Origin of the sequence: Cognatiyoonia sp. IB215182 (assembly GCF_033963905.1) — a bacterium.
Classification (GTDB): Bacteria; Pseudomonadota; Alphaproteobacteria; order Rhodobacterales; family Rhodobacteraceae; genus Yoonia.
Genome location: NZ_JAXBMB010000019.1, coordinates 1 through 57,671 on the forward strand (window position 1 = coordinate 1; position 57,671 = coordinate 57,671).

The 57,671-nt window shown below is 55.4% G+C and carries 53 protein-coding genes (1 of these 53 running past the window's edge); 7 read left to right on the top strand and 46 right to left on the bottom strand.

What is annotated here, in order from left to right:
• The first annotated feature begins 50 nt into the window (after positions 1 to 50).
• Positions 51 to 269 carry a hypothetical protein gene (locus tag SLH47_RS23625; protein ID WP_413785673.1) on the top strand — a complete coding sequence of 73 codons (219 nt, stop codon included), beginning with the start codon at positions 51 to 53 and terminating at the stop codon, positions 267 to 269.
• A gap of 367 nt (positions 270 to 636) precedes the next feature.
• On the opposite strand, the gene SLH47_RS23630 is transcribed toward SLH47_RS23625, so the two are convergent.
• The 7 genes from SLH47_RS23630 to SLH47_RS23655 form a co-directional block, all read right to left on the bottom strand.
• Positions 637 to 1,065: a hypothetical protein gene (locus tag SLH47_RS23630; protein WP_320243254.1), complete on the bottom strand. Its 429-nt coding sequence runs from the start codon at positions 1,063 to 1,065 to the stop codon at positions 637 to 639.
• Positions 1,056 to 1,178 (bottom strand): transposase domain-containing protein, encoded by a 123-nt coding sequence (locus SLH47_RS26435; protein ID WP_413785671.1) that lies wholly within the window; start codon positions 1,176 to 1,178, stop codon positions 1,056 to 1,058. Before SLH47_RS26435 ends, SLH47_RS23630 begins: the two co-directional genes overlap by 10 nt.
• Positions 1,179 to 1,216: 38 nt before the next feature.
• Positions 1,217 to 4,432 carry an autotransporter outer membrane beta-barrel domain-containing protein gene (locus SLH47_RS23635; protein ID WP_320243256.1) on the bottom strand — a complete coding sequence of 1,072 codons (3,216 nt, stop codon included), beginning with the start codon at positions 4,430 to 4,432 and terminating at the stop codon, positions 1,217 to 1,219.
• 85 nt (positions 4,433 to 4,517) lie between these two features.
• On the bottom strand, positions 4,518 to 4,886 hold the full coding sequence (locus SLH47_RS23640) for a hypothetical protein (protein WP_320243257.1): 369 nt from the start codon (positions 4,884 to 4,886) through the stop codon (positions 4,518 to 4,520).
• 128 nt (positions 4,887 to 5,014) lie between these two features.
• Positions 5,015 to 5,401, bottom strand: coding sequence for a thermonuclease family protein (locus tag SLH47_RS23645; RefSeq protein ID WP_320243259.1), 387 nt, complete (start codon positions 5,399 to 5,401; stop codon positions 5,015 to 5,017).
• 117 nt (positions 5,402 to 5,518) lie between these two features.
• On the bottom strand, positions 5,519 to 5,962 hold the full coding sequence (locus tag SLH47_RS23650) for a hypothetical protein (RefSeq protein WP_320243261.1): 444 nt from the start codon (positions 5,960 to 5,962) through the stop codon (positions 5,519 to 5,521).
• Positions 5,963 to 6,035: 73 nt separating this feature from the next.
• The gene (locus tag SLH47_RS23655) at positions 6,036 to 6,248 is read right to left on the bottom strand and encodes a hypothetical protein (protein WP_320243263.1); all 213 of its coding nucleotides are present in this window, start codon (positions 6,246 to 6,248) and stop codon (positions 6,036 to 6,038) included.
• A gap of 821 nt (positions 6,249 to 7,069) precedes the next feature.
• Between SLH47_RS23655 and mutL the strand changes: the two genes are divergently transcribed.
• Positions 7,070 to 8,950 carry a DNA mismatch repair endonuclease MutL gene (mutL, locus tag SLH47_RS23660; protein ID WP_320243265.1) on the top strand — a complete coding sequence of 627 codons (1,881 nt, stop codon included), beginning with the start codon at positions 7,070 to 7,072 and terminating at the stop codon, positions 8,948 to 8,950.
• 425 nt (positions 8,951 to 9,375) lie between these two features.
• Here mutL and SLH47_RS23665 read toward each other — a convergent pair whose 3' ends face one another.
• From SLH47_RS23665 to SLH47_RS23750, 18 genes are all read right to left on the bottom strand, one after another.
• Positions 9,376 to 11,841: a type IV secretory system conjugative DNA transfer family protein gene (locus SLH47_RS23665; RefSeq protein WP_320243267.1), complete on the bottom strand. Its 2,466-nt coding sequence runs from the start codon at positions 11,839 to 11,841 to the stop codon at positions 9,376 to 9,378.
• Positions 11,831 to 12,319, bottom strand: coding sequence for a hypothetical protein (locus tag SLH47_RS23670; RefSeq protein WP_320243268.1), 489 nt, complete (start codon positions 12,317 to 12,319; stop codon positions 11,831 to 11,833). The genes SLH47_RS23665 and SLH47_RS23670 overlap by 11 nt, the downstream gene beginning before the upstream one ends.
• Entirely contained in the window at positions 12,316 to 13,536 is a 1,221-nt protein-coding gene (locus SLH47_RS23675) for a DUF1173 family protein (protein ID WP_320243270.1), read from the bottom strand. The genes SLH47_RS23670 and SLH47_RS23675 overlap by 4 nt, the downstream gene beginning before the upstream one ends.
• Before the next feature lies 1 nt (position 13,537).
• Positions 13,538 to 13,936, bottom strand: a complete 399-nt coding sequence (locus tag SLH47_RS23680; RefSeq protein ID WP_320243272.1) for a hypothetical protein — start codon at positions 13,934 to 13,936, stop codon at positions 13,538 to 13,540.
• Positions 13,933 to 15,087 carry a hypothetical protein gene (locus tag SLH47_RS23685; protein WP_320243274.1) on the bottom strand — a complete coding sequence of 385 codons (1,155 nt, stop codon included), beginning with the start codon at positions 15,085 to 15,087 and terminating at the stop codon, positions 13,933 to 13,935. The genes SLH47_RS23680 and SLH47_RS23685 overlap by 4 nt, the downstream gene beginning before the upstream one ends.
• 9 nt (positions 15,088 to 15,096) lie before the next feature.
• Positions 15,097 to 15,741 (bottom strand): hypothetical protein, encoded by a 645-nt coding sequence (locus tag SLH47_RS23690; RefSeq protein ID WP_320243276.1) that lies wholly within the window; start codon positions 15,739 to 15,741, stop codon positions 15,097 to 15,099.
• Between the two features lie 59 nt (positions 15,742 to 15,800).
• Positions 15,801 to 17,126 (bottom strand): hypothetical protein, encoded by a 1,326-nt coding sequence (locus SLH47_RS23695; RefSeq protein WP_320243278.1) that lies wholly within the window; start codon positions 17,124 to 17,126, stop codon positions 15,801 to 15,803.
• A gap of 38 nt (positions 17,127 to 17,164) precedes the next feature.
• On the bottom strand, positions 17,165 to 18,985 hold the full coding sequence (locus tag SLH47_RS23700) for a TrbI/VirB10 family protein (RefSeq protein ID WP_320243280.1): 1,821 nt from the start codon (positions 18,983 to 18,985) through the stop codon (positions 17,165 to 17,167).
• Entirely contained in the window at positions 18,985 to 19,713 is a 729-nt protein-coding gene (locus SLH47_RS23705; protein WP_320243282.1) for a type IV secretion system protein, read from the bottom strand. The genes SLH47_RS23700 and SLH47_RS23705 overlap by 1 nt, the downstream gene beginning before the upstream one ends.
• The gene (locus SLH47_RS23710; protein ID WP_320243284.1) at positions 19,713 to 20,333 is read right to left on the bottom strand and encodes a type IV secretion system protein; all 621 of its coding nucleotides are present in this window, start codon (positions 20,331 to 20,333) and stop codon (positions 19,713 to 19,715) included. The genes SLH47_RS23705 and SLH47_RS23710 overlap by 1 nt, the downstream gene beginning before the upstream one ends.
• Before the next feature lie 41 nt (positions 20,334 to 20,374).
• Entirely contained in the window at positions 20,375 to 21,562 is a 1,188-nt protein-coding gene (locus SLH47_RS23715) for a type IV secretion system protein (protein ID WP_320243285.1), read from the bottom strand.
• A 20-nt stretch (positions 21,563 to 21,582) separates the two neighbouring features.
• On the bottom strand, positions 21,583 to 22,404 hold the full coding sequence (locus tag SLH47_RS23720) for a hypothetical protein (protein WP_320243287.1): 822 nt from the start codon (positions 22,402 to 22,404) through the stop codon (positions 21,583 to 21,585).
• Positions 22,405 to 22,413: 9 nt separating this feature from the next.
• Positions 22,414 to 23,205 (bottom strand): hypothetical protein, encoded by a 792-nt coding sequence (locus tag SLH47_RS23725; RefSeq protein WP_320243289.1) that lies wholly within the window; start codon positions 23,203 to 23,205, stop codon positions 22,414 to 22,416.
• Positions 23,202 to 24,530, bottom strand: a complete 1,329-nt coding sequence (locus SLH47_RS23730; protein ID WP_320243291.1) for a hypothetical protein — start codon at positions 24,528 to 24,530, stop codon at positions 23,202 to 23,204. The genes SLH47_RS23725 and SLH47_RS23730 overlap by 4 nt, the downstream gene beginning before the upstream one ends.
• A 231-nt stretch (positions 24,531 to 24,761) precedes the next feature.
• Positions 24,762 to 25,883, bottom strand: a complete 1,122-nt coding sequence (locus SLH47_RS23735; protein ID WP_320243293.1) for a TrbG/VirB9 family P-type conjugative transfer protein — start codon at positions 25,881 to 25,883, stop codon at positions 24,762 to 24,764.
• 31 nt (positions 25,884 to 25,914) lie between these two features.
• The gene (locus SLH47_RS23740) at positions 25,915 to 26,292 is read right to left on the bottom strand and encodes a TrbC/VirB2 family protein (RefSeq protein ID WP_320243296.1); all 378 of its coding nucleotides are present in this window, start codon (positions 26,290 to 26,292) and stop codon (positions 25,915 to 25,917) included.
• Positions 26,289 to 26,879 carry an ATPase, T2SS/T4P/T4SS family gene (locus SLH47_RS23745; RefSeq protein ID WP_320243298.1) on the bottom strand — a complete coding sequence of 197 codons (591 nt, stop codon included), beginning with the start codon at positions 26,877 to 26,879 and terminating at the stop codon, positions 26,289 to 26,291. The genes SLH47_RS23740 and SLH47_RS23745 overlap by 4 nt, the downstream gene beginning before the upstream one ends.
• Positions 26,876 to 27,736, bottom strand: a complete 861-nt coding sequence (locus SLH47_RS23750; protein ID WP_320243299.1) for an ATPase, T2SS/T4P/T4SS family — start codon at positions 27,734 to 27,736, stop codon at positions 26,876 to 26,878. Before SLH47_RS23750 ends, SLH47_RS23745 begins: the two co-directional genes overlap by 4 nt.
• Before the next feature lie 111 nt (positions 27,737 to 27,847).
• On the opposite strand from SLH47_RS23750, the gene SLH47_RS23755 reads away from it, so the two are divergent.
• Positions 27,848 to 28,195, top strand: coding sequence for a VirB3 family type IV secretion system protein (locus SLH47_RS23755; RefSeq protein WP_320243301.1), 348 nt, complete (start codon positions 27,848 to 27,850; stop codon positions 28,193 to 28,195).
• A gap of 1 nt (position 28,196) precedes the next feature.
• Here SLH47_RS23755 and SLH47_RS23760 read toward each other — a convergent pair whose 3' ends face one another.
• From SLH47_RS23760 to SLH47_RS23845, 19 genes are all read right to left on the bottom strand, one after another.
• On the bottom strand, positions 28,197 to 28,595 hold the full coding sequence (locus SLH47_RS23760; protein ID WP_320243303.1) for a hypothetical protein: 399 nt from the start codon (positions 28,593 to 28,595) through the stop codon (positions 28,197 to 28,199).
• A 3-nt stretch (positions 28,596 to 28,598) separates the two neighbouring features.
• The gene (locus tag SLH47_RS23765; protein WP_320243305.1) at positions 28,599 to 29,081 is read right to left on the bottom strand and encodes a hypothetical protein; all 483 of its coding nucleotides are present in this window, start codon (positions 29,079 to 29,081) and stop codon (positions 28,599 to 28,601) included.
• The gene (locus SLH47_RS23770) at positions 29,081 to 29,521 is read right to left on the bottom strand and encodes a hypothetical protein (RefSeq protein ID WP_320243306.1); all 441 of its coding nucleotides are present in this window, start codon (positions 29,519 to 29,521) and stop codon (positions 29,081 to 29,083) included. Before SLH47_RS23770 ends, SLH47_RS23765 begins: the two co-directional genes overlap by 1 nt.
• Positions 29,522 to 29,541: 20 nt before the next feature.
• On the bottom strand, positions 29,542 to 29,847 hold the full coding sequence (locus tag SLH47_RS23775; RefSeq protein WP_320243308.1) for a hypothetical protein: 306 nt from the start codon (positions 29,845 to 29,847) through the stop codon (positions 29,542 to 29,544).
• Positions 29,841 to 30,935 carry a hypothetical protein gene (locus SLH47_RS23780; protein ID WP_320243309.1) on the bottom strand — a complete coding sequence of 365 codons (1,095 nt, stop codon included), beginning with the start codon at positions 30,933 to 30,935 and terminating at the stop codon, positions 29,841 to 29,843. The genes SLH47_RS23775 and SLH47_RS23780 overlap by 7 nt, the downstream gene beginning before the upstream one ends.
• Positions 30,929 to 32,134 (bottom strand): hypothetical protein, encoded by a 1,206-nt coding sequence (locus SLH47_RS23785; RefSeq protein WP_320243311.1) that lies wholly within the window; start codon positions 32,132 to 32,134, stop codon positions 30,929 to 30,931. Before SLH47_RS23785 ends, SLH47_RS23780 begins: the two co-directional genes overlap by 7 nt.
• A gap of 56 nt (positions 32,135 to 32,190) precedes the next feature.
• Positions 32,191 to 32,766 (bottom strand): hypothetical protein, encoded by a 576-nt coding sequence (locus SLH47_RS23790; protein ID WP_320243313.1) that lies wholly within the window; start codon positions 32,764 to 32,766, stop codon positions 32,191 to 32,193.
• Positions 32,767 to 32,817: 51 nt separating this feature from the next.
• The gene (locus SLH47_RS23795; protein WP_320243314.1) at positions 32,818 to 33,864 is read right to left on the bottom strand and encodes a type II secretion system F family protein; all 1,047 of its coding nucleotides are present in this window, start codon (positions 33,862 to 33,864) and stop codon (positions 32,818 to 32,820) included.
• 73 nt (positions 33,865 to 33,937) lie between these two features.
• A complete protein-coding gene (locus tag SLH47_RS23800; protein ID WP_320243316.1) occupies positions 33,938 to 35,590 on the bottom strand; it encodes an ATPase, T2SS/T4P/T4SS family in 1,653 nt (550 codons plus the stop codon).
• A 5-nt stretch (positions 35,591 to 35,595) separates the two neighbouring features.
• A complete protein-coding gene (locus tag SLH47_RS23805) occupies positions 35,596 to 36,555 on the bottom strand; it encodes a hypothetical protein (protein WP_320243318.1) in 960 nt (319 codons plus the stop codon).
• On the bottom strand, positions 36,552 to 37,136 hold the full coding sequence (locus SLH47_RS23810) for a hypothetical protein (RefSeq protein WP_320243320.1): 585 nt from the start codon (positions 37,134 to 37,136) through the stop codon (positions 36,552 to 36,554). The genes SLH47_RS23805 and SLH47_RS23810 overlap by 4 nt, the downstream gene beginning before the upstream one ends.
• The gene (locus SLH47_RS23815; protein WP_320243322.1) at positions 37,133 to 37,855 is read right to left on the bottom strand and encodes a hypothetical protein; all 723 of its coding nucleotides are present in this window, start codon (positions 37,853 to 37,855) and stop codon (positions 37,133 to 37,135) included. The genes SLH47_RS23810 and SLH47_RS23815 overlap by 4 nt, the downstream gene beginning before the upstream one ends.
• Positions 37,855 to 39,957, bottom strand: a complete 2,103-nt coding sequence (locus SLH47_RS23820; protein WP_320243324.1) for a hypothetical protein — start codon at positions 39,955 to 39,957, stop codon at positions 37,855 to 37,857. The genes SLH47_RS23815 and SLH47_RS23820 overlap by 1 nt, the downstream gene beginning before the upstream one ends.
• A 4-nt stretch (positions 39,958 to 39,961) precedes the next feature.
• Positions 39,962 to 41,260: a hypothetical protein gene (locus tag SLH47_RS23825; protein ID WP_320243325.1), complete on the bottom strand. Its 1,299-nt coding sequence runs from the start codon at positions 41,258 to 41,260 to the stop codon at positions 39,962 to 39,964.
• Entirely contained in the window at positions 41,260 to 42,720 is a 1,461-nt protein-coding gene (locus SLH47_RS23830) for a secretion protein (RefSeq protein WP_320243327.1), read from the bottom strand. Before SLH47_RS23830 ends, SLH47_RS23825 begins: the two co-directional genes overlap by 1 nt.
• Complete coding sequence (locus tag SLH47_RS23835) at positions 42,720 to 43,406, bottom strand: TcpQ domain-containing protein (RefSeq protein ID WP_320243328.1); 687 nt, start codon at positions 43,404 to 43,406, stop codon at positions 42,720 to 42,722. The genes SLH47_RS23830 and SLH47_RS23835 overlap by 1 nt, the downstream gene beginning before the upstream one ends.
• A 325-nt stretch (positions 43,407 to 43,731) precedes the next feature.
• Positions 43,732 to 43,914 carry a helix-turn-helix domain-containing protein gene (locus SLH47_RS26440; protein ID WP_413785672.1) on the bottom strand — a complete coding sequence of 61 codons (183 nt, stop codon included), beginning with the start codon at positions 43,912 to 43,914 and terminating at the stop codon, positions 43,732 to 43,734.
• Positions 43,896 to 44,216, bottom strand: a complete 321-nt coding sequence (locus SLH47_RS23840) for a helix-turn-helix transcriptional regulator (protein ID WP_320243330.1) — start codon at positions 44,214 to 44,216, stop codon at positions 43,896 to 43,898. The genes SLH47_RS26440 and SLH47_RS23840 overlap by 19 nt, the downstream gene beginning before the upstream one ends.
• Before the next feature lie 537 nt (positions 44,217 to 44,753).
• Positions 44,754 to 45,212, bottom strand: coding sequence for a DUF2267 domain-containing protein (locus tag SLH47_RS23845; protein ID WP_320243331.1), 459 nt, complete (start codon positions 45,210 to 45,212; stop codon positions 44,754 to 44,756).
• 550 nt (positions 45,213 to 45,762) lie between these two features.
• On the opposite strand from SLH47_RS23845, the gene SLH47_RS23850 reads away from it, so the two are divergent.
• The 3 genes from SLH47_RS23850 to SLH47_RS23860 all read left to right on the top strand — a co-directional run bounded on the left by SLH47_RS23850 (position 45,763) and on the right by SLH47_RS23860 (position 50,271).
• Entirely contained in the window at positions 45,763 to 46,509 is a 747-nt protein-coding gene (locus SLH47_RS23850; protein ID WP_320243333.1) for an ankyrin repeat domain-containing protein, read from the top strand.
• A 48-nt stretch (positions 46,510 to 46,557) separates the two neighbouring features.
• Entirely contained in the window at positions 46,558 to 47,301 is a 744-nt protein-coding gene (locus tag SLH47_RS23855) for a hypothetical protein (protein ID WP_320243335.1), read from the top strand.
• 444 nt (positions 47,302 to 47,745) lie between these two features.
• A complete protein-coding gene (locus tag SLH47_RS23860) occupies positions 47,746 to 50,271 on the top strand; it encodes a S8 family peptidase (protein ID WP_320243337.1) in 2,526 nt (841 codons plus the stop codon).
• Between the two features lie 229 nt (positions 50,272 to 50,500).
• Here the strand turns inward: SLH47_RS23860 and SLH47_RS23865 are convergent, their stop codons facing one another.
• Positions 50,501 to 50,899, bottom strand: coding sequence for a hypothetical protein (locus SLH47_RS23865; RefSeq protein ID WP_320243339.1), 399 nt, complete (start codon positions 50,897 to 50,899; stop codon positions 50,501 to 50,503).
• Between the two features lie 963 nt (positions 50,900 to 51,862).
• Here SLH47_RS23865 and SLH47_RS23870 point away from each other — a divergent pair.
• Entirely contained in the window at positions 51,863 to 57,352 is a 5,490-nt protein-coding gene (locus tag SLH47_RS23870) for a tandem-95 repeat protein (RefSeq protein WP_320243341.1), read from the top strand.
• A gap of 229 nt (positions 57,353 to 57,581) precedes the next feature.
• Here SLH47_RS23870 and SLH47_RS23875 read toward each other — a convergent pair whose 3' ends face one another.
• Positions 57,582 to 57,671: the final stretch of a transposase gene (locus SLH47_RS23875; RefSeq protein ID WP_320243343.1), read on the bottom strand. 216 nt of this gene lie beyond the right edge of the window; only the last 90 of its 306 coding nucleotides appear in the window; the start codon falls outside the window, past its right edge; the stop codon is at positions 57,582 to 57,584.

Below are 57,671 nucleotides of genomic sequence, written 5' to 3' on the forward strand. Positions count from 1 at the left end.
GGCAGGCTCCTGAAGGACACGCCATCGCGATGGACTGGTGCGAAGGCTTCATGGAGGCGGTGAAGCTTGATGTCGCGACCTGGGATACCTTTGGACAGTCTGCAATAGGTGCGAAGCTGATGATGCCGATCCTGGTTCATATGTTTGATAACGACGGCAACTCAATGTTCGAGATTGCGGAGGAGAATATTGATCAGACCCTAAAAGTCGCTGCAGAGGCTGTTCTCCAGGTCGTGCCATTGATCTACCGGGAGATGCGACAAAGATAGCGACCCAATCGATCCGCGATCTCTGATACCGATATTTTGGCTTCAAGCCACTTTGCAAGCTTGCGTTGTTCGCCCCGCTTCAGGTGACAGTAGTGGCTTCCCGTTCTTCATACTCCATACAACTCTCTGTTTTAGTACAGAATTTGCAATTCGTATGGCGGATGGGCATTTGCAGATCGTGGCGCGGGGCACGCCGCAAAACGATTTTGGGATTTCAATCTAGCGCTGTCGTGCGGCTCTGTCGCGTAGGGAGCAAGTCGCCAGGCGATCACTTACGCGCAGCTGCCCACGCAGCGTAGCAGGCAATGCTCAAGCCCAAAAAGCCGGGTTCAATGGACGGAAGGAGATTAGCAGTATCTTGCCCGGGTCAGTCGTGACTTTTCAGCCGACGTAGTGAGCTGCGGCAAGTGGTCGTCAAGATGATGGCGCTTATGGCGATCAAAGTGGTGGTCGTTAGTATGGGTGCAGTGATGCAGCCCTCTGAGTTGGCGGAATTCGTGACGTCATCGGCTTCAATCCAGGTGCTTATGTTCAGGACCATGATTGCAAACAGCAGTGTTACTGTGATGGAGGCGATCCAGGTTTTTCTGAGTAAAACAGCCGCAACGGTTAACACCAAAACGATCAGGCCCAAAGGCTCAATGAAGAACAAGGTCAGGTCTTCAAATTGGTTGATCGGGCCATCAGCTGGGTTCCAGCCTGGCCGAACTTTGTCACAAACTTCAGCCGCAGCCGGTGTGGACGCGATCACTCCACCCGCAGTCGCCCAACTGCGCTTGAGTAACTCTAGTTCCAAGGGAACAACTCCTGCACTTTCGTGATCTTGTAACCGGGGATGCGGGCGATGGTGTCGGCGAGCCAGGTTTGCGGGTCTACCTTGCGATGAACCAATTTGCGGCAACGTCTCATTCTGGCCTGCGCCGGCAGTCACATACAGTGCTGTTTCTCTAGAACACCACTTTCAGCCCTGCATTTGCGCTGAGGGCACTGGTGTCGCCCGCATTGCTGAGCCCGGTGGCATAGGCAACGTCGCCGAAGAGATCCACACGCTCGGTCAGGACATAGCTACCGCCAAGTCCGGCCCCAAGCGTCCAGGGCTCACGCTCCGTCGTCAGCGACGTGCCCGCCACCTCCACCTCACTGCCCGCACCAAACTCATGGTACAGGTTCACAATGCCATAGAGGCCACTCTCCCCACGCTCCTGCGCCGCGACCTCAAGCCCAAGCCGCAGCTGCTGGCTGGTCGCATCGCTCAGCGCGACCGCCTCCTGGTGCGCCTCACTCGTGAAGTCACTGAACGTCACTGACGACAGGCTCAGCTGGGATTGCGGCGTCACCGTCAGCCGCGTGCCCAGATCAAGCTGCTGTCCCGCCTCCAGCGACAGCGCATAGCCCGTCCCGCTGTTGCCCTCGGTCAGGGTCCCAAGCCTGTCCGAGGTCAGATCGCTGGTGTAGGAGGTCAGCGTCACCTGCCCGTCAACATAGAACCGGCGCGCATCATACCACGTGGCGGCCAGCCCAAGGCCCAGGCCACTGGTCTCGATCGACCCGTCCCCCAGGTCAGAGCTGACATCCGTACTGCCCGTCCCGTAGGAGAACATCAGCCCGCCCACAAGAAGCCCCGCATCACTGCTGTTCAGGGTCAGATCCGCCCCGATCTCCATCTCCCACAGACTGCTCTCAAGTGCCGCCCCTGTGGTGCTGTGCTCTTCCGACGTGGTCAGCTGCTCTGTCCCCATCCGGATCCACAGCGGCGTGCCGGTATCCTGATCAGCCGCATCAGCCCCTGCGCCGCCCCAGGCCAGGCTCCGGAAGTCCTGCGCACTGCCCCGTGCGTCCAGCCCAGAGGGCGCATTAAACGCCAGCAGCGACGCACCATAGCTGTCATAGAGCGGCGCGGACGGTTGATAGGTGACTTCACCGCGCTTCGACCGCGCGTTCAATCCCCAACCACCGCCCGTCTCAACCAGCCTGTAGAGATAGGCGCCCGAGATAACAGTACGCTCCTCTTCCGGGGTGACATAGTTGCCCATCAGGGTGAAGGTTGCGTCATCGGACGCTCCGCCAACTGTGACCAGGTTAAGCTCAAGCGGGGCGTCCGTAGGAGCAATGCTATCCAGGCCAGCAATCAACAGCATCGTCTCGCCCGACGCGTCGCCGGTGATCTCAAGCCTGTCGGTGTTCACACCATCGTCGTCCATACGCGCATCCAAGGCAAAGACACTCGATCCCGATCCGGTGTAGTTGCCCTCAATGGTGATCACATCCCCCGCAGTCCGGTCCTGCACGCTCAAGGTACCACTATTGGTCACATCACCGACGATGGTCACGGCGCTGCCAGACGCGTTGGCCACTTTGCCTGCAATGGACGTCCCCGTGGGGGTGCCCCCGCCAGACATGCTGAATACAGATCCTGCCTCTATCGAGAGATCCATATCCAGCCTGGAACCCTTATCCAGGCTCAACTTCGTCCCATCCTTCAGTGTAAGATGCTCCCAGTCGCTGACGTTCTCCATTGAGGTCATCGTTCGCCCACTTAAAATCAGCTGATCATTGTCACCTGCACCACCGTCCAGGATATAGGACCCATCATACTCAGTGGCGGCCGATATGGTGACTGTATCGTTGCCCGCGCCGGCATAGATATCCCCGGTGAAACGGCCGCTCGTCAGGGTCAGGATATCATCCCCTACCCCAAGACGCACAGCGCCGGTAACTGTGCCTGCCGACATGATCTCCGTACCACCATCCCCGTCCTGTATCGCAATACGAGAGTCCCCTGCCGTCACGGTAGCGCCGCTGGCAATATCAATCATCCCTCCAGCGCTGGAGATCGTGCGGATCGCAGCGCCATTGTCAGCGCCACCTGTCAAGCGACCGACTACGTCCACGTCAAAGCCTGTTGCACCCTCAGCGCGGATCCCGTCTGCATTCATTCCGGAAGCCGTGACCACGGCGTTCTCACCCAGGTCAACAACAGCCGGCCCGCCTTCCGATACTGCGTTAAGCCCGTGTGCGTCTGCTCCTTGGGTGGTGACCGAGCCGCCTATCATTGTGAGGCGCTCCCAGTTGATGACGTTCTCCATTGAGGTCATGGTTTGACCATGCAAGGTCAGGTGATCATCGCCACCCTCGCCGCCGTCCAGGGTATAGGAAAAGTCATAGGTGGCTGTGGAAGAAATCGTGAGACTATCGTCCCCCGCCCCAAGACGCACATCACCGGTCAGTTCCCCTGCCGAAGTGACGACCGCATCCCCATCCCCGTCCTGTATTGCAAGACCAGACATCCCGGCGTTCACCTCGGCACCGCTGTCGATATCAATCGTCCCGCCAGGGCTGGACGTCGTTCGTATCGCGGCGCCGTTGATAGCTCCTTTAGTGGATGTCGCTTCCCTGAACGCTCCGCCACTCACAACTCCCGCCACGTCGATGTCAAACCCGCTTGCACCCTGAACGTGAATGCCGTCTGCACCGGCTCCGGAAGCCGTGACAGTGGCGCTCACGCCCAGGTCGACAACAGCCTGACCGCCCAACGATATCGCCGAAATTCCAACAGCATCTTCGCCACTCGTGGTGACCGTGCCGCCCACCATTTGCGCCCTTGCCTCACCAGCGCCAGAATTCCCCACCACAAGCCCATCGGCAAGGTCACCCGTTGTATTGACTGCCCCGTCAGTCATATGCACGGTCGCCGCGGCTGTACCCGACCCATTGGTGAAGAACGAAACAACTCCAAATCCACCTATGCCAGTCGTGGTGACCGCGCCGCCCTCTATTTGTACAGAGATTTCACCTTCACCCGTCCCACTCCCAGACACACTCACCCCTTTGCCACTCACCTCGATGCTAGGGCCGTCGGCTGGAGGTACCGGAAGTATCAGAGTGAGCCCGTCAGAAAAGGCATAGTTGATGCCATCAGTGTAGTTGGGGTAGCTGGAATCGCTAGCGCCACATGTGACGGTGTCTTGGCCAGCCCTATCCGTCCCACACTCATTGTCCGCATGCGCCGCGCCGCCGGTGAACAGAACCGCAGCCGTCGCCGCAACCAAGCACCCTGGCGCAAGGCTCGCCACCTGCCCCTTGAACTTGGTCAGACGACCGCCCCGAATAAAAACATTGAGCGGACGAACGACTGGCTGGATGTCCAAGGGTTCGTTTTTCATCCTGAAACTCTCCTGTGTGGTGTATTGCGAACGTGTTTGAACGGGGTCGGAAAGGCACCGCCCCGCCCCTTAGGCGGTCACTGGGTTAGCGGAAATGCGGGTTTAACAATGGCGTCTGCCGCAGGCTTTGTTTGAGCCTCAGCCAGAGGTGAACCACCGTCGGCGATCGGCAGAGCGCTGTTTCGGCACAGTCCATCCTGATCGTGGAAAAGTGCGAGGGGGTCACATCAGACCCCAAACTGCTAACAGCCACAGCGCGTGTCAGGCCATCCAATCCAGAAACCGTGATCAGACCGTAAGGATGATGTAGCCGGTGGGTGCTGCTGTCTGCGCCGACGCGCAGCATGAACCGGTGATATGACAGGCCGAACCGACCTGTTAGCAACAGGCTAGATTTATTGCGGATACTGACGGTTTTCAGCCAAACACACGCAGGCCATTCGATGTGCACCATACTGAACAATAGAACCAGCTTGCAGCCTTAAGGAAATTCCAAAATCCTATGCTTGGATAGGCACCAGCTATGACTGGATGTGCACCGACAATCGTGTGACAGAGTTTTCTATATCCGGCTTGCGCAACTTAGCAGTATCTTGCCCGTGTCAGTCGTGACTTCGCGGCTGGCGTTTCGAGATGCGCATAGCGGCCACCAGAATACCTGGCGCAGTCGAGCGCGTAGCCAGCTGCAATAACTGCCGCGCCAATGTCCTCACCTTCAGCATAGCAAACTCCAACCCAGCGATCATGGGTGCGCTCCCCGCTAAAATCACAGGTCACCTGCTTTCCCCTGAGAAAAGTCACCATCCATCGGCGAGACTCCTGCCCGGCACGCGTTCCAAGTTCCGGTGCATCAACGCCATTCAGTCGTACCGGCGTCCCTCTCACAACGATTGTGTCAGCGTCTCGAACGTGGACTTCGGCCATTGCTTTGATCGGCAACCACAAAGCTCCGAGAAGCACACCTGCCATTAAGACGTGGGTAATTGATCTGCACCTTTGTTGAAATCATGATCAGTTATTAAATCTGTGCTACCCGAACAAGTCCTAGTGCTCGGCATCATATTGTTCCGCCCAAAGTCGGTCTTGTTATAGCTGCGCTTCATGGCGGTCTTGCCGTTTCTGATAAATCGTCATGATGTCGTAGGTGGAAAGGCCATATTTCTCAGCAAGTGCTGGTACGCTATCGGGGTTGGCACGTATTGCCTTCCAGACGCGGTCGACCTCGGTCGCTTTGATCTCATAAGCTCGAGTGAGGCTGATATCCAGCGTCTCGGCAATCTGACGATAGGATTCGCCATTAACGTGGCGCCGGAGCAGTTCGCGCCTGATCTTGGCTCTTTCGTCGAGGTACTGCCGATGTCGTTTTTTCTTGGCCAAGCCAGCCTCCAACAACGTTGTGTTTGCCAACAAAAACGTGTTGAGCGATTTAAAGTCGAGGCCGTGCCTGAACATAACTGTGACAATGTCGGCGACAATTATCTCAGCCTCGGCCGTTCGATGGCGAGTTTTATTGGAAGCTTGTTTATGCATTTTGTGCCTTGCTGACGGTGCCGAAATGCGATTCACACGGTGAATGGCGTCGAGAGTTAATGGAAGTAGCGGCTCATCGCTCTTGTTTTCTGGCCTTCTGAGCACGGTACTCTCGTTCCATTCTTTCGCCTTCAGCCTTCATATCTTCAGCGTCTGCGAAACCATACGCCTGTGCCCAAAGATCCGCCCATTCTTGCGCCAACATCTCAGACTCTTCCGGTGAAAGTGGTTCGATATCTAAGTCACCGCAGCTCAAATCGCTTGTCCCTGCCACTCTGTTAATCATGGGTCTTATCAATGAATATGACTGCGGCTTGGGTCCGCTCTAAAACGGCACCGATAAACCTGCAGCCTTCGCTCCAGCTCTGTAGCCTTCGTTCTTTGCTTCATGATCATGTAGAGCCAGAACGCTTGCTGTTTTGCCGTGACTGGGTCTTTCGTGATCAACTCTGCTACAGAGCTCTTGAGCCAATTGGGGGCATGCTTTGATACGAGCACTCTTCCCACGGATGGCACTTCAAAAGGGCCCAGCACTGTTAACAGCCTTTCTCTACACAGGCGCGTCGTGACTCCGCTGAACGCTGCACTGTGGCTGACGCCACCACCGAAAGGCTTGGTGCGACGTCCGCCACCTGACCCTTGAACCTGGTCAAACGATCACCCCGAACTAAAACGTCGAACAGAAGAACGGCTGGCTGGGTGCCCAAGGGTTCATTTGTCATTCTGGAATACTCCTGTAGGGGCCAAAGTTGAAACAGGGGGAAATTGCAGCCGCCAATACTCATTTCCAACGAGCGCGCTTGTCCAAACCAACAGCAGATCACATCAGAAAACCCCCAGACTCTCCCTCTTGTGGGGATAAGGGAACGCCTGGGGGCAGGCTTGGTCTATAAAACAATTACAGCAGGGTTGGTGCCCGAAATAAAATACAGATAAGCAATGCTTCGATAGGGTAATCCTATTCATCTGCGCGCCGTAAGAGGTTGAATGCCGGACGGGGCAGAATCCTGGTGAGGTAATTGTCAAAGTTCCCTCTTTGTTCTACTATGACTCATCGCGTTCCATTTCCGGGACATCATGATTTGTAGACTTACGGGAACCTTTGAGATGCTCGATGAAAATGCAGGATCCAGAGTTGCGCCGCGTATCCGCCAACTCGACGATGCAGCAATAAACCGCATTGCTGCTGGCGAAGTTGTCGAACGACCAGCATCGGCTGTGAAGGAACTGGTCGAGAACGCGATTGATGCGATGGCAACCCGGATTACGATCGATATCGCTGACGGCGGCAAAACACTGATCCGTGTTACGGACGATGGGTATGGCATTCCGGCCGAGGATTTGCCACTGGCCCTGTCTCGTCATGCGACGTCCAAGCTGGACGGGTCCGACTTACTCAACATTCATACCTTTGGGTTTCGTGGTGAGGCTTTGCCGGCTCTTGGAGCTGTGGGGCGACTGACAATCACAACTCGTGTGGCTGATGAAGAGGCGGCTTCGATCCATGTTTCTGGTGGAGATATGGAAGCTGTGAAACCCGCAGCCCTACACACCGGTACTGTTGTGGAACTCTGTGACCTGTTCTTTGCAACACCGGCCCGCTTGAAGTTCATGCGCACTGATCGCGCAGAAGCACAAGCGATTTCAGATGTTGTTAAGCGGCTTTCCATGGCCGAGCCCTCAGTCACGTTTGTCTTACGAGACGTATCTGGTGGAGGTGAAGGACGTGTTGTCTTCCGGGCGGATCGTGAGAGCGGTGATTTGTTTGATGCATTGCACGCAAGGCTCGCAAAGGTCTTAGGCCATGACTTTGCGGACAACGCATTGCGGATTGATGCGACTCGGGATGGGCTTCGGCTTTACGGATATGCGGCCCTCCCAACCTATTCGCGGGGCGCTGCGGTGTCGCAATTCCTTTACGTCAACGGCCGTCCAGTACGTGACAAGTTGCTCGTCGGGGCGCTTCGGGGCGCCTACTCCGATTTTCTCAGTCGCGACCGCCACCCTGCTGCGGTGCTGTTCATAGATTGCGAACCCACCCTGGTGGATGTCAATGTCCATCCTGCGAAATCTGAGGTCCGGTTCCGCGACCCAGGTGTAGCCCGTGGGTTAATCGTCTCGGCTTTGAAGCATGCTTTGGCCGATGCAGGGCATAGGGCCTCGACGACTGTTTCTGAGGCAACACTGGGTGCAATGAGACCGGAGTCAATAAAGCCCGGCCCAACCCGAGTCTATCAAATGGATCGGCCATCAAATGCGGCGCGGAGTACGGCATATCAAGCTCAGACTCCTGCGTTTGACGAGCTTGCCAATGATCTGAGCGGCAACACTCCGGAGCTCAGTGTTCCAGAAGGTTCTTCCTCATCTGAGCCAGCACCTATCCAGGAACCCGACATGCCTGCAGAAAGCCTTCCGCTTGGTGCAGCCCGCGGACAGGTGCATGAAAACTACATCATCGCGCAAACATCTGACGGTATAGTGATCGTAGACCAACATGCAGCACATGAAAGACTGGTCTACGAGAAACTGAAACACCAGATGGCGAAAGACGGCATCGCTGCCCAAGCACTTCTGATTCCGGAAATAGTGGAGCTTCCGGAGGAAGATTGCTCGCGGCTGATGGAAGTGGCCGAGGAACTCAGTGGTATGGGATTGACCATCGAACCATTTGGGGGAAATGCCATTGCTGTGCGAGAGACACCCGCTATTCTGGGTGAAGTCGATGCACAGTCCTTGCTTCTCGACGTTTTGGACGAACTCTCAGATCAGGGCGAAAGCCAAATCGTAAAAGCGAAAATCGACGCCATCCTCAGCCGTGTTGCTTGTCACGGATCTATTCGATCAGGACGTTGGATGCGCGCAGAAGAAATGAACGCATTGCTCCGTGAAATGGAGGCAACACCGCATTCCGGTCAGTGCAACCATGGACGACCAACCTATGTGGAATTGAAGCTCGCCGATATTGAAAGGCTCTTCGGACGCACTTGACGACCGCAACAGGTTCAATGCCTGTTCGGCTTCCATGGGCGCTCTTGTAGGATGTCGACAGTGCCCGCGTCAGACAAGCATGAGCATTTTCGATTTTCCCGACATGACGAGATTACGTCATTACGTTGCTCGTGGTTTTGGCAATGACCCCAAGCGCTTCACGAACACGACGTCTGGGCTGTACATAGCATAAGATCGCATAACGCGCTCCACAGCAGCGTGTTCTGCGTGGACGGCGCTGATATGTGTTATCCTGGTGCCATGGATACTGATGGTGATTTCAAATCTGTCCGGCCTTTGAAGCGGTTTTGCTTTTGAGACGCCCATCGCGTTGCCTAGTCATACTTTATGTTGGTCAGGGCTGCCTGCCTTGGCGGCTTTGCGTCTGTGGCAAGCCCAAACGTCGAGCAATATAGACGTCACCATTATCGATCTATCCCTCGGATCTTCTTCAGCATCTCAGAGCGTGTGAAGTACATCGCCTTGCTCGCCATGATTGGCTTGGAGTCCCGAGTCAAAATAATCGCGCCGTGGCGTGGAATTTCAGAGATTTGCCGCGCCGAAAGTAAGGGCATTTCTCTCAATTGTTCGCTGCGGGTGGTTCCCGATTGAACCCTCATGATGCTATCTGTAGTCGAGCTTTTTGAGTGACTAAGCGTTTCGACAACTTCGGTACTGGTACCGAGCATTCCGGAAAGGTCTTCTGCTCGGGTTTTCGACTGAACCCAGCCCAGGACTTTCGCTTCCGTTCCATTCATCCAAGCTTCCGCGCCCTCCCTTTCCCAAACGCCCTCTACCTCGCCCCAGGTTTGGTAGATCATCATGAGATGCAGGCCGTATCCTCGGCCTTCGTCTCGAATGAGAGGAAGAATGTCTAGTTTCCCGAGGCTTTTTGCCTCGTCGATAATGATCAGACGCCGCGCCAAAGGTTTCTCAGGTGTGACACCTATTTGGGCTCCAATGAGAATGCTGCCAAGTAAGAGACGGATCAACGGTTCAAACGTCTTAAGCGTCAATGTCGATACGTTGACGAAAATGTCCGTTTTTGGGTCGAGAGCGATATTTGATTTATTGGATCCCTCAGGGCTGCTGACATATGCCGCCGTGTCCGGGTACTCCGCAAAGTTAAGCTTATTGGTAATCGGTCGAATGAAGCTGTCAAAGCCACGCTCATCGATTGCCTTGGCTCGTTCGAGGGCATTGACGACAAACGGAACATCCGCGTGAAGTGCCGCCACATCGGCAGCACGTTCCAGGACCTCTTCCATATCGCCAGATAGGAACTTCAAGATATCCGCCGGAATGCATTGGCTCTTGGATTTCATGAAGTGGTAGAGAAGGGGTGTCAGTAGGTCGACGCTTCTCTCCCGGAAATACTCGTGTTCTGCCGACGCGGACCTGGGGACAAGTAAGTCCGCGATTGTTCTATAAGTCGACAGTTCATTTCCAATGAGTGGTTCCAACATCCGAAAAGGGTCCAAGCCATCATCGCTTCCAATCTTGATCGGATTGAAGCCCATTGCACGGCGTGCAGCTTTCGTGAGTTCGTATATCTCCCCCTTGGGATCCACCACTATAACGGGGCCATTATACGTCAGGACATTCGGAATCACGATCCCGCTGCTCTTGTAGCCACCTGTCTCGGACACGACGAGTACGTGCCCATTACCTGCTGCGGGGTCTATCGTCAGCAAATCACCTTTGCCCTGCCTACCCCATGTTGATGGTTCCTTATGCTTAAAATTGGGTGTTTCCTTGATTGGATCGGTCAATTCTCCAAGAACGATCCCGCCGGGTACAGACATGTTGCGCCGGATAGTGCTGCGGTCTTCCCAGGTAGCATTATGCAGGCCCTTAACGGCGCGCGACTTTTTCTTGTTCCCTAAGCGGTCGTGACCATCTCGGAGCCACTCATATGTTACCCGGACGCCGCAACAGCTTACGAAGAACGTCAGCGCAGCCATAATCAAAACCAAACTGGATCCTGAATCGATTTGCAAACGTTGGGGAGCGTTAAGCACGCCACGAAACGACAGCGCAATTTCACTGACTTGCCAATAACTTCCGTATAATACGGCGAGGCTGCTAAACAATATCACAGGGCCACACGCGTGGAAGCGCCGATAATGCACTCTGAAGACAATCCAAAGTAAAGCGGGTGCACTCCACCAGGCAGCCATCGTGGCGAGTTGTTTGATAACAACCGTGGCCTCACCAGTCACAGCAATGTGTGAGCGCCATACCGCTATGTGGTATGGGGTGTTTGACAAGAAAACTGCAATGAATGGCAAGGCACTAAGGAGCCAAAATAGGAAAACCTGGATGCCACGGCGCTGGCTTTGGCTTATGTTTTTATCAAACCACAGCGAGGTTGTTTTAACCGGTTTCCAACGATCCAGACCAGTAGCTCGTAGGGCAGATCCAACCAGAGTGTCATGGTCACCTGATATGGATTGCGCCTGCGCAAATAAAGCCATGCACAATCGTATCCCGAGCGCACCGAGCAGGAACCACCCCGCGTACCAGGCCATGATCTTCAGCATGACGGGCGAGATTTGGAAGCCGTTTGCAAAGGTGAGCGATGCTTTCAATTGCAATAGCAACGGACCTGTCAAAGTGGATGTTGAGTAGAAAAAGAAGAAAGCAATACCCACAAATATCGGCCCAAACAGACTGGGTCTGATGGACCGCATGGTGACGCTACCTGTGATGGTTGCGATGAGAAGGGCCAACAAGAGTTGCCAGTTATAGACAACAAAATCATGGAACTGGATGTTACGCGCCAACATGTCTTCCATGCGTGCGCGCCCGACAAAATGGACCTGCACGATGGCTGTCAGAATGCATGCAAACCCAAACACAAAAGCTGTGAAGAAATTTTCACGTGTCATGGGGTGGCTCCCTGTCAGCATCATTCGTTTCGGAATCGCCGTTCCCGTCTAACCAATCCGCCATGATCTCTTTGTTGCGGGCCGCGACGTTGGCGTCCTTGTGCTGGGACAGAAACTTCTCAAGTTCACCTGCAACCCACTCAAACTCTTCTGGCCGGTGGTTGATCTGCGCTATCAAAAAAGAACCCAGGAGAATCTTGCGCTGTGCGTCAAGGCGACGGGCGGCATCGCGCATTCGGGAATTGAGCTTTGTCATGCGGTCCTCGAGCTTTCTCAGTTGAGAATGTTTCGGTGTCATGGTGGCAAGGGTCTGCTTGAACATCTCGTCGATGTCCGCTGTCTTGATCGCCTGGCTAAAATAGCCGGCGCGTTTGGCGACGGCGATCAGACGCGCTTCTTCACGGGTGCGGACGCGTTTGATCTCCTCCTCAAGTTCGTTCGGCGACATTGACGCCACCGTGGGTTTGTTATTGTTCATGCAGGTGTTCCCCCAACATGCCGCGATCCTGGCGCTGCGATCGTTGGCATGACCACCTCATTTCCCCAAATCCAATGCGGGTAGTCTTCCTCCTGCAGAGCGGTCTGGATGTCGCGGATCGTTTCAACTGATGCGCCAGGTGGCGTCACAAACATCGCAATGGGGTTCTCGGTGTCGCTGAGCAGAACAGATGCAATGGTCGCGTCAGGCGGCAGGTTAAACCTCTGTTGCTTGATAAAGCGACGCTTCTGGCTGACCAGTGTTTCCAGAAGCTTGGCTTCCTTTACATGTTCGAAGGGCAGGAACTCGCGGGTCACAAGTATCATGCCGATAGTCTGTAAGGCTGGATATCCGGCCTTCGTCATTGTGAACGTGGCAATCGCAATCGGCATCGCGCCATCGACTATGCTTGCCAGGATCAATTGCTCTTCAAATACCCGGTTGAATCGCTTTGTCAGGTCAGCATCCGCAAAAAAACTACAATCGGGGATATGCTTGAATGTGAATTTTGAGCCGTAAATGGAAGGTTGATGAGATTTGTACTCGGCAATGAGAATGCCGACAGAGGTGCCACCTGGACTCATGCGCGCGATCTGATCGAACTTGCGGGTACGTTCCTCGGTCAGTTGCGCGGCACGGGGTACGCTAAAAGGTTCAGGAATATAGACGACATCACCAAGGCTCAAACCCTTGGCGATTTTGCTGTCCATCCCCCGGCGCAGAGCAGAACACACGACACCCCACCACCTTTTGCCCTCCATCGCAGGAACCCATTTCACCAGATCGGCCTCATGCCACAGATAATGCAGCAAAGCTGTCAGGCTCATTTTCTTGGGGTTGCTGATGGCTTCGGTTGCAGTTGCCCCCGACGCGGAAGGTGGTGCCGCCTGGTTGCGTCGTTTGGTGAGGGGAAAGCCCAGCTTGAGAAGTGTGGTCCCCTCATCGGCGGATTCAACAATGGCAGTCCCGTTGAGTTCGGACAGGCCCGAAAGATGCTCTGGCGCTTCAAAGGCATCACAGTCAGGGGCATGCCGCGGACCCGTCCCTGGCATACGCTTCACGTAGAAACGCGCCCCTATCTTTGTAATGTACATCTCCTGGGGCGGCCGCGTGCAGCGGCATTCAACACGTGTGCGCGTTTTGTGGGCTTCTTCCAGTGCGGCCTGCGCATCTTGCGCGGACAGATCCAACGCGCAATCATTCAAGTAAAGCAACATGCTATGTCTCCCACGTGATGAATGGTCGCCACCAGCCCTGGATTTGCGAAGGCTCCACTCTGCCAATGAGATCACTGTCGATGGCAAAAGCCCCCCTGCCCGCGACTTCGAGCGATCCATTTGCAAGACGTTTGCGAATGCGTTTGAGAAGTGCGGTGTTCTCCGGAGCTGCCGGGTGACAAACCTGGTCGAAGAAGAAGAACACGGCGTGGTCTTGCCGCAGACAAAACGATACGTAAGTTGCTTTTTCGCGCGAGGTGCGAACGTAAAGCCCCAGTGGTGCCGAGCTGGTCCAATTGATCGTAAACCTGGTCTGTGGGGGCAGGATCTTGATCACCAGGATGGCGATGAAGGCCACGAAGAGAAGAAGAAACCAGATCGGTGGTTTGCGTCTCTTCAATTGACCGCTCCTTCTGCCAGGCGAAGGATGTTGTGTCCGCTATCGGCATGGAAAACACGCACGCCAAGCAGTCGCCCCATGTCCGCGCTGATCTTGCGGCGCAGCCCCGCTATCGGCAGCGGTTCAGTCCAATAGTCATTGGCAATGATGATCACATTGGCCGGGCGGGCAACTGATACCCGCAACCAACTGGCAAGGCTGAATCCTTCAATGCAGGAGAGCCACTGGGTATGGGGGCGCATGTCATCCTGATGAATGACCGCGGGAAGAAAAGGCCAAGGGTTCCCGGTAATCCCGGGTATGCCCACTTGCGCAGCATATGCGAGTGGAAGGTCCCTGCAATCACTATCCGGACGCAGAATGCGCACCTGTGCACGGCCCGTTCCGGCTTCCTGGATACCGAGGTAAACAGTGGCATTCCGCGAAGGAAGCACACGGCACAACATCTGGATTTCGAGGTGGTCCTGCGATGCCAGGATGTTCTCGCCAGTGATGTAGGTCTCCCCATCCTGCAGCTGGGTGATGACTGCCATCATTTTTCCGCGCTTCGTCGACATGATGCTGGCGTTTGTCGCAACCTCTTCCCAACTCTCTGACGATGCCAGCTCGCGCCCGGATTGAGACCCCGAGGTAAAGCTTTGCATGGCAAGCCCTAATACCCCGGCAAGTATCATCGCGACCGCAAAGCTGTTTGAGTATCGGCGCTTTGAACGGAAACCTTCAATTGCGCCGCAACCAGCAATGACCAATGCAAGCGACCAGATTGTACTGTCAGCAATGAAGAACCCCGTCGCAAGCAAGGGATGCCCCGGAAAGAAAGGGATTATTGCCAGGACAAGTAATGAAATTGTCACACCAAAAGATCCAACCATCGCGGAACACAAGCCTGCAGCAACCAACCCGCCCATGATGACCAGCCATGGGGCGTATCCCATTTGGATCAATCCCCACCCCGCCATGAGCGCGATCGCCAGGAAGTAGGGTGCGACGATCAGCCCACGCAACATGCGCCAGCGCATGCAAAGGGCTGCAACGAACGGCAGAACAGCGACAACAAGCGGCACCGCTTCAACGAAAAACCCGGCGTAAACAGCCCCAATGGCAAGCATTGCGGCCAGGTAATGTTTGCGTCTTGATCGTCTCTCTCGCATGGCTAGTCCCTAGTTGGAGTACGTCCTCATGTTCCAGACAGCAGCCTGTCCCAGTTCTCGTTCAGCATCGATCTCCGCTTGCATCTGCGCGACCCGGGCGCGGTAAGACAGAACCGCAGCACCGCCATCAACCAGTTGGGTCAATTGCCCACCGTCGCCTTGAAGCATTGCCATGAAATTTTTCGTGGTTGTGAGAGTACGGTTACCCGCGATCCCATCATATGCCGATTTGCCAGTATCGGGCCCTGATAACAGCGGCAAAGCCGCCCAGATATACGCAATGCAGTTTCCGTATTGCACGACATTGTTGCGACGCGCTTTGCATTCCAACAACAACAGATCCGCCAGGTGATCCTGCATGTGACGGTCAAACAGTGCATTACGATCAATGCCATGCTTGTTCACGAGGCCACGCAAGGTGCGCTGAATGATTTGGTATGCGCCGGACGCGGTCGATATGACGTCACCCTGTGATCTCTGCCATGCCATGACCTCGCCCACAGTCATTTGTGTCAGAGGACGAGGTGGCGCTAATCTCATTCCAGGATGATAGAGATCGTAATCACTGGTGGCCTCATAGTGGCGAATGAATGCCCGCACCTGTTCTGAATTGGCTGTGACCGGCCCTGCAATAGCGGGGTCAGGTATGACCACGAACGCGAGGCTCGAGATTGTGCAAAAGAGCAATGTTCTCACCAAGCCGAATAATTGATTCACGCGGAAACTCCTCTTACAACGGCGAGTTTTGTCATGGTTCGCGGCACCGCGACCAAAAGCACAAGCGCAACGAGATCCAGGGTTAAAGCGGCAAAGGCCCGGCCCAGTATTCCCGATGCGGCGCTCAGATCTCTCGTCAGATCCAGTGTCGCAAACAGGATGATGGTGATTGTCAGAATCTGCAGAAAAGCTCCGAGAAGCTTTGCCAGCACGCCAAAAGCCACATGCTGTGTGCCGCTCAAGGAGCCAAGTCCCAGCAGGATCGCCGAGGCAGCCAGTACGATCAGAGACCGCATATACACAAAGATCACTGCGCCCAACTGCAAGGCCAACACGATCAGGTTGCACAACGTTGCAGCCAAAACGCCGCCATAGACCCAGGTTGACAAAGCATACCCGGCTTCCATGTTGCGGCTGAACAAGATCATCCGATCCCGGATGAGTGTTGCCAGCGAAAAGCCTTCCGAGCCGATTGTATCGTTGGAGACTTGCGTGGCTGCTCTGGCTGTCCACGTTAAAATGTCGCCAAAGTTGGTGATCACCACCCAAAGCAGTAATGTGAGCGGCAGCAGGAATACCATGCTCGCGATCATGGCCTCCAGTCCTTCGCCCATAATCGCAAGGCGGCCGAACATGAACACGAGCTGCACCGCCAACAGGCTCCACAACAACCAGATTGCCACTTGGGAATATCGATCGACGATCCTGGCGGATTGCTCCCGGATGTTCTCTAACAGGGCTTCAATGCTGAGCCCGACGCGTAAGCCCGCGCGCACAATTGCGGATCGGGTTCTGATCTCCGAAAGCCCAATTTCACAGGCCATGAATGCCATGTAGCTGTCTGGATCGATCAGGGCGTGATTGCCTGCGATCCCTTCGTAGGTCGAGACGCCACGCCCCGGACCCGTAACACGCGGCAAGGCGGCCCAAACGCCAGAAATCCGATTTGCGACATTCGGGTCCGTGGTGCCGTTCGTATAACCGATATCCGCGAGCAAGGCGGCACCCAACCGATCCTGTGTCCTCGGACTGAACCGATCTGACGGGCGCACAACACCCTGTGCAACCAGACTCTCCAGGGTGGCCCGAATAACCTGATACCGACCCGCTGCAGAGGACACGGCAGTACGGGACGCTTCGCGCTGCCAATTGATCACCTCCTGCACCGTCATGCTGGTGATCGGCGCGGGCGGCATCAGTTTTACGCCGCTATAGACTTGATTATATCCCTCAGGGGCCTCAAGACTGCCGATGAACTCCAACATCTGCGATGTCGTGCAGGCCTGCACTCCGATTGGCGTGAGGACGATCATCAAAGCCATCCAAATGGATGCGCTAAAGCGTCGTGTCATATTTGCGATTAAGCAGAACACACGTGATCTTTTGTTGCCTGAACCGCGGGGATCTCGCTGGGCAGATATGTCAGGCCATATGTCTGCATCACGTGCTCAAAACGCAAAATGTACTGACACTGAAACCCTGCCGCTGGTGGCAACCACTGATCGTAGCCTTGTGCCCCTTTTGTGCTGATTGCGGTTGGATCGACCGCCAACAGGTTTATGGGGTCATTGGCGAACTGAGACCTGGTTTCTGCGCTCCAGTTTGCACCGCCCCGGATATGCGCCCAGGCCAACGGCACAAGATGATCGATCGCAAGCTGGTTTGCTTGTGTGAATACCACATCTGTATAGGGGTCGAGCCAACGGCCAGTCACAATCCCGCATCCATCTGCGGTGCGTGTTATTGGGCCCATCGACAAAAGCTCAAGCATCTCGTCGCGGGTATCCTGGCAATCGCCGTCTATGTCTGCCCAACCGCCATATAAGGCGGGATCATAGGGGATGTGCGTTGCACCAGCGTTGGCCGGCATGATGCGCGTTTGATGATCCCCACTCATGGGACTGACGTCACCACGGTGTTGAACAGCGTCAGGGAAGAAAAAGTCTCGCGTAATCTGAACGTTGATGTAGGTCCCTGCCTCGATGCGGAATATCGAACCGCGCGCCAGGCTTTCGTTGATGTAAGCCGTCCCAACACGATCGACCCCCTGCCCCAACGCAATTTGTGCTGCCGCGCCAAGTGTTGCGGCGTCACTGGAGCTTTGGGTTTGCCCAACCGATCCCGCCAGGTTCAGCAGCGCTGTCTGGAAAACAGCAATCAAGAAGCCTTGTCGCCGCCGCCCTTCGACACCAACACCGCCACCCTCAGCGAGTGCGACTGCGCTATCGAGCTCAACCATGTTCCCATTCGGAAACCGCACTCTGTTCCAGATAATACCCATGCGGCGCTGACCCGGGGAAGACGCTCTGATGTATTCCCCCAACAATTGGGAGCCCTGAGGAATGACGATAACTCTGCCCGTATCTGTATCCCAGACATTGGTCGTCACCATTGCACGCACGAGCCCCGGTAACTCGGAGTCTATGGCATCCAGCAGTCCAGCACGAATAACCGTGCCTGCCGCAAGGATATGACCGCTCTGGGCCGGCTCAGCGCTTCCTGGAGAGACAGGGAGTGGATCGACACGGTCAAGCTCAGAGCGCGCCGCTGCACGGCGCTCCTCTTCCAGCCGACGCGCTTCCTCTGCCGCTGCACGTTGTGATGCCCCATAAAGGTCTTCAGGGCTATGAATGCTGTCACCCAATGGCGCGGTTGACGCCTCTTGTGCTCTTACGGCGCGACGTTCGTCTTCGCGTTGTTGTGCTTCAAGAATGACCCGGATTTCGTCCGACATTGGCTCCGCGCTGCGCTGTTGCACAACCGGAGTGCCTTGCTCATTGTTGATTTGTGCCATGGCCGCGGCGGTTGGGTCTAAACCTGCGATGGGCAAATCAGGTTCGTTGCGTATATCAGGTTCGGTGGCCACATCAGGCTGTTCACGCAGCGCCGGCACCTCAGGTTGTGCATCAACCTCAAACGACCGCTCGGTTTCAAATTGGGAATTGTCGGCAATCCATTGCTCAGAACCGTAACGCGTTTGATCTTCTCCAACGTATCGCTCGGCGCGCGCCTCACCGAGTTCGTCGTTGATCGCCTGGCTGGGACCCTCCCCTTGCAGTCCTGAAAAAAGCGAAGACAAGGAAATGCCAACGACGGAAAGAACCGCAGTGGACATTACACCTACCACTGCCGTGATGAGGAGTGTGCGGCGTAGGAAAGCTCCGGGCAGTTTATCGGCCATCATCCATCTCCCAAATAATCAAACCAGTAATCCTGGACGAAAAGGCCAAACGGATTTGTGGCCAAGGCGTCCGCATCCTGGGGTTCGGCTTCACCCACAACCAATGTGCCCTGGTAAAGCCCCGTGAGAGGCGCCAGATTGGGGTCATTGGGTGAAACAATTTCACGCCATTCTACAACCCAACTGTTTCCACCCTTGTAGACGACAGAGGTGACCTCGACGCGGCGCGTCAGTTGGCCAAGGAATGCACGTGGCGTTCTCTCGGGATCTTCCAGGAATTCCATGGTGCGCCGTTCACCCGCTGTTGATGGCGCGAGAAAAGCAAACAGCCGCGCGACGTCACGACGTAAGACCTCCCGATCTGCAGGTATGGACCGCAAACGCTCAACAAACGTTGCTAGCTCACGACGCGCTACCCCTTCCGGCAGTCGCGAAATCGATGCCGTCTCAAGAGCACGTGGCGGGATCAATTCAGCGGATGACACGAGGAACGGGACATAACCCTCACGCGACTTGACAGCGATCAAGGCTGCAAGGCTCGCCGCCAAGACTATGACGCCTATCCCGGTGACGAGTTGTGCCTGACGGGCCAGACTTTGATAAGAGCCGTGACGATCACTCCACACCTGCTCGGCCAATTCGTAAGGGTTGCCACTGGCGCCTGTCGCCACCTGGTTCTCTGAACCCTGGTGGTTTTCTGCAATGAGCCGCCTGATCCATCTCAACATCAGCTTGCATCCCGCAATCGAACCACATCAAAGTCTTCCACCCCCAGTGCCGCCGGGTTATGCACCAGATCTTCCGCGCTCATCGGCGGGTTCACGACAACCCGCAAAATGCTCTGGTAACGGAATCTCGAAAAACGTTGGCCAGAGGATTTGGACCTTGATGTTTCGTTCCAGACAATCAGCCAAACGCCGGGTTCCTGAAGCTCGATACGCTCGATCTTGATTTCCCGCATACGTTCATCCGACAACACAATACGGGCCTGGGGGTTGTTGATGTTCTCGGCGTCATTTGCGTTCGAACGCGCTACCGAGTTCGCCGGCGTAAAGGCTTTCAGGCGCACCAACTGCGCCAACACCAACGCATCATCGCTCGGGATTTCACGTAGCGCGAAAATGAAATCCTGTGCAAAGCGCCGTTGCACCACCAACGGGATGTCTGACAACTCCGAAGGTTGGATGCCGAGCGCAACCCGACCTTGAGAATCTGACACAGACACAAAAGGGCGTATGTTGACGACAGTGGCTTGCCATACGGTGAGACCACCTACGACCAATGCGCTTGCCCACACACCGGCGGCGATCAATCTCCAGTATTCGAACTTGCGGCGCGCGGCATCCACCCTGGAACCGTAGTCTCTGCGCCATTGCTGCTGTTCTTGCATTACTTGTCCAACTTCAATGCAAGGCGCTCAATCATCGCGGCGGTGTTGCGGCTGACAGAATTGCCGTAGCGGGATCCAGGGTTTGTGGCGGCCGCCGCTCCGGCACCCATTCTTGCGCCCTTAAGACTTCCGGATACTGTCCCTGATCCTGCACCTTTCAGAACTGACCCGGCCGCCTGGCCTATTGATGCTGACGCTCTCATTGAGCCGATCGCGGCACCGGTTCCACCGGCCGCCGCGCCAACAACAGATCCGGTCGCAGCGCCCACAGCTGCGGCACCCGCGGTTGTCGTTGCCTGGGATGCGATGCGTGCAGCGCCATCAGACGCACCGCTTACGGCCGCACCCCCAGCGAGGTTTTGCATCGCGGTTGGGATCGTCGCCAACAGGATGACGAGGAGAACCTGAACCATGATCGCAGTCATGCTTTGCTCGAAGCCTAACGTCACACTGTCTGCACTGAGAATGGCGACGGTGATTTCTTGCATAATGGCGTAGGTCATCAAAAAACCCAGCAGCTTGAGGGCCTGCCCCAGCATCGTTCTCAGGTAGGTCACGGCTGCATCTTTGGTGCTGGACGTGCCAGCAAAGGCCAGAACAATCAGTCCGGCAAAGGCGGTGATATAAAACTCCGCGTAAACCAGGACCAGCAATGCCGCGACAATCGCCGACGTAATGACCATAATGATGGCCACCATAACGTTATAGATCGAGGCTGGCTTCCATACCGAAACCTCACCCAGCGCTGCCATCGCATAGTTGGAGCCATCACGCATGATGTTACCAACGGACGGTTCTTCGACTGTCTCGCTGCCTCTGACTTGCTGGCCAATGCGCAACGTGGTCTCGATCAGGAATTGAACGATGTCTGCCGCATTCTGCGCGAAGTACCAGGCCACACCCACAAACGCGAACCGCAAGACAAACGGTCCCACAACTTCTCCAAGGTTGGCCCCACTGATCACAGCGCGTCCAAAGGTCAACACAATATCCACTGCGAGCAGCGTCACCAAAATGCCGATGACAATGCCAGATAAGCGAACCCCCATCGTGTCAACGGCCAGTTTCAGCTGCGTGACAATGTCGTCACCAGTTTCAACGACCTCCTGGGCTGTCGCATCTGTCGCAACAAATACCGCCGCCACAGCACAGAGAGCGAAAAGGGATTTATGATGGGTCAATTGCATTCACACCTTGTCGCAGCCCATCAAGGTCGCAACCCCAGGATATCCTGGATACTGCGTCCTGTGCCCCGCTGTTGCTCAAGGTTCTCAACCGTTTGCTTGATCTCCTGCTCCGTATCGCGGCGCGCAATTTCCTGTTTATCCTGCTCACCCAACACACGGCCCCAGGCCACGGAGTTTTGCTGAAGTTGCGAGGCGGTGAGCATCCGCAGGTCCACCAATTGGCGACTCATCGCTCCCGCAAGCTCGTTGGCCACCTGCAGCGCTTGCATCTGGCCTTGCTCATTCCCGATGCGTCCCTGGATGGCGTCGATCAAAGCGGCATCGCTTTCGACATCCTCAAAGGTCAAACCGGCCTGGCGAAGCCCGCTTTCCAGAGTACCGTTCCAGGTGTCCAGCCATTCATCGTACCGCTCAGTCAGCTGGGCGTTTTCCAGAGCCGTCGGGTCATACGCATCCGCAGTAACGGCCCCCGATCGCAGGAATGTATCAAGCGCCCGACCATCACGCGCAACAGCGCCAGCCTCTTCCAGAATGCCCCGCATCTGAACGACTGTACCCGTTACCTGGTCCTTGAATTCATCTGGCAGGCCTTGCGTATTGAACATGATCGTCTCGTAGGTCTGCATCAATGTACGAACCTGCTCGAGGTTCGCGGACAAGACTTGCGACATTTGCGCAAGGCTCTCTCCTTCCAGGGCGGCCACTCTGAGCAATTGCAACTGGTTCAACCATTGTGTCGTCTCGAGAGCGCCGCCTGTCCCTGCGACGGTTCCGGCTGTGGCCGGCGCTGATGAAAGCATGGCCAGTATCAGGGCACGTTTCACTATCTGCGATGTCGACATAGTCGTCTCCTAACTTGCAGCGTCGTGTTGAAGATCTTCAATCCAGTAGTCAGGTCTCTCTGCAGCAAGACGTTTGGCACGATCACTCGCCGTCTTATCGGTCTTGGCAAAAAGGCTTAAACTTGCGGCACCAAACCTGAAGTTCATGACCCGCGACCCTTGCGGCTTCATGACGTAGTAATCTCGCTTGGGCTCAAGCATCGAGATGATTTCAATCTGGCGATCCGTCAGGTTGAACTCGCGATAGGCATCAGCTGTCTTTTTTGAAGCCGCCCTCGCATTGGGCAAAAACACATAGGAGTGCACGTTTTCAAAACTGGCACCAATACCTGAGTTGACGAAGTCACTGACTTGCTGTGTCGCCATGACGATTGAAACGTTTTTCTTCCGCACCTCCCGAAGCCATTCCGCTATTTGTGTCCTGAATAATTCGTGACGCAGGAAGGCTGCGGCTTCATCAAAAACAACCAGCGTTGGGCGACCATCAAAGCGTTGTTCACAGCGACGGAAGATATAATCCAAAGCCAACAAGGAGGTTGCCTCATCGTATTGGAACAACTCTTCAGCTTCAAATACGGTCAGCGGTTTCCATTCCAGCGTATCGATCTTTCCGTCCAGGATCGCTGGCCTGCCCTCAGACCCAAGAAAGCGCTCAACGGCTTTGCCCGCATCTTTGCCAAGAACAAAATCACGGATATCGGTGAGCGACCCACCACCCTCGTCAGAAAGATTGCGCACGGCTTCAACCAATTCATCGCCATCTTTGGGTGAGGCGTCTTTATCGACCAGACGCGGGATCATCCGGACCCATTTCTCCGCCCATTCCTGACCAACCTCCTCGATGTTGCCGAGCGGCGCGAGCCCGCGCCGAACTCGATAAAGCTGCCACCGACTGCGTTGCAAAGATGGCGACTTGAGCAATGCTTATCGAAGTAGAACACCTGCGCATTCTCGTACTTGAGAAAATGCGCGGCGATTGCGCCCAGCAACACGGACTTACCGGCTCCGGTTGGGCCAGCCACAATCGTATGCCCGACATCTTTGACATGAAGATTGAACTGGAACAGTTCACCCCTGGCGGAATGCGCCAGCATCAGAGGCGGTGATTTCGGCGGGAACTTATCACAAGGACAATACCGTTCACCGTTCCAGAACGATCGATAAGGGATAAGCGTTGCGAAGTTAAACGCCGACATTGTGCTCGAGCGGGCTTGCATCGCCATGTGACCCGGGAGTGAGCCGAGATATGCTTCCCGGGCATTCACGCGTTCCCGACGGCCTCTAAATCCATTGGCCATGAGGACCTGGTCAACAGCGGCGATCTTGCGGCGCAAGTCTCGTGCCGGATCTTCGCCATCTCCAGCCAAAACCGTAATTGTACTCGTGAGTTCGCCAAATCGAAGGCCGCGGCCCAAATCAACGGATACCCCGTCCAGGGAATTGGCCATCATGTCTGCGTGGAGATCCCGGTCCTGAGATTGCGCCCCCAGTATATTGCCCAGAAGATTGGAGCCCGCTTGCCGCCAGCGCCTGCGAAGAGCGGTGACAGCTGCGCGGGTTCTGGTCTGTGATTGAACAATATAACGGACCGTCCAGCGGTAATCGAAATCCAGGGTCTCAAGAGCTGCCAAAGCATCAAGATCATAATCCTGAGGCCAGCTCTCAATACTGATAAAAGCCGCCTCTTGCCCGTCCAGACGCGGGACTTCCTGGAATCCCGGTTGTTCGTAGTCCGCGGCTAATGCTGCGTCCAGGTAAATGTCCTGTTGCCGGGAGAGGCGTTGCTGGATCGGTCGACCGGCTGCCATCGTCGCCAACAGATCCGCAAGTTCATCCGTCTCAAACGATCCACCGGATTCCGTCTGCACTTTATGCGTTCCAAGGCGGGTCAATTTAAAGACTGAACCAAGGATGTTTTGGACGACCTCCCGACGACGTTCGAACGCCTCCAGCCGTTGTTCCATGGTCGGGAAATCATCTTCCAACGCACATCTGTAGACGACATGAATGCTGTTCTCGTAAATCTCACCTTCGGTTTCAATTTCAGCGTTTTCGCTGACCACCAGAGCCACCGCAGGTTCAAGGTGATCTACGGCGGTCTGACTGAGTTTTGCCGTGGGTGCCAAAGCCCGCCAAAGTGTGAGCCACAGGGCATCACCCTCCTGCAGCTCACTGACCCCACGCGCAACCCGCTCCAGGGTGGCGTGGAGCTCGTCAGGATCAACGCTTTCGTTGTCCAGCCCATCCAGCTTCCACCCAGCAAGAAAACCATCGTCTTTGCAGATGATCACACCCGGCGCGACGCGGTGCGCGTAGTTGAGCATGTCTGACATCTGCATGAACAAACCCTTCCTGATCTATCGCTTCGAAATGCGAATTCTGGTGCGACCAACTTGCAGTGAGAAATTGCTTAAGGACCGATCCGCAATGAGTTGACGCCTATCGCGGCTGACACGCACATTGACCACCCCGTTGCTCTGACCTGTTCCTGCAAGCAAGACCGGCGTTTCGCCGCGATAATTGTCGGGCAAGTCAATGTATGTTCTCTGGCCATCCGTGTAGACGCGCAGTGGCCGGAAAGCTCCGTTACCAGAAATGTTGTAGTTGAAATCCAGGTCTTCAGCCGGAACTGCGCCTTGCGTGGTCTCGACACCGCGCTGCCTGACAGCTGCAGCGCGCGCTACCTGTGCCGCGTGACGTTCAGCTGCCCGTGCTGCCGCGGCACTTGCCTTCTGCGCTTCTGCAGCCGCTGCCTGCGCGGCCAGATGCTCTCGCATTTCACGCTCACGCGTGTCCGGGTAGCTATATGCCAGGATATGGGTATGGGACGTGCGCGAGGGCACCAACATGATCGGGTAAATCCGACGATCTGTATAAACCGTCAATGTCGTTGTCTGCGCGTCTGCCGCCGGTTTGATGGCGAGGTACTGCGTATCGGTGCCGTCGGGTGACGTCCGCAAGCGGGGCGTCATAATCCAGCGGACCGGATCGCCCAGGATGGGCGTATCACTGAACTTCTCACCCGCTTCGAACTCAACATTACAGACAAATTCGGTTTGACAGACGAGGCGTGCAATTGAACCATCATAGGTCTGCACAAGCCGTCCCACGCTGCCCATGCCAACAGATGTGGTGCGATCCATCCAGTTGTCTGCCGCCTGAGAGGTAAGTTCTTCCTGGGTCAGCTGCGGGGGCGCAGCCGCCTCGGCTTGCATTGGTTGCGTCACAATAACAGGTGCGACAGGTGCTGTGTCCGCTGTCTCGGCTTCAGGGGACCCCCGATCAGGCTCTTCAGCTCCACCTTGTTCTGATTGCGTTTCATTTGTGCCGCCAACATCCGGAACCGTCGACGCATTGCCGCTTTGGATCTCTGCAGCCATCTCCTGCGTAAGCAAGTCTATGTCAGGCGTTTCCTGGGCGAGCGTGTGACCACACCAAACGGCAAAAACGGCAGAGATCAGAAATGAATTACGCATCATAATATGGCCCCTTTCAGCATGGTTCATGAGGCTAGTGAGAAGACAGCGCAGTTGAGCTGGACAGGTAGCGATTGTTGGGGTCGTACATCATGCCCGAGACGTCAGAACCTGTGAGGAACTGCACAACATTGACGGAGAAAATCACAAACCCGACCCCCAACAGAACCATCGGAACACGACGACCGAAGCCGCCAAAGTCAGAACCGAAGATGATCATTCCACCCATCACCACGATGGCAATGATGGCGACTCCCATTGCAAAACCGCCCGTCAAGAACCCGACAAACTGACCAATGGGGTTGGTTGTTCCTCCAAATATTTCGTTTGCCTCTGTCATTTTGGCCAGGGCTTGATACGGAAGCAGGCACATCGCTCCTGCGACAAGAGTTGTGTTGATCGTCGTTTTCATGTGTAGATTTCCTCCAGGACAAACGTTTCATTCACGCATTTCACGCGTGCTAATTCCGTAACTCTTGGGCCATTGCTCCCGCGTGCCAGATGCACGATCAGATCAAGTGCATTGGCAATCAGCGCATCAACGCCGCGCGGGGCTTCTTGCACACAAAGCCTTTGGACACGGGCCAAAGCGTCGACAACGCTGTTGGCTGCGATTGCCGTCATGCCGCCAGGGTGACTCCTGTTCCACGCCGAAAGCAGCACGGTCATGATCTCGCCTGTGCGGGCCTCCGCGACGATGATCCGTTTTACGCCCATATGCAGAGCCGCAACCAAAAGCACTTCCATCGGTTTGTTTCCCGATGCGGTTCTTTGGATCATGTTGGATGACGTGACATCGAGGGCCGCTGCATCTTCCAGGATGATGCTGCGCTCGTCGGGTTCAACCTCAGCCAAATACATCAGGCAGGCATCAATAAAACCGATCCTGTCCGCATCTTCATGCGCGGAAACAAGGATGTTCTTTTTCGTCCGGATTGCCTCTTTGATGACATCCAGGAATTCAGCATCAGGGCTCAGTTGTTGGAGGGTCGGCTTCATTTCTGCACGTCCTCAACAACAAACCCGTCTTCGTGACGCATCACACGCGCCAGTTCAGTGACTTGTGGGGCATCTTGCCCCCGCGACAGGTGCACAACCAGATCCAGCGAGCTGGCGATCAAGGCATCAACGCCGCCTTGAATCTCCTCTGCACACAGCATCTGAACCCGCGGAAGTACGTCCATTGCACTGTTGGCGTGAATTGTGGTGATGCCGCCCGGATGACCTGTGTTCCATGCTTTTAGCAGCAATGTCATGACTTTCCCCGTGCGCACCTCACCAACGATGATGCGCTTGGGAGCCAGCCGGAGCGTGGATACCAACAGGCGATCCATACTGATCATTTCTGAACTGACGAGCCGAAGTGTGTTTGGCATTGGAACCTGGAGCTCCGCCGTGTCCTCAAGAACCACACAACGCTGATCAGCGGCGACTTCCGCCAGGTGAGCCAGGCAGGCATTCGCAAAGCTGGTCTTGCCTGCACCGGTTCCACCGGAAATCAGCAGGTTACTCTTGTCCTTGATGGCTTGCCTGATCACAGACAGAAAGCCCACATCAGGCACAAACTCACTCAAATCCGAGACCTGGTCCCGGTGCCTGCGGATTGAGAATGACGCGTTGGCGACGTTGGGAGGGAGTATCGCTTCCAATCGGTGATGCATCGTGGCGATGCGCGTGGAAACAATCGTCTGGTCAGCGGTATAGGCTGCGTTTCCCTTATTGGCGCAGTATCGAATGAAGCGCTCCGCTTCCTGTGGACGCATCTCCCCTGCCCTTTGCGGCGCAGACCCGAAGCGCTCAACGAACAACGCACCATCGTCGTTGAGAGAAATCTCGACCACTTGATCATCGATCAAATGGGCCCAGACAGACCCTGCCAGATCAGCGAGACGGGGATCAGCGGAATGCTTCAAATCACGGCTCATTTGAAGTAACCTCGCGCACATCGCGTAGAGGAACTTTCCAACATGCCCCGTATCGACCAGGCCATGTCACAACCGCTTCTTGTAGCCGGATGTGAACCTATACCCTTCGCCAGTTGCGTTATGGGGTTTCTCGGCATCACAGCGCTCTTCAGCTTTTCTCCAAACGTGACGATCCCTTTGCTGCCCTTGTTCATCGGCGCCATACTCTGTTTGCGCAAAATTGCGGAGTTCGATCCAAAATTCTTTCGGGTTGCATGGACAAATACGATGCCCGGTATCCGCTCTTCGATCCGCGGGACACTTGGTGTTGGCCAAAGCCTTTGGGACATGCCGACGGCAAAACGATCCATACCCATGATCAAAGACAAGAGCGGGCGACGCGGGTTGTAAGTCATACCTCGTCCTCCTGGTCTTGCGCGGCCAGGACCTGCGCCGCCCAGGCCGGCGGCTTCTGCAACTCCGCAATGAACACACCCACCAGGCTCGCAAACTCCGTCTTGCCTGTGCGCAGGTTGAGCTCACGGGCCAGGGATTTGGTAAAATCATCCATGGATACGCCGTCGTGCTGCAGAAAGATCGACAGGCAGATGCAAACGTCTGACGCCAGGGTTTCGAGGTCGGACCCGGTGCGATAACCGCTGTCATAGAAAACCTCGCGAGGTGTCAGCCCATCCTCACAAAAACCGATACTGATATAGATCGTCTGCTCTGCCGCTGAGGGATTAAGGGGTGATTGCCATACGACACGGCGGCTTTCAGAACGTCGGCGGTTTGGGAGTCTTTTGCGCAATTCCTACCCTCCCAAGCCAAACATCACGAAAGTCATCGCAGATGCTGTCATGGCCGCCGGAACGCCAGCCGGATATCCACATCTCCAGAACGGCTTGTTTCGGATGGCCATGTAGGTAAGGCAGGTCGCGAAGGAGAACCCGGCAAAGAGCGTCACCGTCAACACGAGATACTCTAAACCACCGACCGCAAACATCGCTCCAAACAGGTAAATATCGCCCTGACCAATCAGGCCGCGGCGCGACAGATAAATCATCAGACCACCTGCGACGCCAATCAGGCCGGCCAACAGGCGGTCTGCAATGACGACCACCCAGGCAGCGTTCAAAAACAGAATTGTATCAGGTGTTGGGGTCGCGTTGAGAGCGCTCGCCAGCAGGTAGCTCGCCGTTGCGTCAAAAACCCACCACGGATTAATCTCAAAGCGGCGCATGTCCTCTATTGCCACTGCCAACCAGGCAACAAGAGATCCCATCACCAGTACCATCACCGCAGCTCCGCGAATGCTGGCAATTCCAGGATGGTAACGTCAGAGACCCCATAAACGCCGGTCTCCGCCAGCTCATAATTGCGAGACAGCTTCAGGCGTTCACCCACCACTGCCGTCGCGGTCACGACAAAACTACTACTCTTGACGACTTCGACCTCAAAACCGCCCCGCGCGCCTCGATCATCGATCTTGAACCCGGCTTGCTGCAGATATGCGATGGCGTAGGTCTCGCAGCCAGTCTTGCGGCGGGGCGCGATGATCACCGTCTCCGTCAACGAGACATGTGTGTAAATCTGCTGTGCGAGATCGTACCCGATCGCACATTCTTGCACGGGTGTCATGCGTGGCGGCGATGCCATGCTGAAAGGCTCAAAGTTTGATGTGCAGCCAGTGATCGCCAAAACCATGATCAATGCCATACCCTTCGATTTACGCATTGCCGCGCCAGCCAACGTCGTCAATCTGTTCCCCATATGCCGAATGTGACCGGGAACAGCGCACAGAGATGCGCCATGTCAGGCGCACAAAGGCCACTTGGCACCAGGCGCGTTTCCATGAGCGCGCCATCTGATTGCTGCAGCGCCTCTTGATAGGTTTGAATGGCGCGTAACTGCTTCATGTTGGCGATCAGCTCAGCGCGTGCAATTTGCAGGTCACGAAGCGCCTGGTCGTTCCCATCCCGCCGGTCGGCGTCCTCCTCCGCAATGCTCGATGTGCCGACCACGATCATTGCCGCACAAATTGCCAACGACCATTTCAACATCCCGTACATCCCCCGGTGACAATGGTCTGAAATACACCCTGATCTGCCGTCATGTCGCCGCTGAGCCCGAGACTGCCAGTGACAATGCTTTCGGCATTCAGCTCTGTTGCAACGGTTATGGCATTTGCGGAAACCGTCCCGTCTACTTCCGCAGAGGCCGCCGCAATAGCGCCGCTCGCCGAAACCGATCCTGCCGTCAATTCGCCGCTTACGGCCACATCCTCAACCTGCGCTGCCCCGGCAATCGTGGCATCGACAGCTGTCAGCGTTCCGGACACAGACACAGCATTGGTGACGTTGATATTGACGCTCTCCAACGCATCCGAAACAACAACATCTTCCGCGATAAGCGTCTCTAATGTGAGCTGCGACGCTGACAGATTTCCGGTGTTGACGATATCATTGCCACCCATGTCCAATGGCGCTGACATCTGGTTCAGAACAACACCGCCAACCGTCAGGGCATCCCGGTGCAAATAAGGCCGTACATCAGCACCAAAGTTCAGATACCGCACGGCGATCAAATCATTGACAGCAGGCCAACCCAGAGCAGCCTGAAGTGTGGTGACATCCCAGTTCAGGCCCACGCCCTGCAAGATCGTTGGCCGCCACTCTGCCACGTAGCCAATGAGACCAGTGTCTGCCACCGAGGATGGCACATTGACCAGCTCAGCAGTCCCGTGCGCACGCGCCAGAACGATGACTTCCCAGGCCGTCGGCGCATAGAGCCAGAGATCCACGGCGCGACGCGTGGGTGATGCGCTTGAAAAACCATCCATAACCAACCCAGTGGCTTCCAGATCTGCAACACTCACCTGCAGGATGTTTCCAACGCCGATTGTCGTGATCAAATCCTGCAGATCGCGCCTGACATAGCGCTCGCCTAAATCGGCTAAATCCGCGACCCTTTGGATCTCGACCAGATTGTGCTTCTTGTGCCCTTCCACTTCGAAGAACCGTATTGCTTCACTGACGATAATGACGCCGACAAATATCGTCAGAACCGCCTCAAACATGGACAGACCACGGCGCGCGCGATGCGCGCGGCGGTGTTTGTTGAAACGACGTGGGACAAGGGGTCTCAGCATCCAACACACCCATTGATTGCTGTGAGGGTATTGGTTGTCAGGCCGCTGCCCAGGACATCACCGCTGATGAACATATCACTGTCGATCGTGATGCGGTCAGCCTGCAGCCTGTCGCCAACACTGACTGTTCCCGCCCGCAACTGACCCGGCAGGGTGAGCGCAACACCCTTCAATGTGCCCGCGTTCACCGTTTCACCTTCTGAAAGGCCGATCCCTTCATCACTGTCTGCAATTGTGACATTCTGGGCATTGACTTGGTTCACAACGACCATTGCGTCGGCGATGAGCGCATCGCTGATCACCAGGCTGCCCGCATTCACCTCTGCTGCCACCAAATCGACGCCTGTGAGGGATTGTGTGGCCAGATCACCTTTGGAAACCATTGACTGCACATCGGCCGTCTGAACAGCCACCTTGAAAGACGCAAGGGCCTCCAGGCTGCCGACATTGATGATGTCCCCGGTCGTGGCGGTCCCTGCACCCATGCGCAGTTCCGCTCGCATGGATTGCCCGCTTTGCCCCACCCACGGTTCACGCAAGACCCAATCACTTTCCACAGTAACGAAAGGATAGGTCAAGACAGGTACTTCAGTGACAAGCGGATCACGCCCCATCACGGCAAGGAAGACCTGTTCAGTCCCGACGATTTCTTCCCCTTCACCAGCACTGATAGCCCAGTCGACGAGGGCCGCGCGAAAGCTTTCGCGCGTCAACACATCCACGCTGGATGCGACCTCAAAAACCAGCATACCGGTCGCGATAGGCGCCTGGGTCACGGAAACCACATAGGCCCGTACTGTTATTCCGTTGACCAATGGAACAGGCGCATCCCCGACCCAATGCGCAGGTTGCATCCCGTGAACCCGAAGGGCCGCTGGAATCGGGTCCATCTCCTGACCTGATACAACTGGCAGGGTGTTATAACCCGCTATAGTGTAGGCTCCGGCTTCAGATAAACCGCAAAACATCAGATCAATGGCGCAGTTGCGCACAAGCCCTTCCCAACGTTGGGCCATGACCGATGCGACTTCAGCGAGATGGCGGCCGGCTTCGCGTTTTTGCGCACGCCCCAAGTCTTCGATCACGTAGTTGATCATGACCACCCCGACCAACAACCCCAATGTCACGGCAAACAGCGACACGCCGCGCCGCCGACGTCGGTGGGGTTCTGCGTGAGACAGGTTGCGGATCAGAGTCATGGAAACTCCCTGAATGGATTGATGCTGGCGCCTTACGTGTCCCACAGCAGAGCCACCTAGAATTTAATGCCGACATTATAGAGCCCGTCGCTCGCACCAGAGCACGCCGTCGAGATGCCCGCATTGCTGTATGGAAGCGTCACTGTGCTAGTATTTACAGTCACACCATGTACGGTCCGACCAGGGTCGATCATTGCCTCCAGCAACTTCTCACAAGGGCTTTCCTTGAGATTGTTCACAGTGATGATGAAGTTATGCGGAGGGTCCCCATCGACGCTCATGTCGGTTCCGAATGGCGAGCGCATGTGGTAAGTACCGCCAGTCTCGTAGATCTCGCGATCTGAGAATTCACCACGACTCTTGATGATCCCAAGAAGGCTGCCGCTGTCATAAGTCGGAAACGCGCGAAAGCTGCTTTCAACACTCGACGCAGTGCGCATCATCAGTGTTTGCAGCTGAACGTTGCGCATACCCGTCATGACGCTGTTGTAAATTGCGATCGTGCCTGCAATCACCATCACGAAAATGGTGAGATAAAGAATTGCGCTGAACAGATCGGTGCCACGACGCGAACGACGGCCTCGGCGAGGGCGTGCTTTATGTATTTCTGCAGTCGTTTCTTCCATAAACATCCTGTTTTTCCTCTATAAGACGGCTGAGGTGCCGTTGGTCCTTAACGGCTCCTACAGGCCACTTTGCACCGATGAGATGACGCTGAAGATGGCGGTCACAACGCTGATGATCACAGCGGCAATAAGCGTGATCAGCACCATGTTGATGATCGCGGCTTTGGCCTTCACACGCTTTTCTGCCGCCAGCATCCAGCGATCCGTGTAGACGCCAAAGTTCTCAAGAGCATTCGGCTGCCCGGCCAGAACACCCATGACCGCGTTGAGCTCGGGATCAGGGAATGACCCACCTCCCTGAAACGCCTCCTCCAGAGACTGACCACTGTTGAGCGCTTCGGCCATGCGCGCCACGTTTGTACTCGTGTACCGGCTACCGTGTTCGGTCATATCAGACAGTGTCGGACCACTGATCGTGCCCCCTGAGCGCGCAACTTCAACGATCGTAAATGCAAAGGACGCACCCGTTGAAAGACGGTAAAAGCTCCAGGGTGGATAGCGATCCAGAAACTCGCGAAACCGACGGATCGAAAGGCTGTTCGCGCTCGCCAGGAGTGGCAAAGACAGGGCGATCAGCACGCAGAGCAGCACAAATCCAATTGCGCCTATCCACCCGCTGGAAATGACCCACTCTGATACACTGGCCATAAAGCGTGTGAGCGCTGGCCATTGATTGCGTGGCGTCAGGGCTTCGAATGCCGGAAACAGCCGCAAACCCATTGCTACAACGAGACCAATTACAGCCAGCATCAACGCCACAGGTTTGGCCAGGGCTTCAACCACAGCGTTGCGGATGAGTTTTTCGTTGCGCAAAACCCGCGCGGCACCACGATAGACAACGGAGCCAGTCACCTTGCCGACATTTGCAAACAACAGGGCCTCTGACCCTTTTGCCACAAGCTTGACGGTCTCAGCGAATGCACCACGCGCAAAAGACCGTTCGAGATCTTCAAGCACCATCGCGGCAGCGCGTTTCCCGCGAAGGCGGAACATGTGGGCGGCAGCTCCGATCGCACGATTGTCGTCCAGCCCGCTCTCCATCAGATCCGCAATAACGTCCCAGGCATCGGCGCGATCCTTTGCATGAAACATCGATCGTGCCATTGCGATGTTCCATGGCGGCAGGACGGCCGACATTGCGTGCCTGAGTTTGTGAGATTGCGCAGCGGCAGCCAAATCAAGCCCCTCGCCCTGTTGCAGCGGCGACTGACTTGGGCCCGAGAGCCACGTCCCCCGCACCACGGTCACGGCCATCGTCCGGATCGACCAGACCCATCAGCACATCGCGGCGGATTTTTTCCCCTATCGTGACGCCACCAAGGCCACCTTGCTCCTTCGGCTTTCGCCAGTGTTGCATCGCACCCAACCCGTCGTTGCGTCCGATACAGGAGAGATAGGTTTCATCAGGCTCAACCAACTCGCCCACCGCAATGAGGCGCTCGTAGCCCGCCCATGCAACTTTCCCCACACCGGTGTAGTCCTTCACGCATGCAGGGCAGCCCTCAGGGTTGCGAAACCGCAAGGAGGCAAGTTGGTCGGCATCAAGAATGCGCAAATACTTCGGCAAGACTTGAGAGCCGTCAAAAGGTACGGAGCATTCTTTACAGAGATGCTTCACGAGCTTTTGCTGAACCATCACCTTGATCAAGCCAGGACGTGCAAGCTCGGCCGCCGGGATGCCCCACCCAATCAGGCGGAACGGTATTTCATTGACGCTGTTCGTGTGGATCGTCGTGTAGCACGTGTGCCCGGAACTGACGAACTGGAGAACCTGCCTTGCACCGTAACCATCGCGCATCTCCGAGATAATCCCGACATCGGGATTAACACGGCTGAAATGCATCAGCGCCCGGCGGTACACTTCTTCACGGTTCTCACCATCACCCGCCGAAGATACCGGGATCTGCATGATCGCCGGGTCATCAAGGCGCATCTCGACCGGATCTTCGATCGTGACGACGCTCGTGCGACCTTGCTTTTCTTCGATCAGGCGCTGAACCGAGCGGATCAGGGTTGTCGACTTGCCATCCCCGGTCGATCCCCCAACAATCATCGCCCCATCACTGGAGTGACGCATACTCTCAAATGCCTCAAGGATCTCGGCGTCAAATCCCAGGCTTTCAATTGACGAGGTGTTCTTGTCACCTTCACTGTAGAAAAAACGCACCACATGATGGTCGCCAATATCAGCCGCGGTCTCATGAAATCCGCGCTGGCCGCGCAGCTTTACAACCCCGGCCGGCAGGCGCAACGTTTCTGTTGAGGTAATGGAAAAGGACTGGAAGCTGCGTTGTTCACGGACCGTCTGACCCGAACCCTCTTCACGGGCGTTGAACAGGCATTCCAACGCAACCCGTCCTTCGTCTCGCGTCCATTGGTCTTTGAAATCATGCCAGGCACCACCAACCTTCATGCGAAGATCCGTATGGAAGTCGCGTAAGACGATTGCCAAATCACTGGCGCGTGCGTTGGCACAATCCACCAGCAGGCTTTCAACACGCATGCGAACATCGACGGTACTGGCGAGTGCGGGGCCGTCTGCTTTCTCTCCGGCCCGAGGCGCCCGTGCGTTATAGGCTTCCGCCACCTCCGAAAGCGTAACGATGCGGGTGTCTGTGATGGCCGGGATGCGTCCGGACGCCACCAGCTTCTTGCGCTCTGTCCGCATTTCAGCGTTATGCTGGTATCCGCTCGCCACCAAACACAGCCCATCCACCTGGATCGCACACAAACGCCGAAACTCAGGTGAGCCGACATCGAATGTTCCATTCTCAAGCAGTTTGGCCAATGCGCTTTTGGCTTGTTTTGGCGTGCGGGATTTGAACAGCATGTGGGCTACTCACCCCCGCGTGGGGTAACCACGGTAGCATCGACCTCATGCGCAGCACCGGTCTGCAAATTGCGGTAGGTGACACTGGGATTAATGAAATGCCCTGACGGCATTTGAGACACCAGCGTAAGTCTCACAGAACCGGCGCAATCACTGAGAACAACAAATGGCTCGCCGGATTCGTCACTCCAGGGTACGCTGACTTCGGATACTTCCACCGCACGCGCGAGAAAATCTCCCACGCCAACGCTCACGCTTTCTGCGTAATAGTCTCCGTTCGGATTATGACTGCTGATCAGGCCCAGGATGCCGCGGGGTTCACCTCCGGCAGAATTTGAAGACCCGATCAGGACATATGCAGACGCCGGACGGGGGTCCGCGCACGTTGGAGCGGAAACACTTTCCGCTAACGGCTTTTCTGCTTCCGCCAGCTCTTCGGTATCTGCGGCCTCCCGGCGGTCATCATTCTCACCAGAAAGCTCGCGCAAACCGTCCGCACCAGTGAGATTGGTTGAACTGGCTGCCGCTCCAGGAGGCACGGTCGGAGCCGCGCTTTCCACCTGTTCACGTGCAGCGCTGAGTTCCGCATAGCTTTGAACCAGGGCTGCTTCAGCGTCCATGACTTCGCGAAACAGATCCGCGTGTTCGCGACACAGATGCATAACTTCGATGGCGGTCACATAGCGGACTGCCGCCTGATAGCCACTTGTGGCTTCGTCATAGGCAGATTGCAGGAGATGAATAGGGCACTGAACGGTCCCCGTCGGCGCAACAATCTCTGCCATCGGTGTGTCGCCTGACACCTCATCAGACGATGAGAACACACGTTGGGTTTCCGCTTGTGTGACGATAGCCTGTTCGGATTCTTGCCCGAATGCGGGCAAAGCCGCACTGAGTGCGGAGAAAACAAGACACCCGGCAAGGGTATTCCTGTGCTTCATGGGCCGGAGCACTTGACGTCTCATTCTCCCGTCCACCCCACAGCCGGTTTCAAATCAGCGATGAGAACATGACGTTCATCGTTCGTCTCCAGATTGGTGACGAAGATCCCGTCTGCGCGGTCGTCCGGATACCAGGTGAAATACACACCCTCCGGTGTGGACATGGTGAATTCCGCCTCAAACCGGGCGCCAGCCGGGATAAAATCCCCAACAGGGACGGTCAGTTCCTGCCCGACAATCTGCTGAAGAAAAGGCCGTGTGCCGGGAAACTCTGGATCGTTGGAGAAAGACCACTGGATTTGGCTTGCTTGACTGTCAACAGGTATTTCAAAGACCCATTTACCGTCTTCAATGACGTTAAATACGTCGTCGGCTTTCGAATAAGCCATCAACGTATCGAATTCTCCATTCTCGTTGAGGATCCATGCAAGACCCGGGTTGGCGTCAAGGACGTAGTAAAACCCGAGTTTGCTGTGAAAAATCTCGTTCGGGTAAGCCTGGCGCGCAATGGCTTCAATGGGGACTGTTTCGGCAGACAGGCCCAACGGCACGAGGTGACCCAGCACAACACAGGCGGCGAGCGCCGTGGGCCTGATACATGTCATTGCGCTGTCCCCTGCACCTGATCAAGGGGGATCGCCGTGAACGCGGTCACGAGATCCGGGCGGTGAATCCGCTTGCCCGGGTCCTGCTCCACCAGTTCAAAATAGTTCCAGGATGTCTGGGCCTCGTTCACGAAGCTTCCCAGGCTTTCGGCGGACGGAAACTCCGGGCAGGCCGTGTACACGCCGGCCGGAATACCAGCTTGCAGGTGACCTTTGCGCACGTCGCGCCAGTAACCGGGGTACGCAGCAATTTCGGCAAGCTGCCCCGTTTCGGCCTTGTACTGCAGGTTACCAAAACCGACATTTCCATTGGGTACGGTTACCTGCAAAAGTGGAAAGTGCATCAGGTATTTAGAGCTTTCGCGCATCACCGATGCCCACTCGTGGGGAGCATAAGCGCCCTCTAGCGGACGGCCGGTGATATAGTCCACCATACAGCCTTCCTCGATGCCGTTGGCCCCATAATACAGCACGGTAATTGCACCATAGGCCTTGCCACGCCCGCCACTCTCTTCATAAGCGACGAAGGTATGACCTGTGAGCAATTCCACGAGATCGGGTTGTGTGACATTCTGGAGAACAAAATCCCCCGATTTAAACTGTCCTTGAATGTCCCAATGATCGTAAAAGGCTCGTTCAGCCAACAGATCGTCGATGGTAAGTTGCGTACAGCCAGCGAGTGCCAAAACGGCTGCACCAATCGATTTCCGCATACCCATTAGGCATCCTCCAGGACATTTGGCGGAACAACAGGTATCCAGCGGCTCTGGAGCCGTTCGACCATCGCCTTGTATGTCGCAAATGTCTGTTCGGCGTCCCCAATCTCGATCAACTGGACGCAGAGATCGATTTGGCTTTCAATCCAATCCCACTCGGGGTCATCCGCTGGGATTGCGGCGACAATGGCGGGGGCTATCGCGTAGTATTCAGCAATGAATGGATGCAGCTTCGGATCGTTGGCCATGACGTTGTCACGGAAGTTGCGCAGGGCGGTCAAAGTTGGACCGTCATCAGCTTCACCGCGGCGCTCGACAATCGCCGTCGTTAAGAAACAGTCACCACCGCCGCCGCCACCTCCGTCACTGTTGTTCCTTTCATTCCGCTCGCGCGACGACCCGTTACAGCTACCAGAGCAATTACTCACTCTATCTATATCACGGTTGGAGATGCCGTTCTCCCGCGCGTATTCACGCGCATCGCGCCCGCTCCGGAAATCGCCCCGGCCATCACCGTCCACGTCGTAGTACTCTCTCCCATTGTCACGGTCGTTGTTTCTCGAGGCACACCGGTTGACCGTCGTGACCCATGCCGAACGGTTGACCATGACCGCAGGTGCGCCCCCGCTCATGTAGGACACCGTTGTGGTCTGAACGTTACGGGCCTGATCAAGGCAACTATTCGCTCTTCTGGTCTCACGGACTGTTGCAACATCGGTCCGCTGACAGGCATTACGTGTGGTTTCCCAATCGCCATATGTACGAATGTCATAGGAGACATTGCTGTTTGGCAGCTCGTAATGGGTGTCTGTGATCAGGCGACGACGGTCGTAAGTTCCCTGCGGGAACGATGGAAAAGCGGAACAGGAAAGACCGTTCTGGTTCTCCCATTGGGTCGTGGCATTCTCCTCCAAACGGGGGAGTTGACCCTCGCACATCAAAAGATGCGGCTCCCATGTGGCGGCATCACCAACGGGTGCCCATTGCTTGGCTTCTCCCTCAAGGTAATAGCCGCGCAGGGGCGGCACCTCTCGCATTTCAGCGCGGTAGGTATTGGTGAGGGTTCTTTCGACGCCTGCCACGATGCGTTGGCAATCCTGGCGAATAGTCCCAACGCGCTCTTGTGGCGCACGGCAGCCACCATCGTAAATGAGATCAGAGGCCCAGTCCTGGGGGATTGGTGTGCCATCCGCCATCTCAGGCGCATAATCTCCGCCCCGCCGAACAGTGTATTGCCCGCGGACAAAGGAAGCGCGACCAATCACAAGACCGCGGTCGACGGCATCCGGGTAATCCGTACAAAGAAGCGTACCTTCTTCACTGACGCGCTCGAGCGAGTGGGTGAACTGCAACTGACGTGGTGTCACGTATTCAAACACCGCAAGACTCCGTCGCGACGGCGGCTGATCACCGCTCCAGATCGTGTTGTCGAGCAAACACTCCGGAATGTCGGCTGCAGAACCTTGATCATGAGTATCACTGCCAATCGGCACGAACATGGGGCTGATCTTCGTGTCCAGAATGCCAAGCATCGCGCGACTGGTGTCGCGCTCGACAGTCAGACCCTGCAGCAACTTATGTCCGACACCTGCCTGTGCAACCAATTCCCGAATATCGCCATAGGAGACAGGCAAGTCGGGCAGGATCGTCATGAGAACATACTCATAACCCGGCTCCGGCAGCTTGGTGATCGGGTTAACGGTCCCTACGCCGCAAAGACGATAGCGGATGTTGTAATGGCGCTTACCATGGAGACGGGCGTCAAATGGGCGCGCGCCATCAGGGTGGGTGTAAGTCTCGATCCGACCCGTTTTGTCTTTGAGGACATGTTCAATGTCGAGATAACGAAGACCACCATCTTCTTCATCAGCGTAATCGGGGCGCAGATCACTGACCTGGACGAGGCGGCGCATCATTGTGTGGGCGCCATTCAAGGCCACCATGGCCTGATAGGCCGTCATTAACCGCGCGTTCTGCACCTCCTGACGGGCGTTCTGGACAGTGTCGTCCAGAAGAGCGCTTTGGGCAGTTAAAGGCGTCGGGTTACACAGCATCAGTGCGAGGGCAGAAACGGTGCCAAGTATTTTCGAGTGCACGGATTTCATGGTGTTACCTCTTGGATTGCGACGGATGGGTGGGTTTTGGCGTCAGAGCCGCATTTGCCGGGCGACTGAAACGCACTGCCGTTGGGCTCAACAGAACCGTTGAGACATTGTCCTCAAAAGTGATGGTGTTGATTTCGATCCCGTCGAGAGCCTGCGCCAGCGTGAACGCCGCTTCCAACGAGGTGTTGAGCTTCACCTGATGCGTGTTGACCGTGGGCGTTACCACTTGCCCCTGTCCTAATGAGATAGCCTGCGCTTGCGCGCTTTCTTCAAGCACAGAGATAAAGGCGTTCTCGATTTGCGTTCCGAAGGACACCATTTCCCCGGGCGCGACAAATGGAACCCAACTCACATCAAGACCATGGCCGACAACAATGCGACCTTCCTCGATCTCTTTCAGATGTGGCCAGTCGCGCAGCATGAATTCTGCCATACGCGCACTTGTGACTTCGCTATCCAGGATAGCGGCGTAACGTTCCCCACGTTTGAATTCTTTCCAGACGACAGCCGCTTCCGGCTCGCCAATCGGCCTCACACTGCGCGGTAAAGCACAGCCGACTGAGACGATTTCCCAGCCAGGGACGCCCGGCCACTCTGCGCTCAGGGATGCAACACAGGCAGCAGCAAATGAAGAACCGTCCACTGCGAACTGTTCCAACACAACAGTCTCGGTCGCCCTCGGTGCATATGATTGCGCGTTCAGGGCGTCTACAAGAGCGCTTAGGCTCAGGCTTCCGAGTGCAAGAACCGAAACCGCTACCCCCGCGATCAGTGCTGCTTTTGGCGTAGCGACGCGGTAAGCGACAAAAACTGGCGCGCTGTCCAGTCTCTCCTGTGAGAGAGACGACAGTGAAGGCAAAACCTGCGGATCCAGACCAGTATCAGCAACACGGGTGGTTTCGACAAAGCCATCTGGAAGATAAATCTGCGCTACAGCATTGGACCGCTTGGCCTGGGCCGCCCATTCGAGAACAGACTGGATATCATCAAACAGCTCTTCGCTGTCGATAAGAACTGAGCCATCCTTGAACTGTGCGCTCCAGAAGCCGCCATCATCCAGCGGCATGATTGCCGCGACAGTTTCGCGTTCAGCCGCAAGCGACATGCCCACCAGGGCCGCCAAAGGGATTTTGCCGATCAGATCTGCGTTTGTCGCTTCGGCGATACTACCCGAATAACAGGCGAACCCCTGCCCGGCCGCCCCAAAGCGGAGCGTCTTGATGAGATGAGGATGCTCGCCGATTTCCCACGTCAAACCAACGGCAACTGGCTGCCCACCAACCGAAGAAAGACGCGGCTCCATCAGCTGCCACCGTCGGCCACCGCTAGAATAGCGGGGCGTACCAGCACGATCATCCGAACCTTATGGACTTCGGCGTCACTTAGGCCACCGAGGAAGAAATTGTTCGTCCGCTCAGTGCGCGTTGTGTATTCCTGCTCATATCCGGCAAGGACAAGCGTCTCACCCGGTGACAGGATTGCGTCAGTCTGCAAGGCACGCTGGTCAATGCTTGGCAGTTGTACCGTTGAATCGGACGATGAGAACTCATCAAGCCCGTTTAGACTGGATTGCAGAATTGTAAGGCTCAGGTGGATGTTGCCATTGTTCACGATGCGCGGAAGGGCGTGAATGGACAGGCCGCTATCGACAGTCCCTGTCTGTATTGAAGTGGATGTCACGCCATCGGTTGTCGACGTTTCTGTCCCTGATACGTAGTTCGTGGAACTGCGGATAATCGTTGGGGTCCAGACACCGGATTGGGCAATGCTTGAAGCCTGGCGGAAATCAACAACCGCTGCGTTGCGCGCAAGCGCACGGAAGGACAGTGTTGCATTGCCGCCCGTGAGCGTCGCAACACCGTTGCCCGCAAGAGCGGTGGTCAGACCGGAAATCTCGTAGCGTGACCCTGATCCCTCGATGCCGCCTTCAAACTCCGTGAGCTTTTCGCTGTCCACGAAGAAGATGCCAATCTCAAGCCCAATGCGTGCGCCATAAATCGCTTTGAACTCATCGATGACACGTTCCGCCGCCGCCTGAACGGACGGTGGCCCAAGCACTGTAATTGTCCCTGCATTGCGGTTCAGCATGAACTCACCAGGGGGCGGGACCGCTTGTGCAAGGCGTGTTTCTATTTCGGCCCAGGGCTCAAACTGGGAGTCACGTGACAGCGAAACACTTGACCCGGTCGCCTGCAGGCCATCCACAGTTGAGGTGAAGCTTGACGATCCTGTTGGCAGGGGAACCTGATAGCTTTCGGTCACCATCGAGTTAAAGACGATTGCGGTACCGTCATATTCCCACTGGGTATCTGTACGGGCCGCTACAATATCGAGCGCCCGTGAGAGTGCCCCTTCGTGTTCGAGCGTAATCCGCGTTGATGGCCGGACATCTACGGCGTCCCAATTCTGGGTGGAGTAGAGCGTGCGAATGTTTACTGGGATGTCACTTTGATTGGTGACGGCCGTCGCGAAGTCGGAAAGCGAGCTGTTGCGGAGATTGAAGGTGCTGCCTATTGCAGCTTCAACACGACGCGGCAGGGGTTGCCCGCGCGTTTGTCCGAGTGGAACACGGACTGCTCTACCGTAGTACGGGCTATCGACAATCTGTATTTCACCCCGTTGCGCCGCTGCAAGCCGCGCGGCTTGCTCACCCGTAAGACGGGCCGCTTCGTTGATCTGAGCGTCAGCCTGATCATGAGTTTCACAGGCGGTCAGACCAATCGTCAGGGCGATCAATGCGCCGCTTCGGAGAGTGTGCCACATCACAGACCTCCAATCTTGACAACGTTGTTGCTGAATACCTGAACGGCAGGTGCTGTTCCTTGCGCGGCAAAGCCACGAACAACCCGTTGTAAGACGTCCCGGAATGAGCCTTCTTCGTTCACATCCACGGCGAAGGTCCAATCCTCATTCGTTTCAACAACGACTGTGTAGCCGGCAGCACGGGCCCATCTCTGGACTGCAACGAGAAAGCTCTCACCTTTACGGGCAGTCCATCTCGGGATTGGTGCTGGCGTCGGTAGGGCAGAAGCACCAACAGGGATGTGAGGTACCCCCTGCCCTACCTTGCTTCCTGCACAAGGAAGACGAATAGCAGTGCCAACGCGCAAAGCATTTACACTGCTGATTGTTGATTGATTAAGGACGGCGATTTCTCTCCAGCGTGCCGCGCTACCCAGGCGTGCCGCAGCAATGCGCGACAACGTATCACCCGCGACAATGGTATATGTGCAGCTTGCTGCAGCCGGTGAGCTGGCACCACCTGTCGCATCAAGCGGAGCACGCGTGCGATTCAGGGCTTCATGAAAGTCGTTTTCTGGCGCTGCAGCAGAACGCAACGCGGCTGTGCGGTCAGCAGCAAACAACGCCTTCCAGTCCGGACATCGAATTAACTCACCAGAGAAGGCAAAGCTGGGGATTATCAGGCTAGTTAGCAGCAAAGCACGCAAGGGAACCTCCGTTCTCATGCATGCCTTTTTATAGTAAGACGTTGTATACAACGCGAACTGCGCTCCGGATGATGATCTGACTGGCAAACAGGTGAAACAGATAATCCCGCGTAAAATGCGGAATTTATTGGGTAAATTGACAACCTCTTATCGCGCATTGGTGGAACAGCCAATTCATCTTTCACCTAATGCTAGGGCCCGGTCGCCGCATTGGGAAATACTTCTATTCTATATTTGAATAGGCATCGACTATGGTTTCCCTGCAGATTCACATCCAGGGGTCACTGGTCCGGGATTGTGGAATGCAAAACTGCGCGGATCTGAATTAGTCCCGCGTTGTTTCAGAATCTTCCTGCTCTGCTTCCTGCAGCAATTGGTAAGGTTTAACCCCTAACGGAAAAGACAGCGCGGCGACAACGTCAATGGACGCAGATTTCTTCCTATACTCCACACTCTGCACCGTTGACAGGGACAAACGGGATTTTAACGCTAGATCAGTTTGCGACAACCCATTCTGCTGTCGAAGCTTTTTGACGTTACCGGCCAGTACGTCTCTGATGAAGCCGGTATCAGATCCCAGAATCTTGTAGCCTTCTGCCAGTAACTCAGCGACATTACCATTAGGGCAAAGGCTATCTTTTCAAGCGTCGCCAGGTCTGACGATTTCTTGGACGTTTCCGTGCGGTTGATCGTTGTATCGGAAAGCCCCGTCAAAGCGGCGAGTTTATGCTGGGATAGTGACAAGGATTCGCGTCTTGCTTTCATGTCCAGAGCGAAGCATTTTTGAGCCGATGTATCAGGGTTTGTCATTTCACCGAGAAACCATATTGACGCTGTTTGAGCTATTGGGGCAGCGTAAAACGGAACCTGTGCCCGAAGCTCTACATCTGGTGTAGGGCTAGGGTTAGACTTATAGTTCTAATGATACAAGCCGGACAAAAATGAGGAAAGCGACACCCGGACAAGTGAAGCCCACGGAAAGCAGAGCTTCCAGAGGGCCGCACGAGTTCTTGTCCATTCAGATCCTAGGTTCCGTGTTTCCCGATTTCAGTGCAACTTAAAAAAACGCATATGTGCGATACAAGAAGTTTTGCGTGTCGCCGCTTTGTCCAACGAGCAGACGAAAGGACAAGAGCATGAGGACGGAAACGTTCCCTCTCCTTCCAAAGGGATTTTCCAGACGCGACGTGATCGCGCTGATGGCCGATATTGGCCGCGACATTGGGCCTGGCCCGAGGCTGTCCGTATACCCACCATCTTCGCACAGCCATCACTCGCTCCGCGAAGCTCCTAGTTGCAACATCGCATGACCTCTATGAGTCTAAAATCACCGATGCTGCAAAGCTGCTAGATGACCCTTTGCTCCAGTTCGGCAGGGTCGGCGACATCGATGTGCCAAAAGTCGCGTGCTTCAACTGGTAGTTTGGCTAAGACACGCTCGAAGTCTTGTCGGTTGGTGCAGCGACGAACCGCCCATGCCATTGCCTCAATCGCATTGTCTGGTGTCAAGTTGTGGTTCACACGCACAGCCTTAACCTCAGAAATGAGCGTCTCTCGATCATCAAAGGCGACGCAAGGCTTCGTAACATCCCAGTTATGAACAAAAATCGCGCGTAGTACACTCGGCAAGACACTCGCGAATTCCAAACCCTCTTGAGCATTCAAACGACACCGGAATACCTGAAACACGGCATCAACCGCCGTGTAAGCCATGTTGTCCGACTCAAGGGACATGCGCTCTTTTACATCATCGAGGAAAGCTCGCCATTCCTTGGAGGCGTGCCGATATGTCCAGGGCATTGGCATGGATAGCTAGTTCCTTCATTAGATTTGCTGTTGGTAACACTATCAAAATTCACAAGGTTTGTCGAAGAAACCGACGTCAACTTCGTTCGTTGATCTGCCAACAGGGCTAGTGGATTGAAGGTCCGGATTGAGGCTGAGGTTGTCGATCCTGGAGGATCGATGATGTGTGTTTTCGGCAAAGGCTGGAAGCAGTTACGTCGACATTTTATCGAGGGCGCGAAGCGAAGTCAGACGACTCTTTTCCGGTTCGGCATTTAAGCTCAGAAAACCTCGCAGCAAATGTACCAGGTCCGCTCGAATCCAATATCAAAGACTGGGTGTTGAATCTCGAACTGTTCTGGTGTTTTTCGTGTCGCCATGGCTGCATTCAGAAGCGTAGAACTTCTATGGTAAAATAGGCCCCAACTATGGTCTGGTCGTGTAGAAGACGTCGTGTGCGGCAGGAACAATCCAGCCAACAAGGTTCCCCAGATTGTGGGCGGAGTGATTTGAAACGAGCTAGAGAATTGCTCTTTTGAGTTCGCCTATCAATTGATTCCACGGAGGCTTTATGAAGAACAGTTCGGTTTTGCGGTTTCTTTTTGTCTTGTGTGGTTCTCTTGTTCTTGGAACCCCTGTCAAAGCGGAATTCACTTCGCTGCACGATGCTGCCGCACACGGTACCGAGTATGCAGATGTGACCAGATTTCTTGAAGCTGGAGCGGATGTGAATGGCATCCAAGCATATAGTGTAACCCCATTGCACCTTGCTGCAAAGAATCCACACCCCGAGATTACAGAGGCACTTATCGCATCCGGAGCGGATCCCAATGCGCGTACGAACGACCAAGCCGTTCCGCTTCTTTGGGCCGCCGCCCAAAATTCAAACCCACTCATTGTGCAGATGTTGGTTGATGCTGGCGCTGATGTGAATGTGGCAAACAACTTCGATAATACACCGTTGCATGCATTGCTTCTCAATCCCTATGCGTCCCAACTGGCACCCGTGCTTTTGCGGGCGGGCGCCGACGTCAATGCACGCAATTTTGCAGGGTGGACACCGCTACATCAAGCCACACAGCTGAACTTTGATCTGGCTGCAATTTTGGTTGATGCTGGCACAGATGTGAACGCCAAGGATGACATGGGCAGAACTCCGATCTTTTTTGCGGTAGGGGTTTCGAATGCGGACGCAGTCGCGATGCTGATCGAGGCAGGCGCGGAGCTGAACCTTGTGGACTCTGAAGGCAGGCACCTGCTGAGCTACGCAAAAAACTCGGAAATCTCCGACTTGCTCAAGGATAATAGCGCGAGGTGACTTTTGCACTGTAACAAAAGGAGTTGGCGGTTCTCGCGCAGGCGAAGAATGCTGCGTTTAATTGAAAATTTTTGTGCCGTCCTGTTTCTAACCATTTTGACCCAGATCGGTGGCATTGCGTGGCTGATAGCGCTTTTCTTCCGGCAAAAAGTCTTCGTGTTCCCACTCACCTATACAGCTTTGACGGCGGCGGCTGTCTGGATCGCACCGAGCTTTGGTCGAGTCGCGTTGAATTGCTTCGAAAACGGTCCGCTTCAGGTTCAAAGCTGGATGTATTGCGCGCTAAACCGCAACTATGTGACGCCAGAACTGCGGGAGGTTCTTATTGACACGGCTAAAGAGATGGACCGCCAATACCCCGGCACGGAAACCCTCGTGCTCGACGCAAGCTTCCCTTTCTTAGACGGTTTTCCTTTGCTACCACATCTATCTCATGATGATGGTGAGAAGGCTGATCTCGCATTTTTCTACCGTGATGAGACAGGATACCTGCCGGGTGCGACGCGATCACCGATAGGGTATTTCGCTTTCGAACCCGGTCCAACTGATTGCACACCGAGATGGCCAACGCTCAGGTGGGACTTTGACGCTATTCAGCCGCTTTGGCGCGACTATGAATTGGACGAAGCACGTATGGCAGCCGTGATGCGAATCCTTGCTACCGATGCCCGCGTGGGGAAGACCTTTATCGAACCGCATCTGGTTCAATCGCTACGCATTGCCCATCCACGTATTAGGTTTCAAGGATGTAGGGCAGCGCGACACGACGATCACATTCACTTTCAGTTATGACTCCGTTTGAGAGTTCTTGCCTTTGCGAAGTGCTCGAAAGTTCGTGGCTGGCGCAGCGAAAGTCAGCGAACCCAGATTGTTCTCCACTTGTTCTTCCAGATGCTCAAATACCCACGTTCGGTCCAGTTAGGACAGTTTTCCGAGGTTTTCGGTCTCTCTCGCCGCGCCCGTCACCATTTGTGAGTGTCATTGTTCACAAGATAGTTTGTAGGGACGTGCTTCGGTAGACGAGTCATTTGCCGACCCCAAACTGTGATCGGACCATTTCAAATCGATTGAGGTGTTGAGGCCCCTGCCGCTGATCTTATGGGGTACACAGGTCGCGCGATAGTTGATGTCTATTCAAGTATAGGATTTGGGAATTTCACAATGCGGCCGCCGCGTCCCAGTATTGGGCATGGAACGAATGGCGCGCCTACATCTGCAATAAACTCAGTCTGCTACTTGCGAGCCGAGTGGGTCCGGCGGTTCATCGGTATCAAAGGCTCACGATCGCATTTCAACATCCAAAGAATAGCAATCATCATGCGCCTGCTTAAGACGTTAGCCCTGATCACGACTGCCATTGTCACCTTGGCCACCTCCGTCTTTGCAAACGTCTACGAAGGTCAACTCTCCTCTTATTCCGATCAACAGGTCTTGAACTATCTCGTCCGCGAACATGCGCGAGATCCATCAACCTTCGCGGATGCGCACGCGTATATCCTCGTGAACCGGCCGGCAATTATGGAGGAGTACCTCAGTCAAACCTCGGGCTGGGCGTCAGACACCCGTCGCTTTTCCTTTGCGGCGCCAGGCACCGGGGAGACCTCCGGAGCTGGTTCGATGATCGTTCTTGGGGTCGTTGGAATGGCGACTGCACTTTCACTTGCAGTCGATGGCGGTGGTGAAAGCTCTGGTCCAGAGCCTGGGCCCATACTGGGCCCATCACCTTTACCAGGTCCCGGCCCTGATCCAGACTCCGGCCTAAACGACCCCGCCGACTACCAAACCCGTGAATTCTACCGAAACTATGGCCTGTCTCTGATCGGAGCCGATGAACGATACGCAAAGGGCGGACAAGGACAAGGAATAAAGATTGCAATCCTGGACACGGGCATCGATACCAATCATCCAGACTTCGCGGGTAAAATCGACACTGAATACAGCTACTCTTTTCCCAGAAACTCCAAAGATATTTCGGACAGCGGCAATCATGGCACCCACGTTGCCGGCATTGCTGCCGGCAGGAAAGACGGTCGAGGCACGCACGGCGTTGCCTTTGAAGCTGAGCTTCTCATCCTCCAGGGAATTGGTCATTTGTCTGCTTCCATAAACCGCTCAATCGAGGCTCAGGCGCACGTCATAAACCACAGCTGGGTTTATACTCGTCATGACGTCACCATTCCAATCACTGATTATTCAAGTGCCTCCCATCTCGAGCGGGAACTTGGACCCGCAACCATCAAAGCCCTGAAAGCCGCCAAAGGGGCTGACTTGATGAGCATTTTTGCCGCAGGCAACGACGGCGCGCCCGAAGTCTCATACCTTGCAGGCATTCCACACTTACTATCCGATTATGACGGTTACGTCATCGCCGCCGTCGCTGTCGATGAAGCCAAGAACATATGGGACTCCTCCAACCGCTGTGGCGTTGCAAAGGACTTTTGCCTTGCTGCCCCAGGCGTAAGTATCCCTAGCGCCAGAAATGGCGACCGCCGTGGCCACAGCCCCCTGTGGTCGAGCGGAACGTCCATGGCCGCCCCACACATCGCTGGAGCATATGCCGTATTGAAGAGCCAATGGCCAGACCTGACAGCGCCCATAATCGCTGAGATTATGTTCGAGGCAGCTGAAGATCTCGGTGAGCCGGGTGTTGACCCGATCTACGGGCAGGGCCTCCTCAATCTGGAACGCGCCATGCGTCCTATGGGGGAACTGGTTGTCTACCAGGGGAACACTACCGAGGGCGACGCCATGCCTCTTGCCAAAACGGGTATCGTCGCCAGCGAGGCCCTGGCGCCAGCCCTCAATCAGGCCCTCGCTGGACAGGTCTTGATGGTCGCAGATAAGTTTACGCGTGGATTTGACCTCGCCGCCAGCGCCCTGGTCTCCGAACTCAAGGCGCCAATACCTCGTCTCACGATCGTACGGGAAGTAAAGGCCAGCGACACCGTGACAGTCATGCGTTCAGATCACGGAACAAACATCCGTGTTGATGGAGATGTGTCCTCCTATGAGATAAACCTCGGAGAAACAGATCCCGGCGCAGATCCATTTGGGCAGCTTTTGACGGAGGACTACGCATTCGGGCACGACGTCCAGCTGACAGACGCGCTGGCGCTGACGACGGACCATGCAATCGGATCATCCACTGACACCTTCTCAAGGACCAGGATAGGGCTTGAAGCAAAAGACAAGGATGGGTCAGGCTTTTCTGCCCGGGTCGGCCGTATCGAAGAGAACGGGACAGTCCTTGGGTCCCGCTTTATGGGCGCTGCAGGTCAGGACGGAAACAGCAATACCTCATTCCTTGAGATATCGGGATCTGTTGCTTTTGGGCGTGGCACGCTCCTGACAGCATCTGGCACGCAAAGCCGGACAGATTTCCGACAGGAAGGTTTGGTCACTGGCGGCGCAAACCTGATGGGACGTGCCGGCGAAGTCTCAATCAGCCAGGCGCATTTTCTCGGCAGCCCAGGCACGATGCGCTTGTCTGTCTCCAGTCCACTCCAGATCTCCTCTGGCCAGATCGCGATCGACCTCCCACAGGACAGGGTTGCAGCAGTGGCCGGCCGGGAAAGCACGGGTGTGACAAGAACCTCTGAAACTGTCGACATTACACCGTCAGAGCGGCCGATCGATATTGGGCTGACCTATCAGATTGCTTCGGATACTCCCGGACCGGATATTCTGTTGAGTGCCGGATATCGTGCACAAGGCGGTGACGCAGATCCCTACATTGGGTTTGCGCTCAGTCACAGTTTTTGATCCGCAGCGCAAGTTCCCAATCCCTTCAGGGTCAGCCGGGAGATATGATCGGGTGCGAACCCAATGCTACCAACTTCAAATGTTGCGGGAGCCCAAATGCACTATGCAAAGTGGTTCGACATGACCTTACAACTTGCGAAGTGATGAAGTGCAATGAAAATCAAATGCAAATGACATCTACTGGAAGATCGCCCTTGCGGTGCCCAACAGTGAACTAGCCTATGAGCAACTAACAAAATAAGGCATTGGAGTTAGCCGCCCACGACAGCATCGCGATATCGGTTATCTGGCCCACTTCCCGGACCCGGAAGGCTTCACAATCGAGCTCATCGAACAGTGGTTTAAGGGGAACCGTCCAACCGGTCGCCTCGACAGGTCTCGCCTTGGCGGCGGCGCGACACTCAACTTGCTGATCCTTCGCACGCACGACATCGCTCCGCTGCGCGAAGCGTGTCTCACTTGGGGCATGTCTCCCATGTCGGTTTAACCCGTTGAGAGCCATGGTTTTACACTGCACTTCTTCGCGTTCACGAAGGAGACGCCTCCAAACGCGGACCTCACCGCCATTGAAAACCGCGAATGGCTGTACCAGCGCCCCTACACCGTGCTTGAGATACAGGAAGTCCATGGCGCGGCACCGATGGTCGATCGCGTCCCCGGGGCCGCTGGATATTGCGTTACTCAGCTCACCGGAACGAAAATGGCGATTATCAATGGCCCATTGCGGATTGTTAGTCAGCCGTATGAAATGCCTTGAGTAGGATCACGCCATGATTGACAGTGCGTCAGTGGCCTTTCCGGTCAAACCAGCTGCCATGCGGGGAATGCGACCGCGTTGTCCGAGCTGCCAGGAAGGCAAACTCTTCAAAGGCTATGTCAAACCTGTCGAGACATGCGACCACTGCGGATAGGAATGCACACTCCAACGAGGGGATGCCGGCCCACTCTCGATCGTAATTTTTTCATGGGCCCTTTCACTGCCTCGCAGATGGCCTCTGCATTGGCGGCATCAATCGGACGACATGACCCAGCTTCGACAGCTCATGTGCCCAATGGTGGCTTGACGCACAGGCCTTAATGCCGACTAGACACGGGCCCGCGCGTTCAAGGAACGCCAAAACCTGGGCGCGACGCAAATGCCTACTATAGGGACTTCACCGTCTTCGGCAACGCCGTGAACGTGCAAGACACTCCTGGCCAAACCGAGGCCGACGGTGGTAATTTGCATCGGGTGCCTCCTCTCTCTATCGCAGATCCTGACACCTGCAGTATGGCGCATTGCGGCGCCGGGGAACCGGAGCCATCCACCTCATCTGGTCAGGCCATGTTGCCAACATGAACGTCTGACAGGTGTGGGCCTCACCATAGCTGATTTCTATTCAAATATAGAACTTCGGTATTTTCCAATTCAGCGATCTGGTTCCAATGTTGGATGCGAGACGAATTGACTGGACGGACTTGCTGGCAATCAAAACAGCAAAACTTTGGAACGTTGGCCAGGAACGTTGAGCCAAATGCCCGCTCATCACCGGCGCGTTCAGGGTCAGAGCGAGATCACCGCAATTGCTCACAGATTGAATTGGAGACCTTAATGACCGTTATGAACAATGCACCCGTTTTGGCAATTGCATTGCCCAATCAGTCTTCAGCAGAAGATGAGACCGTGAGCTTTGCATTACCGGCGAATGCATTCACGGATATGGATGGCGATGTGCTGACCTTAAGCGCGACGCTTGCGGATGGCACGGCCCTGCCAGACTGGCTTGTGTTTGATGCGGCTGCGGGGAGTTTTTCGGGCACACCGCCGCAGGATTTCAATGGAACAGTCAACGTGATGGTGACGGCCAGCGACGGGTCTCTTTCAGCCAGCAGTTCCTTTGTGCTTGATGTTACCCCAGTCAATGATGCACCGGTCGCGGCTGATGATACCGTTGATCCGAGTGAGTTCCTGGTCAATGAATTCACCAATAACGAACAAAAAAACCCGAGTGTTACCGCTCTCTCCAATGGCCATTTCGTCGTCACCTGGCAGTCTGATGACGGGCAGCAGGGCGACACGTCTGGTTCTGCTATCAAGGCCCGTATTCTCAATGAGAATGGTGTCGAGATTGTCAGTGAATTCCTGGTGAATGAGTCTACTAATGGTAGTCAACAGACCCCCAGCGTTACCGAGCTCGCCAATGGCCATTTCGTCGTCACATGGTCGTCCAATGGCCAGCAACAAGGGCATCCGTCTGGTTTTGACATCAAGGCCCGTATTTTTGATACGGATGGTAACGAGATTGTCAGTCAGTTCCCGGTCAATGAAGTTACCAATGACGCGCAACTAAACCCGAGCGTGACAGCCCTTGCCAATGGCCATTTCGTCGTCACTTGGCATTCTTGGGACAAACAGCAAGGGGATACGTCCAGTTCTGCCATCAAGGCCCGCACTTTCGATGCAAATGGCTATGAGATTGTCAGTGAATTCCTGGTCAATGAATACACCAATGACTCGCAACTATACTCGAGCGTGACAGCCCTCACCAATGGCCATTTCGTCGTCACCTGGCATTCTTGGGACCAACAGCAAGGCGATCCGTTTTGGTCTGCCGTCAAGGCCCGTATTTTCAATGAGAATGGCGATGAGATTGTTAGTGAGTTCCGTGTCAACGAATTCACCGATTGGTGGCAAGAGAACCCGAGTGTGACAGCCCTCGCCAATGGGGGTTTTGTTGTCACCTGGGCGTCTCTGGACCAGCAGCAAGGGGATACTGATTTTGCTGCCATTAAGGCCCGTATTTTCAATGAGAATGGCGCTGAGATTGTCAGTGAGTTCGTGGTCAATGAATACACCAATGACTGGCAAGTATACCCGAGTATTACAGCGCTCACCAATGGCAATTTTGTTGTCACCTGGTTGTCTCAAGACGGGCAGCAGGGGGATACCGATGGTTCTGCCATCAAGGCCCGCATTTTCGATGCAAATGGCGATGAGATCGTCAATGAATTCCTGGTCAATGAATTCACCAATAGCTGGCAAGATGACCCGAGTGTGACAGCCCTCGCCAATGGGGGTTTTGTTGTCACCTGGGCGTCTAATGACGGACAGCAGGGCGATACGTCCGATTATGCCATCAAGGCCCGCGTTTTTGATGCGAACGGTGTTGCGCAAAGTCACAAGATTATCACTGAAGATGTTGTCACCTCGATTGATATCGCCACGCTTCTGGCCAACGACATCGATGTCGACGGGGATGTACTCACAATTGAAGCTGTTGATGCCACGAGTGCACATGGCGCAACCCTGATGCTGAACACAGACGACGGGACGATCAGCTATGATCCCACCGGCGCAGACGCTGTTCAGGCCCTGGCAGAGGGTCAGACCCTGACGGATACCTTCACCTATACCGTCAAGGACGGTAATGGCGGGGAGAGCACCGCAAGTGTTTCAGTGGTTGTGCATGGAGCCAACGATGCGCCTGTTGTGGCGATTGTATTGCCTGATCAGTCTTCCGAAGAAGATGAACCCGTGAGCTTTGTTTTGCCGGCGAATGCATTCACGGATGTGGATGGGGATGCGCTGACCTTCAGCGCGACGCTTACGGATGGGACGGCGCTGCCGGACTGGCTGGTGTTTGATGCGGTTGCAGGGAGCTTCTCAGGCACACCGCCGCAGGATTTCAACGGCATAGTCAATGTCATGGTGACGGCCAGCGACGGGTCCCTGTCAGCAAGCAGTGCCTTCGCACTTGATATTACTCCTGTCAACGACGCACCTGTCGCAGTTAATGATGTTGCGCAAAGTCCCGCTCCGATCACCGAAGATGTTGTGACCTCGATTGATATCGCCACCCTTCTGGCCAATGACATCGATGTGGATGGCGATGCGCTGACGATGCTAACGGTTAATGCGAAAAGTACGCATGATGCGGTCCTGAGGCTGAACAACGACGGCACGATCAGCTATGATCCCACCGGCGCAGCTGATGTTCAGGCCCTGGCAGAGGGCCAGACACTTATCGACACATTTTCCTATGCGACCGATGACGGCAATGGCGGTGTGGGCGTCGCAACCGTTTCGATCATTGTGCACGGAACCAATGATGCCCCTGTTGTGGCACTTGTATTGCCTGATCAGGCTTCCGCGGAAGATGAGGCCGTGAGTTTTGTGCTGCCGGCGAACGCATTCACGGATGTGGACGGGGATGCGCTGACCCTGAGTGCAACGCTGGTTGGGGGTGCGGCCCTGCCGGACTGGCTGGTGTTTGATGCGGCTTCCGGGAGCTTCTCAGGCACACCGCCCCAGGACTATACGGGGCAAGTCAGTGTCACGGTGACGGCCAGTGACGGGTCCCTTTCAGCAAGCAGTTCCTTTGCGCTTGAGATTACTCCTGTCAACGACGCACCTGTCGCAGCAATTGCATTGCCTGATCAGTCTTCTGCGGAAGATGAGGCCGTGAGCTTTGCACTGCCCGCGAATGCATTCACGGATGTGGATGGCGATGCACTGATCCTGAGTGCCACGCTGGCTGGGGGTGCGGCCCTGCCGGACTGGCTGGTGTTTGATGCGGCTTCGGGGAGCTTCTCGGGCACACCACCGCAGGACTTCTATGGCGCATTGAGTGTTACGGTGACGGCCAGCGACGGGTCTCTTTCAGCAAGTGGCACCTTTGCGCTTGATATTACACCTGTCAACGACGCACCTGTCGCGGCTGATGATGTGGCGCAAAGTCCCACGCCGGTCACCGAAGATGTTGTCACCTTGATTGACACCGCCACCCTTCTGGCCAATGACAGCGATGTCGATGGGGATGTGCTCGCGGTGACAGCTGTTGATGCCACGAGTGCGCATGGGGCCGCGCTGGAGCTGCACACCGACGGCACCATCAGCTATGATCCCACCAATGCGGATGCTGTTAGGGCTCTGGAGAGGGACCAGACCCTGACGGATACATTCACCTACACCATCGAGGACGGCTTTGGCGAGGAGAGTACCGCGACAGTTTCGATCGTTGTGCACGGAGCCAACGAAGCACCTGTTTTGGTTGATGATATTGTGGTCAACAATATCATTGGTGTCAGTGAGTTCCTGGTCAATGATTTTACCCATAACTCTCAAACCAACCCAAGCATTACAGAACTCGCCAATGGCAATTTCGTCGTCACTTGGCAGTCTCTTGACCGGCAACAAGGCGATACGTCTGGTTATGCCATCAAGGCCGGTATTTTTGACGCTAACGGCGTCGAGATTGTCAGTGAGTTCCTGGTCAATGACTTCACCGTCGGTACTCAATGGCGCCCGAGTGTCACAGCGCTCGCCAATGGCCATTTCGTTGTCATTTGGGAGTCTGATGACGGACAGCAGGGCGATACGTCCCATACTGCTATCAAGGCCCGTGTTTTTGATGCTGATGGTGCTGAGATCGTCAGTGAATTCCGCGTCAATGAGTTTAGCGGAGGCAGTCAATATGCTCCAAGTGTGACAGCGCTCGCCAATGACCAATTCGTCGTCACCTGGTCGTCTGCTTACGGGCAGCAAGGCGATACTTCCAGTTCGGCCGTCAAGGCCCGCATTTTTGATGCGAGCGGTGACGAGATCGTCAGTGAATTCCTGGTCAACGAATTTACCAATGACTCTCAATGGATTCCAAGTGTGACAACCCTCGCCAATGGCAATTTCGTTGTCACCTGGAGTTCTCGTGACGGGCAACAGGGCGACACCGAAGGTGCCGCTGTCAAGGCCCGCATTTTTGATGCGAATGGCGATGAGATCGTCAATGAGTTCCTGGTCAATGAATTCACCGATGGCTGGCAATGGGCCACGAGTGTGACAGCGCTCGCCAATAGTCGTTTTGTCGTCACTTGGGCGTCTGATGACCAGCAGCAAGGCGATGATGGCTGGGCCATCAAGGCCCGTATTTTTGACGCAAATGGTGTTGAGGTTGTCAGTGAGTTCCTGGTCAATGAATTTACCAATAATAGTCAAGTCGACCCGAGTGTGACAGCGCTCGCCAATGGCCATTTCGTCGTCACCTGGGAGTCTCTTGATGGGCAGCAAGGCGATACGTCTCAAACTGCCATCAAGGCCCGTATTTTTGATGCGGATGGAAATGAGATTGTCAGTGAGTTCCTGGTCAATGAGTTTACTGGAGGCAGTCAATATGCTCCAAGTGTGACAGCGCTCGCCAATGGTCATTTTGTCGTCACCTGGACGTCAGGAGACCAGCATCAACACGATACTTCCAGTTGGGCCGTCAAGGCCCGCATTTTTGATGCGAGCGGTGTTGCTCAAACCTCTAATCTTATCACAGAGGATGCTATCACCTTGATTGATGCCGCTACGCTTCTCGCCAACGACAGCGATGCCGAAGGGGATGCGATCACAATTGCAGCTGTTTCTGCCACGAGTACGAACGGAGCCGCCCTGAAGTTGAACACTGACGGGACGATCAGATATGATCCCACCGGCGCAGATGCTGTTCAAGCTTTGACTGATGGCCAGATACTGACGGATACGTTCACCTACACAGTCGAGGACAGCCATGGAGGAGAAAGCACTGCAACCGTTTCTGTCGTTGTTCAAGGACGAAACGAAGCACCGGTCGTTGCAGCGCCCGCCGTTTTGATGGGCACCGACTTTTGGGATCACATCATTGGCGGACCCGAAAACGAAGAATTGTACGGACTTTTGGGAAATGACTTACTGATTGGTGGCGCTGGTGATGATTTTTTACAAGGAGATGTACGCGGAGAAACCATCGGCATGCGGCTCATTCCCGACGGCAACGGGGGTTACATCGCTACAGCCGTACCGAATAGCGTGCCTGGACAAGATACTCTGACAGGTGGTGCCGGTGCCGATGTATTCAACTTCGTAAGGAGCTTTGGGCTTGATACCATCACCGATTTCGAAGTTGGGACTGACATTATTCGTTTCGATGCAAATGGTGAATCTGACATTGCGTTCAATGACGTTTCAATTACGGAGACAAACGGTAACGCCGTTGTTTCGGTTCCCTTGCATATGTGGGGCAGTATCATTCTGGAAGGCATAGGCGCATCGCAGCTCACCGAAGATGATTTCATGTTCATGTAGGGATTAGCAACTGTATTTCTCATGCTCATCAGATCAGACCATTTCTGGCCTGGTTTGATGAGCGCATTGACGATCGTGATGAGTTTGCGAGCGACGGCATTGATGACGACCTTGTGCGGTTTACCTGTCGTGCGGAGGCGATCCGCGAAGGTTTTGAGAACCGGGTTGTGATTGCTGGCGACCAGGGCGGCTTGGAACATCACGTGCCTCAGCAGCCTTCGCCCACCACCTATTGCGAGCTTTCCGCGCATTGCTCCGCTGTCATGCCCTGCGCGGAAGGCGATAGCGAAGCAATCTGCCGAGTGGAGGCGATTGGTGC

What these genes read in the sequence shown, in the direction of transcription:
- SLH47_RS23795 (WP_320243314.1), bottom strand. Translation starts at nt 33,864, where the DNA reads ATGGCACGATCGATGTTTCATGCAAAGGATCGCGCCGATGCCTGGGAC.
- SLH47_RS23845 (WP_320243331.1), bottom strand. Translation starts at nt 45,212, where the DNA reads ATGCCAATGCCCTGGACATATCGGCACGCCTCCAAGGAATGGCGAGCT.
- SLH47_RS23775 (WP_320243308.1), bottom strand. Translation starts at nt 29,847, where the DNA reads ATGTTGAAATGGTCGTTGGCAATTTGTGCGGCAATGATCGTGGTCGGC.
- SLH47_RS23625 (WP_413785673.1), top strand. Translation starts at nt 51, where the DNA reads ATGGAGGCGGTGAAGCTTGATGTCGCGACCTGGGATACCTTTGGACAG.
- SLH47_RS23720 (WP_320243287.1), bottom strand. Translation starts at nt 22,404, where the DNA reads ATGTCGACATCGCAGATAGTGAAACGTGCCCTGATACTGGCCATGCTT.
- SLH47_RS23810 (WP_320243320.1), bottom strand. Translation starts at nt 37,136, where the DNA reads ATGACATGTATCAGGCCCACGGCGCTCGCCGCCTGTGTTGTGCTGGGT.
- SLH47_RS23705 (WP_320243282.1), bottom strand. Translation starts at nt 19,713, where the DNA reads ATGTTGAGATGGATCAGGCGGCTCATTGCAGAAAACCACCAGGGTTCA.
- SLH47_RS23865 (WP_320243339.1), bottom strand. Translation starts at nt 50,899, where the DNA reads ATGGACTTCCTGTATCTCAAGCACGGTGTAGGGGCGCTGGTACAGCCA.
- SLH47_RS23695 (WP_320243278.1), bottom strand. Translation starts at nt 17,126, where the DNA reads ATGGCTTTGATGATCGTCCTCACGCCAATCGGAGTGCAGGCCTGCACG.
- SLH47_RS23755 (WP_320243301.1), top strand. Translation starts at nt 27,848, where the DNA reads ATGCCCCGTATCGACCAGGCCATGTCACAACCGCTTCTTGTAGCCGGA.
- SLH47_RS23790 (WP_320243313.1), bottom strand. Translation starts at nt 32,766, where the DNA reads ATGTTTATGGAAGAAACGACTGCAGAAATACATAAAGCACGCCCTCGC.
- SLH47_RS23745 (WP_320243298.1), bottom strand. Translation starts at nt 26,879, where the DNA reads ATGAAGCCGACCCTCCAACAACTGAGCCCTGATGCTGAATTCCTGGAT.
- SLH47_RS23635 (WP_320243256.1), bottom strand. Translation starts at nt 4,432, where the DNA reads ATGAAAAACGAACCCTTGGACATCCAGCCAGTCGTTCGTCCGCTCAAT.
- SLH47_RS23740 (WP_320243296.1), bottom strand. Translation starts at nt 26,292, where the DNA reads ATGAAAACGACGATCAACACAACTCTTGTCGCAGGAGCGATGTGCCTG.
- SLH47_RS23665 (WP_320243267.1), bottom strand. Translation starts at nt 11,841, where the DNA reads ATGACACGTGAAAATTTCTTCACAGCTTTTGTGTTTGGGTTTGCATGC.
- SLH47_RS23815 (WP_320243322.1), bottom strand. Translation starts at nt 37,855, where the DNA reads ATGGGTATGCGGAAATCGATTGGTGCAGCCGTTTTGGCACTCGCTGGC.
- SLH47_RS23655 (WP_320243263.1), bottom strand. Translation starts at nt 6,248, where the DNA reads ATGATTAACAGAGTGGCAGGGACAAGCGATTTGAGCTGCGGTGACTTA.
- SLH47_RS23785 (WP_320243311.1), bottom strand. Translation starts at nt 32,134, where the DNA reads ATGACTCTGATCCGCAACCTGTCTCACGCAGAACCCCACCGACGTCGG.
- SLH47_RS23650 (WP_320243261.1), bottom strand. Translation starts at nt 5,962, where the DNA reads ATGCATAAACAAGCTTCCAATAAAACTCGCCATCGAACGGCCGAGGCT.
- SLH47_RS23685 (WP_320243274.1), bottom strand. Translation starts at nt 15,087, where the DNA reads ATGCGAGAGAGACGATCAAGACGCAAACATTACCTGGCCGCAATGCTT.
- SLH47_RS23825 (WP_320243325.1), bottom strand. Translation starts at nt 41,260, where the DNA reads ATGGAGCCGCGTCTTTCTTCGGTTGGTGGGCAGCCAGTTGCCGTTGGT.
- SLH47_RS23645 (WP_320243259.1), bottom strand. Translation starts at nt 5,401, where the DNA reads ATGGCAGGTGTGCTTCTCGGAGCTTTGTGGTTGCCGATCAAAGCAATG.
- SLH47_RS26435 (WP_413785671.1), bottom strand. Translation starts at nt 1,178, where the DNA reads ATGAGACGTTGCCGCAAATTGGTTCATCGCAAGGTAGACCCGCAAACC.
- SLH47_RS23725 (WP_320243289.1), bottom strand. Translation starts at nt 23,205, where the DNA reads ATGATCCCGCGTCTGGTCGATAAAGACGCCTCACCCAAAGATGGCGAT.
- SLH47_RS23870 (WP_320243341.1), top strand. Translation starts at nt 51,863, where the DNA reads ATGACCGTTATGAACAATGCACCCGTTTTGGCAATTGCATTGCCCAAT.
- SLH47_RS23850 (WP_320243333.1), top strand. Translation starts at nt 45,763, where the DNA reads ATGAAGAACAGTTCGGTTTTGCGGTTTCTTTTTGTCTTGTGTGGTTCT.
- SLH47_RS23800 (WP_320243316.1), bottom strand. Translation starts at nt 35,590, where the DNA reads ATGCTGTTCAAATCCCGCACGCCAAAACAAGCCAAAAGCGCATTGGCC.
- SLH47_RS23765 (WP_320243305.1), bottom strand. Translation starts at nt 29,081, where the DNA reads ATGGTACTGGTGATGGGATCTCTTGTTGCCTGGTTGGCAGTGGCAATA.
- SLH47_RS23820 (WP_320243324.1), bottom strand. Translation starts at nt 39,957, where the DNA reads ATGAAATCCGTGCACTCGAAAATACTTGGCACCGTTTCTGCCCTCGCA.
- SLH47_RS23670 (WP_320243268.1), bottom strand. Translation starts at nt 12,319, where the DNA reads ATGAACAATAACAAACCCACGGTGGCGTCAATGTCGCCGAACGAACTT.
- SLH47_RS23715 (WP_320243285.1), bottom strand. Translation starts at nt 21,562, where the DNA reads ATGCAATTGACCCATCATAAATCCCTTTTCGCTCTCTGTGCTGTGGCG.
- mutL (WP_320243265.1), top strand. Translation starts at nt 7,070, where the DNA reads ATGCTCGATGAAAATGCAGGATCCAGAGTTGCGCCGCGTATCCGCCAA.
- SLH47_RS23770 (WP_320243306.1), bottom strand. Translation starts at nt 29,521, where the DNA reads ATGCGTAAATCGAAGGGTATGGCATTGATCATGGTTTTGGCGATCACT.
- SLH47_RS23780 (WP_320243309.1), bottom strand. Translation starts at nt 30,935, where the DNA reads ATGCTGAGACCCCTTGTCCCACGTCGTTTCAACAAACACCGCCGCGCG.
- SLH47_RS23640 (WP_320243257.1), bottom strand. Translation starts at nt 4,886, where the DNA reads ATGGTGCACATCGAATGGCCTGCGTGTGTTTGGCTGAAAACCGTCAGT.
- SLH47_RS23735 (WP_320243293.1), bottom strand. Translation starts at nt 25,883, where the DNA reads ATGATGCGTAATTCATTTCTGATCTCTGCCGTTTTTGCCGTTTGGTGT.
- SLH47_RS23700 (WP_320243280.1), bottom strand. Translation starts at nt 18,985, where the DNA reads ATGGCCGATAAACTGCCCGGAGCTTTCCTACGCCGCACACTCCTCATC.
- SLH47_RS23830 (WP_320243327.1), bottom strand. Translation starts at nt 42,720, where the DNA reads ATGTGGCACACTCTCCGAAGCGGCGCATTGATCGCCCTGACGATTGGT.
- SLH47_RS23840 (WP_320243330.1), bottom strand. Translation starts at nt 44,216, where the DNA reads ATGACAAACCCTGATACATCGGCTCAAAAATGCTTCGCTCTGGACATG.
- SLH47_RS23675 (WP_320243270.1), bottom strand. Translation starts at nt 13,536, where the DNA reads ATGTTGCTTTACTTGAATGATTGCGCGTTGGATCTGTCCGCGCAAGAT.
- SLH47_RS23805 (WP_320243318.1), bottom strand. Translation starts at nt 36,555, where the DNA reads ATGAGACGTCAAGTGCTCCGGCCCATGAAGCACAGGAATACCCTTGCC.
- SLH47_RS23855 (WP_320243335.1), top strand. Translation starts at nt 46,558, where the DNA reads ATGCTGCGTTTAATTGAAAATTTTTGTGCCGTCCTGTTTCTAACCATT.